The sequence below is a fragment of the Streptomyces sp. bgisy027 genome, assembly GCF_057710365.1.
The window spans coordinates 1-57,671 of sequence record NZ_JBYIVZ010000009.1; the positions used below are offsets into that span (position 1 = coordinate 1).

Sequence of the window (57,671 nt, forward strand, 5' to 3'; positions counted from 1 at the left end):
GATCGCCGTCACCGGGATCGGTCTGGTCACCGCCGCCGGCATCGGTGCCGACGCCACCTGGCAGGGGGTGTGCGCGGGCAGGTCGGCCGCCGCCCGCAACCCGCTGCTTGCCGGACTCTCCGTGGACATCTCCTGCACGGTCCCGGGCTTCTCCCCTCGCGAGCACGTGGGGCGGCGCAGTTCTCTGACGCACGACCGATTCATCCAGCTCTCCATCGCCGCGGCGCGTGAGGCCGTCGCCGACTCCGGCCTGGACCCGAGGACATGGAACGGCGCGCGCGTCGGAGTCGTCGTGGGCTGCGGTCTGGGCGGTGTGGCGACGTGGGAGACCCAGCACCGGCGCATGCTGGAGCAGGGGCCTCAGGCGGTGTCCGCACTGTTGATCCCGATGCTGGTGCCCAACATGGTCGCCGGTCACCTGGCCATGGACCTGCGCGCCACGGGTCCCAACCTCGTCACGGCGACGGCCTGCGCGTCCGGGGCCACCGCGATCGGCGTCGCGCTGCAGCTGCTGCGCGACGGCAGCTGCGACGTCGTGATCGCGGGTGGCGGCGAAGCCGGCGTGACTCCCCTCATGGTGACCGGCTTCGCCCAGATGGGGGCCCTGTCGGGGCGGCTCGACGAACCCTCGGCCGCCTCCCGGCCGTTCGACGCGGACCGCGACGGGTTCGTCATCGGTGAGGGCAGCGGCATGCTGGTCCTTCAGCGCGAGGCGGACGCACGGGCCCGTGGAGCGCGTGTCCGCGCGAAGCTGGCCGGATACGGGGCGTCGGCGGACGCCCACCACATGACCGCCCCGGACCCCGAGGGCGCCGGCGTCATCCAGGCCCTGCGCACGGCGCTGGCCGCGGCGGACGTCATGCCCGACGAGGTGGATCACGTCAACGCCCACGGCACGTCCACGCCGCTCAATGACGCGGCCGAGGCACGGGCACTGCGCAAGGTCCTGGGCGAGGGCGCCGCCGTGACGTCGGCCAAGGGCGTGATCGGTCACACGCTGGGGGCGGCCGGTGCGATCGAGGCCGCACTGACCGTGCTCAGCGTCGAGCGCGGGACAGTTCCGCCGACGGCCAACCTCCAACGGCTGGATCCGGGAATCGAGTTGGACGTGGTCGCCGGGTCTGCGCGCAGGCAGGGCGTGGAGGTGGCGGTGAGCAACTCGTTCGGCTTCGGCGGCCAGAACGCCGTCCTGGTCGTCACGGCCGCGTGAGCGACCGGGCACGGCGACGGATCTTGTCCGGAAACAACCCCGGCCAGTCGGCCACGACATCGGAAGAATCCGACAGGTGACCAAACGAACCCTGATTCTGCAGCGTGTCGTCGGCGTCCTCTACATCATCGCCGGCGTCGGCAAGTTCTTCCCGGAGATCGAGTCGGTGGAGCAGCGCCTCAAAGACGCCGCCGACGCCAACCACGACGTCGCCGTGATCGGAGACTTCACCGACTGGCTCGCCAAGAGCCCGACGGGCGTCACCGTCTTCGTCGCGGCCGCGATGGTCGTGAGCGGCCTGGTGTTGATCAGGAACCGGGAACTGGTGCTCGCGGCGCTCTACGGGCAGCTGCTGATGCTGGTCCTCTTCGTGATCGTCCTGGTCAGCAGTGTGCCCCAGATCCTGCTGCTCGACGCCGCGTTCTTCGCCGCCGCCGTCCACCTGATCATGGTGCACCGCCGTGCACCGGCCGGCTCCTCCCACGACCGCGCCGAAGCCGGGGCGGACACAGAGACGTAAAGGCCCGATGCCCATGTCCTTCACCGTTCCCCACGACGAGCTCGGTCACCTGGAGAAGCAGGTCCAGGCCGCGCTGCGCACCGCCGACGACAGCTCCCTGGACATCCTGGGCCATGGTGAGGTCACCCTGGTGCTGCGGCTGCGGACCGCCCAAGGCGCCTATGCCTGCAAGCGGCTGCCGGTCTTCCCCGACCGCGGGCGCTTCGAGAACTACCGGCGTGGCCTCGACGAGTACCTGCGACGCCTCACCGACAGCGGTCTGAACGTCGCCGGCACCCAGTTGTGGCACGCCCATCGACCGGCGGGGCGGATCGTGGCGTACTGCGTGCAACGCGAGCTGCCGGAGCGGCGGCTGTGCTCCCGGCTCCTGCACACCGAGGACGAGACATGGGCCAAGGACTTCTTCTCCCGCTTCCTCGACCAGGTGGACCGAACCGTGTCCCCCTCACTCGGGCTGGACGCCCAGGCGTCCAACTGGATGGACATCGGCGGCGAGTTGACGTATCTCGACGTGACCTCCCCTCTCATGCGGGACCACAGGGGCCGGGAGAAGCTCGACGTCCGGCTCTTCTTCACCTCGCTGCCGTGGGTGCTGCGCGACGCGGTCCGGCTGTCGCTGACCAAGTCGATCTTCGACAAGTTCTACGGGACGCGCGGTGTACTGCTGGACTTCCTCGGCAATCTCCACAAGGAGCGGCTCGACGCGCTGATCCCGGCCTTTCTGGACCAGGCCAACGGCCGCCTGGCCGAGCCCATCACGGCCGAGGAGGTCGCCGCCTACTACCGCGACGACGCGCGGATGTGGGAGCTGGTCCAGCGGCTGCGCAAGGCCGACCGTTTCTGGCACCTGAAGGTCCTGCGCCGCTCCTACCCGTTCCTGCTGCCGCCGCCCGTGGACCGCTGACATGAGCACGGCGACCACACCGTCGGCCTCCGTCACGGTGACCGGACTCGACGACTGCCTGACTCTCGATCCGGCGCGGCCCCTGTACGTCCGTCACGTGCGCGGGCCCCTGACACTGTCCGTGGTGTCGATCGCGTGGCTGCGTGCGATCGGCGACCGAGCTCGGACGGCTCTGGAGTACCGGCATCTCAGCGACGCCGAGTCGGTGCGAGTGCGGCAACTGCCCGTGCCCAAGCGGCGCCTGGAATGGCTGGCGGGACGCCTGGCGCTCAAGCACGGGGTGTGCGCCTACCAGCGGCGGCACTTCGACGCGCGGACCGGCACCCGCGACGTCCACATCAGCACCGTCGCGGACGGCCTGCGGGCCGGCAGGCCGTGGGTCGACTTCCCGGTCGAGGTCGGGCTGTCCCACTCGGCGGACTTCGCCGTCGCCGCGTGCGGACCGCGCGCCGTCGGCATCGACGTCGAGCGCACCCGGCGTATGCCCCCGATGCTGGCGCAGCTGCTCGCTCCCACGCCGGGGGCGACGGACACGGAGTCCGTCGGCGTGGCGGCCATGCCGCTGTCCCTGCGCTGGGCGTGCAAGGAGGCGGTGCTGAAGCACTTCGGTTTCGGCCTGCGCGTCGATCCGCAGGAGGTCGAGTTGACCGGCTGGCGTCCCGACGGCCGCTTCTCGTGGCGTGCCGGGCCGGGCCTCAGGCGTCATGTGTCCCAGGGCGACGGGAGGCGGTTCGACAGTTGGGCACGCGAAGTCGACGGCTACTGTGTGGCGTTGGTGTGGCGATAGGAGCTCGGCGGCAGTGACATCGACATTCCCGTTCCAGTCCGCTCCCGCGAACCGGGGAGAGGCGTTCCGGGGCGCGCTCCGGGTGGCGGCCGAGATCGCCGCCCGCAGTCCGTCCTCGCACAACTGTCAGCCCTGGGGCGTGGGGTGGACGATCGGCGCGGCCGCTCGGCACACCGCGGCGGCACTGCTCGCGGAGACTGCCGAGCGGACCAGGGCCGATCACGAGGCCGCCGCACAGGACGAAGCCGAATACCTGGTCCTCGCCCTGGACCGCGCACGACAGCTCACGGCGCTCCCCTCGCACGGGGTCGAGATGCTGGTCAGCTGCGGTGCGTATGGAGAGATCCTGTTGCGGGCGCTGGCCGCCCAGGGCTGGCGGGCGGACAGGGTCCGCTTCGTCGGCCCGGCCTCAGCAGCCCACGGGCTGAAGGACGCCGCCCCCGAAGGGATCTTCGGTGGCCGGTGGCCGCGTGCCTGGGTGCCGCTGTGCGTCGTCCGCCTGTCCCACACGCGCACCCCCGGGAACGACCTCGCCGAGCTGCGCGACACCGTTCGCGCCCGGCACACCAACCGGGGGCCCTACCGTCCCGACGGGATCGACCCCGCCGTGCTCGCGAAACTGCCGACGTCAGGATCGGGGCTGTCCTTGTTCCGGGCGGAACCGGGGCGCGACTCGCAGGTCACCGTCCGCCATGTGGTGGCCGACGCCGAGCGCGCCGCGGTCGCCGACCTGGTCTCCCGGCACGGCGGGCGCGACTTCAGCCACCGTGCCGCCTGGCGGGAGACGCACTCGTTCATACGCCGCGACGACGCCGACGCCGAGAGCAGCGGTGACGGCTTCACTCTCGGTCAGCTCTTCGGACCGATGTCGCCGCCGCGCCGGCTCGGCATGCGGATCGCCCTGGCGCCCGCGACCATGCGGATCCTGCGGCACGTGGGCTACCACCGGCTCCTGGCCCGTCGACTCGCCGCCGTGGTGCGGTGCTCTCCTGCCGCCGTCGCCCTGAGTTTCGACGACGAGGCACCCGGCGCCGAGTCCGTCGTCCGCGGCGGCGCCGTCCTGGCCGACTACTGGCTCGGTGCGACCCGCGCCGGACTGGTCCTGCACCCCGTGAGCGTCATCCTCCAGCACGACGATGTCCGGGCCGAGTTGGAGCAACGGCTCGGCCTGCCCGGGCGGGCGTTCTTCGTGAGCAGACTGGGACGTGCGGCCACGGCGTTCCCGCCTTCTCGCCGGCTCGCGGCGTCCCGCGCGCTGCGACTCGTTTGAGCCTCTCCGCATTCCCGGCACTCAACATTTCGGGCAACGGGGCATGAACCTGGAGTCACACAAAGCGTGATGGCTCCCTGCTGTCCTCCACAGGCAGAGACATCACCGAGCCGTCCCCCTATCCACACAGGTCCGACCGGCCATTCACCGGTGCCCGGCAAGTGGCCTGTGGATGAGCAGCGTCTTCCCAAGCCCCGTGCCGCTGCCGGATTACGTGCTAGCCTCAATGCGCCGCTTATGTGAAATATTACTCGGGCGAAAAGCGGCCGTCACAATCAGTCGCCCTGGGCAGCAATGAGTGTCGGAAGCGCGCTTCGGCGCACTCTCGGGGGAGGCACAGACTTTGCACCACCACAAGCGATCACGACCGAAATCCGCCTGCCGATCCACCCGGACGGTCCACCCATCCATCGCCCGATGAGGGCTTCTCAGGCCAACGTCACACCCCTGGCCATGACGGGTGAACCACCCTTGCACCCGCGCGGTCCCATCTCATGGGAGGCAGTCGGTGATCATTCGCGTACTCATTTGCTGCGAGGACGCAATCCTGGGCGCCGGGATACGGGCACTGCTCGACCAGCAACCCGACATCACCGTGGTCGGCAACACGACCGGCGCCGAATCCGCGGCGGCCGCCGCGGAAGAGGAGCCTGACGTCCTCGTGATCGTCTCACCTGCGCTGACCGTCGAGCACAAACGGGAGCTCGCGGCTCTGTGCACCGGTACGAAGGTGGTCCTCATCGCGAAGGCGGAGAACGCGCCGCGCTCCATCGAGGCCTTGCGCGTCGGCGTCCAGGCGGTCCTGACTCCGGGCACCTCGGCCGACGAACTGGTCCATGTACTGCGGACGGTCAGTGCCGGCGGGGCCATCGTCATGCCCGAAGAGGCCAGGCCCAGCCTCCTCCACCACCCACCGGACGAGACCTCCTCGGCGCCGGCCACGAGCCTGGTGACCACCCTGACACCACGGGAATCCGAAGTCATTGTGCTGCTCGCCCAAGGGAAGTCCAATGCCGAGATAGCGGAGAAATTGTCTGTTTCCACCGCGACGGTACGGACCCATGTTCATCATTTACTGAGGAAACTCGGAGTGGGCACGCGCGCCCAGGCCGTAGCCGTCGCCTACGAGTCGGGGCTCATCTCCGCCATCGGACGAAAATCAGCCACCTGAGACCACAAACTGAAAAGGGTTCAGTATGCGTTTCAACCGTACCGTCTGAAACCTCTACGCCCGGTACCCGTCGCCGATCCGCTCTCCCGTCACTTCCTCCACGACTTCCGCCAGTTGGCCGAAGTCCGCGACGAGCCGCTGAAACTGTGAGCTTTCCATGTCCTGCTCGAACTCCTCGCGGCTGGTCACCTCGATGATCTCGAAGTAGTGAAGCGGCCCGTCGGTGCCGGCCGGCCCGGCACCGACCGACGGTCCGGGTGACGCGGCCGCCACCCGCTGAACACCGAAGGCGAGGACACTGGGGAGCTCGGGGCAGGTCGCGTAGTCGACCTCCCGCACCCACTTCTCGAAGCGGTCGGCTTCGACGCCGTCGTGCAGTCGTATGCGGTGAATGATGATCGTCAAGGTGGACCTCCGGCCGGATCGGGCGGTTGGGACACCGTCGAGGGAGTGCGAGAACCTCAACGGCGGCGGCGCGGGCGGCGGTTGTTCCCCAGACCCAACGCGCGTGCGATGTTGTTCTTCTGGATCTCGCTGGTGCCCGAGAAGACCCGTGAGGGCAGGGCGTCACGGAGGAAGATCTCGGCCTCTCCCTCGACCATCCCCAGGCCGCCACGCACCTGGAGGGCATCCAGGCCCAGTTGTACGGCGGCCTCGCTGACCGCGAGTTTCGCGAGCGCCGGTGCGATCTCGTCCTGGCTGCCCCGCGCCAGTTGCCAGGCGGCCCGGTACAGCAGGAGCCGGGCGGACTCCAGACGCAGCGTCATGTCGACGATCCGGTGGCTGACCGCCTGGAAAGCGCTGATGGGGGAACCGAACTGTTCTCGCTCCTGGGCGTATTCGACCGTGGACTCCAGGATGCGACGCATGGCGCCCAGGTATATCGCGAACAGGCACACGCGCTCCCACTTCATGGACGCGGAGAACACACTGGCCCCCGAGCCCTCGGCGCCGAGCATCTGGCGGGCCGGGACGACGCATCCGTCGAAGTGGACATCGGCGGTGGGCGATCCGCGCAGTCCGACCTTGTCGTAGACCGGACCGACGCTGAGCCCCGGGGTGCCGGCCTCGACGATGAACGCCGTGAGTCCGAAGAAGCCCCCGCCCGGCTCGGTCGCCGCCTGCACGACGAAGGCGTCGGCGACGGGTGCGTTCGTCGTGAAGCACTTGCTGCCCTGGAGCACGTACTCGTCCCCCTTGCGCTCCGCGCGGGTCCGCAGGTTCAGCGCGTCGGATCCGGCCTCCGGTTCGGTGATGCCGTGCGCGGCGATCCGCTCCCCCGAGCAGAGCGCGGGGAGCCACTGCCTCTTCTGTTCCTCCGTCCCGAACTCGACGATCGGCATCACTGAGGCGAACAGATGGGCGGCGACGGAGAAGGCGAAACCCGTGTCCTCGGTGCCGTAGCCCAGGGCTTCCATGACAACCGACGAGGTGACCGCGTCCAGACCACTGCCGCCGTATTCCACGGGGACCGCGCCACCCACCAGCCCCTGTGCACCGGCAAGCCGCCAGCGCCTGCGGAAGTCGGCGGGGTCGAACACGGCGCGCGCCGTATCCCTGTGGCCGACGAGCTCGCGCCGGGCGAACGCGACGACCACGGCACGCATCTCCTCGGTGTCCGCATCGAATTCGAAGTTCATCGCGCTCCGTCCAGGTGCTCTTCGACGAGTACGTGGTAGTTGATGCCTCCCGTGCCGAACGAGCTCACGGCCGCGCGCCTGGGGTGCCCGGGCCGGCGGTTCCACGGCGAAGGCGCGGTCGGGACGACGGCCGGGATGGCGTCGAGGTCGAGGGCCGGATTCAGCGTCCGCAGGTTGGCGTTCGGGGGCATCGTCCCTGCCCGCATGGCGAGCAGCGTGCGCAGCAGCCCGGCACTGCCTGCGGCCGCGAACGTGTGGCCGAAGAACGACTTGGCCGACCCGATCTCAAGAGGCCGGGAACGCTGCTCGCTGCCGTACATCCGTGCCGCGGCCGCGATCTCGACACGGTCTCCGACCTTGGTCCCGGTGCCGTGCGCCTCCAGGTAGTCGACCGCGGACGGCCCGAAGTCGACTTCCGCGAAGGCTCGTCGCATGGCCAGCAGTTGCCCCTCCACGTCCGGGGCGATCAGGGACCTGGCGTCGTTGGACGCACCGATCCCGCGGATGAGGCCGACGGTTTCATCACCGTCGCGGCACGCGTCGCTGTATCGCTTGAGCAGGAAGAGGCCACACCCGTCACCCGGACTGAAACCGTCGGCTGCCTGGTCGAAGGGGGCGTTTGTGCCGTGCGACAACAATCCGAGCGCCGAACAGAGCACCATGTCCCGGGTGTTGCAGGCCAGTTCGACACCACCCGTCACGGCGAAGTCCGCGGTCCGCTGCCGAAGCGCACCGACGCAGATGTCGAGCGCGGCCAGGGAGGAAGCGCACGCGGCCTCGACGCCGAGGGGCACGGCGTCGAGCCGGTACTCGTTGGCCAGCAGTGCCGCCACGCCGCTCGCCAGGCAGCCGTCGAGGAAAGCCGGTGACATCGCGTTCTCCGGCGTTTGCGGCATCCCCTCGCGCACCGCTGCCAGCAGGGCCTTCTTCTGCAGTGACGACAGGCTGTCCAAGCCGGCGAGTCGTCCGACCGTCTCGTCCCAGGACCGCAGAGACATCTCCGCATGGGTACGGCGCTCGCGCGTCAGGCCCAGATTGGTGCCGATCGCGACGAGTCCGCTGCCCGTGAGCCGTCCCCCTTGCGCGGCCCGTCCCCGGAACAACTCGGCAGCCACGGCGAGCGCAAGGCGCTGGGTGTCGTCCATGGCCGCGTGGCGCAACGGGATGATCCGCACATCGCCCGGGGGATCCTCCGGCACCGGCACATGACCGCCCTGGTCGGTGTAGCTGTGGGTGAGGCTGAGTGCTCCTGGCGCGTGGTACAGATCCCGGTCGAGCACGGACTGCGGGACCGGGCCGATGCGGGTCTCCCCTGAGCTGACGACCTGCCAGAAACTCTCGGCATCGGCCGCGCCCGCGAAGCGGCCGGCGACACCCACCACCGCGATCGGTTCCGGGCCCGGCACCGAGGCCGGCATGGCCGCGGTCCTGCCCGCGGCTGCCCGGCCCCGGCCCGGCGTGGACGACGTGGGGCGTCCGCTCGGCCCCGCCGGCTCGTCGACGGGGCCCGCCCCGTCGTCCGCGTGCTCCTGGACGAGGAGATGGCAGACGGTCCCGGTGAACGAGGCTCCGAGCACCGCCGCTCGGCGCGGAGTGGCATCAGCGCTCGCGCGCCACTCCTCACCCCGCGACGCGATGCGCAGCGGGGTGCCGCCGGGAAAGTCGCTCTCAGCGGCACCGCCCAGCACGCGCTGAGGAGGAATCCGCCGGTGGTACAGGGCGAGAGCGACCTTGCTGACGGCGGCGACACCGGCGTTGGCGAAGGTGTTCCCCAGCCGCTCCCGCACACTGCCCACGGCCACGGACGCCGGAGCGGCACCCTCGTGAAGCCCTGCCAACGCCTCCAGTTCCGCCTCGGCCTCAGCGGTGACGGCCGAGCCCACGCATTCCACGTACGTCACCGACCCGGGGTCCACCTCGGCAGCGCGCAGGGACGCCTGTGCAAGCGAGCGGCGCACCTCGGCGGACCGTGAGGAGCGGAAAGCGCCCGGACGGGAGTCATGGCGCACGGAGGAGTCGAGGATCACGGCGTAGGTCCGGTCGCCGTCCCGGACGGCGGAGGAGAGCCGCTTGAGCAACAGGGCACCGACGCCTTCGCCGACCCCGCCGGACTCGTGCCCGGTGCTGCCCCGGCTCATCGGGCCCATGAGTCCTTTGGCCTGCAGCGCCTTGGTGACGAGGGGGCTCTCCCACCGCTGTCCCGCGACCACGAGGACCGCGTCGGACACCCCGCGGCGGAGGTTGCGCACCGCGTGGTCGAGGGCCACGAACGATGTCGCGTCCGCCGACTCGACCGCGAGCGTTCGGCCGTGGAACCTGAACGCGGTGGCGATCCGGGCCGGGATCGTACTGGCCATCTCGCCCACCCGATCATGCGGGGAGGCGCCCGCGTGCCGTGTCACCAGCGACCGCAGTTCCCGGGCGGCTGCCCGCGCCGCTGCCTCGTCGACGCCCTCGGCCAGCGCCGCCCGTTCCACCTCGTGGGCGTAGCGGCCGGCTTCGATCCGCAGTGCGTTGGCGTGCTGGCGGTCCAGTCCGAAGCATGTGCCGGTGATGACGTCGGTGCGGTCCGCCGGTAGTGCGCGTCCGGGATGTCCGGCGTCCGACAGGCACTGGTGTGCCGCTTCCAGCATGAGAATCTGCATCCGCGTCATGGCCCCCGCCTGCGCCGGCGGAATCCCGAATCGAGCAATGTCGATCTGCAGGTCGTCCAGTGAACCGGGGCCGGGGGTGGGCCCCGCGACACCGCGCGAGCATTCCCGGTTCAGCAATTCCCAGTACCGGTCCAATCCCGCGGCGCGGGGATAAAGGGCCGCAATGCCCACGATCGCCACAGGCTCCTGCAGAGACACGCACTCGTCGCGGCGCAATACCGAATCGGACGGCATGATGCGACCTCTCCTACATGTTGTTCCGGCCCGTCACCCGGGAGAAGTTGCGCAAGGACCGAAGGCGGGAAAAGGGAGAACAGGGGGCGACGCAACCATCAGGCGCACCCGTTCCCCGTGATCCGAGCCGTCCGCTACCTGCTCACCGCCGCGGGTTCGCCCTGGCTCGGCAGGACCGCGGCCGGCAGCCTCAGGACGGGATCCTGGGCCAGGATCTCGGCATGCAGGCGCTGCAGCGGCGCTCCGGGCTGGATCCCCAGTTCCTCGTCCAGTCGCCCCCTGGTCCACCGGAAGAGATCAAGTGCCTCCCCCTGACGGCCCGTGCGGTAGAGAGCGACCATGAGCAGTTCGCAAAATCGTTCCCGCAGAGGGTGGAGGGCGACGAGCTGGCGGAGTTCCGCGATCGCGCGTGCCTCGTCGCCGACCGACAGCAGGGCGCCCACCATGTCCTCACAGGCGGTCAGTCGGCGTTCGTCGAAGAGGGCCGCCGCGCCCCGCACCCGCAGGCCGTCGCCCGCGTCGAGGAGGGCAGGACCGCGCCAGAGATCGAGAGCCGACTGCAGGACCTCCAGCGAGCGCTCGGGCCTCATCGGCAGGTGCACGGCTCCCTGGGAAGCCAGATCGAGGAACCTGTTGCCGTCCACGCACTCCGCCGGCACCTCCAGGAGATAGCCGTTGTTCACGCCGCGCAGCACGGAACCACCGCGCCGGCTCAAGGCGGGCTCGATCGCCCTGCGCAGCCGGGTTCCGGTCGCCTGCAACGCGTTTCGGGAATTGCCGATGGCGTGCCCGGACCACAGTTCGTCAACGAGGTCCTCGTTGGACACCGCTCGCCCCGCCGCCAGCGCAAGCGTGGCGAGCATGGCCCGCACCTTGTTGGCTCGAATGGCGCGTATCTGCCCATCTGCGACAACGGAAACCGGGCCCAATATATTGATTTGCAAGTCGTTCCCCCGAGTCTGACGCACATTGGAATCGGCCCTGCAAGTCGACAGGAACGCACCATTCGAAAGGACCAGTGACTCACCTTCCGTCAGAGCACTGCCGTTCAACGGCGACAGGATTGATTGGTCCGCTCAACGCTGGCTTGAGTTTTTCAGCCATCCTGACTCCTGTCATCCATCCATTGATGTATTTCCGCACTAAACAAGAGGCTGATCCGCGACACGCCGCCGCCTCCACCATTCGTTGAGGCGCATCCACGGCGGCGACTCCGGGAGCCGCCCGAGTGTGACGAGGCCCCGGCTCAGCTCATTGCGGCGAACGCCTCCACCGCGCGCGTCTTGCCCGTGACGACGATGACATCGCCCTTCTGGACGACGGTCTCGGCGGTGGCGTACGTGAAGTCCTCGCCCGGGCGTTTGATGCCCACGACCGTGATGCCGTACCTGCTGCGGACCTGGCTCTCGCCGAGTGGGACACCGGTGGCGATGTCCGGTGCGACGGTCTTCACCAGGGCGTAGTCGTCGTCGAACTCGATGAAGTCCAGCATCCGGCCGGTGACCAGGTGAGCGACGCGCTCGCCCATCTCGTGCTCGGGCAGCACGACGTGGTGGACGCCGAGACGTTCGAGGATCTGGCCGTGCTGGCGGCTGATGGCCTTGGCCCAGATGTTGGGAACCTCGGCCTCCAACAGGTTGGAGGCGACAAGGATGCTGGCCTCTATGTCGGTGCCGATGCCGACCACCGCGCTGGTGAACTCGTGGACGCCGAGCTGGCGCAGCACCTCGGGATCGGTGCAGTCGGCGACCGCCGAGTGGGTCAGGCCGTCACTGTGCTTCTGGACCAGACGGGCGTCGGTGTCGATGCCGAGGACATCCCAGCCGCGCCGCATGAGCTCGCCCGCCAGCGAACTGCCGAAGCGGCCCAGGCCGATGACCGCGACCCGCTGGTCACCGACCTGCTGCACGTGTTGTTCGGACGGGCGCTTGCTGCGGCGCAGACGCAGGTTGTGCAGGTGACTAGCCAATGACGGGTCGCTCCTCGGGCAGTTCGTAGCGGCGGGCGCGCTCACGCAGGGCCAGCGCCGAGACCAGAGTGACCGGGCCCAGTCGCCCGATGAACATCAGCAAGGTCAGGACGAGTTGTCCGGCGGCCGGGAAGTCGGCGGTGATGCCGGTGGACAGGCCGACGGTCGCGAAGGCCGAGACCACCTCGAACAAGACACTGTCGAGGGGAAACGAGGTGAGGCTCAGCAGCGCCAGTGTGGCGGTCACGACCACCCCGACGCCGAGCAGCGCGACCGTCAACGCCTGGCGCAGCACATGCGGAGCGAGACGGCGGCCGAGCACCGCGGAGTTGGGCTCACCGCGCACCTCCGCGATGATCGCGACGGCCAGCACCGCGAACGTACCGACCTTGATGCCGCCGGCCGTGCCCGCACTGCCACCGCCGACGAACATGAGCATGCAGGACATCAACAGTGTGGACGCGTGCATCGCCCCGATGTCCACGGAGTTGAAACCGGCGGTGCGGGTCATCGTGGAGTGGAAGAAGCCGGCCAGGAACTTCTGCGGCCAGTCGAGGGGGCCCAGGGTGCCGGCATTGGTCCATTCCAGCAGGCAGGTCAGCACGGTGCCCGCCACGAGCAGGGCCGCTGTGGTGATCAGGGTCAGCTTGGTGTGCAACGTCCAGGTGCGGCGACCGGTGGTGCGGCGGCGCTCACGATGCCGTAGCAACTCCAGCAGAACCGGAAAGCCCAGGCCGCCGAGGATCACGGCCACGGCGACGGGCAACATGACCCACGGGTCCTCGGCATGGCCGACAAGGCTGTCTGCCTGAAGTCCGAAACCGGCGTTGTTGAAGGCCGACACGGCGTGGAAGTAGCCGAAGTACGCCGCGTCACCGATCGAGCGGTCGTAGCCGAACCGCATGCGCAGCGCCAGGACCGCACCGACCGCCAACTCCACGATGAGGGTCGTTCCCGCCACCCCGAGCAGCACTCGCCGCACATCACCGATGTCGAGACTCTTCGTCTCCGCCTGAGCGGTCAACTGCATGCGCAGCCGCAGTCTCCCCGAGACCAGCATGGCGAGCAGGGAGGCCATGGTCATGATGCCGAAGCCGCCGACCTGGATCAGCGCGAGGATCACGCCCTCACCGAAGCCGCTCCAGTAGGCGCTGGTGTCCACGACGACGAGACCCGTCACGCACACGGCCGACGTCGAGGTGAACAGGGCGGTCACGAAGTCGGTGGCCGCACGGTCCTGGGCCGCGACCGGCAGCGCGAGCAGTGCCGTGCCCAGCAGGGTGACGGCGGCAAAGGCGAGAACGACCGTGCGGGAGGGGTGTGCGGCGAACAGTGACCTGCGGGCCCCGGCAGTCCGGCGCTGCCCTGTGGAGCGTCCTGTCACCGGCTGCCTTCCGACATCGGACACCGTCGATGTTCTGCATGGATTTCGCCCGGAGTCCAGCAAGGGCCTGGCGGCCGTCACCCTACCTCGTCGGACCACGAACCGAACGTCGGGCCGAACCCGATGGGCAGGGCGGCGCCTGCTCACGCAGCCGAAGCGGCCGGTCCGCGCCGCCACGGCCGCACCCACCGGCCGGCCGGAAAGATCCCCGTCGGCCCCGGCCCACGTGCGGCCCTCCTGCCACTGCGGCTGCCCGCCTGGCCGGCGCTCGGCCTCCGGGCGGGCGCGTCCTACCGAGCGGTCTGCGCGTGGACGTACTCGACGAGCCGGGTCAGGGCGTCCGGGTCGGTGGACGGCATGACGCCGTGGCCGAGGTTGAAGACGTGGCCCTCGAGGCCGGCCGCGGCGTCCAGCACCTCGCGGGTCTTGGCCTGGACCGCCTCGGTGCCGGCGAACAGGACGGTCGGGTCGAGGTTGCCCTGGAGCGCCTTGCCGGGGCCGACCCGGCGGGCGGCCGCGTCGAGCGGGACGCGCCAGTCGACGCCGACGACGTCCGCGCCGGCCTCGCCCATGAGCTTCAGCAGCTCACCGGTGCCGACGCCGAAGTGGATGCGCGGGACGCCGTACCCGGCGACGGCGTCGAAGACCTTCGCGGAGGCGGGCATCACCGAGCGGCGGTAGTCGGCGGGGGCGAGGGCGCCGGCCCAGGAGTCGAAGAGCTGGACGGCGGAGGCGCCGGCCTCGATCTGCACCTTCAGGAAGGCCGCGGTGATGTCGGCGAGGCGGTCGAGCAGGTCGGCCCACAGCTCGGGGTCGCCGTACATCATCGCCTTGGCGTTCTCGTACGTACGCGACGGACCGCCCTCGACGAGGTAGCTCGCGAGGGTGAAAGGCGCGCCGGCGAAACCGATGAGCGGGGTGGCGCCGAGCTCGCCCGTGAGCAGGCCGATGGCCTCGGTGACGTAGGAGACGTCCTCGGGCGTGAGGTCGCGCAGGCGGGCCAGGTCGTCACGGGTGCGGACGGGGCGCTCGACGACCGGGCCGACGCCGGGCTTGATGTCGAGGTCGATGCCGATGGCCTTCAGCGGCACGACGATGTCGCTGAAGTAGATCGCCGCGTCCACGTCGTGCCTGCGCACGGGCTGGAGGGTGATCTCGGTGACGAGGTCGGGCCGCATGCAGGAGTCGAGCATGCCGACGCCCTCGCGCACCTTGCGGTACTCGGGGAGTGAGCGCCCTGCCTGCCGCATGAACCACACCGGCGTGTGCGGCACGGGCTCGCGCCTGCATGCCTTGAGGAAGGCTGAGTCGTACGTGGCGGGCGGCGGCGTCTGGTTGGCACTCACGGGGGCAAGTCTCGCACGGCCGCGAAGGGCTCTACGCCGGGGTTGCCGCGTTGTCCGGGTGTCCCTCCCTGCACGAAGCTCCCGTTCCCCTTAATCTTCCCGGCATGGCTGCGGCTCAGGGAAGACTGTCGGACGGCACTGGCGGAATGGATGACGCGAAGGAGGCCGGGGAGGGGGACCGGCATGCGCACAGTACGGCTCCAGCGGCGTTCCGTGCCGCTGTCGAGGCACTGCGGGCGAGTCGCCTGCGGCCGCAGATCGAGATCGAGCAGACCAAGGCGCCCCAGCGTCTGGCCCCCTACGCGTACGCCCTGGAGGCGGCGGTCGTCGACGGCGACCAGGACCTGGCCGACGGCCGGCTGGTGCTGCTGCACGACCCGTCGGGCCACGACGCCTGGCGGGGCACCTTCCGGCTGGTGACGCTGGTGCGCGCGGAGCTGGAGCCGGAGATGGCCGCCGACCCGCTGCTGCCCGAGGTGTGCTGGTCCTGGCTGACCGGCGCGTTCCAGGCGCGCGGCCTGTCGTACGGCGAGCCGAGCGGCACCGTCACGCGGGCGAGCTCCCACTACTTCGGCGGCCTGTCGGAGCGCCCGGCGGCCTCGCAGATCGAGATCCGTGCCTCCTGGACCCCGCGCGAGGGCCTGGGCGGCGTCCCGGACACCGCGACCCATCTGGCGTCCTGGTGCGATCTGCTGGCCCAGATCGCGGGCCTGCCGCCGGCCGGTCCGGGGGACGCGTCGGTGGTGACGCTGCCGCAGCGCCGCGACCCGCAGTCCCGTTAGACCCGAACGGCATCCGACGGCCGGAGGCTTGACCGTCACTTTGTCGATACGGCCACTTTCGGTCAGGAAACAGTCCATGATCGACGCGAATTACTCCCCGAACGATCGACCACGTGTCCGAATTGCCCCAATTGTTACTCACTAAATCGTGATCTTTCCCTAAAGGGCCAGAGGTTTGGTGCCGAAGACGACTGTGACCTTGAAAGCCGTCCCCGCACCCCAGGAGGCCCGGTGTCCGTTCTCCTCGAGCAGCCCGCAAGCCTGGTCGCCTACCGCCCGAACAAGCCCACCGCCATGGTGGTCGTGGCCGACCCCCGCGTCCGCTCCACCGTCACCCGTCATCTCTGGGCGCTCGGTGTGCGCGATGTCATCGAGGCCTCGTCCATCGCGGAGGCCCGTCCTCGCGTCGGCAACCCCCGCGACATCTGTGTCGCCGACGTCCACCTGCCCGACGGCTCGGGCCTCACCCTCCTGTCGGAGACCCGCGCCGCGGGCTGGCCGAACGGCCTCGCCCTGTCCGCCGCCGACGACATCGGCGCCGTACGCAACGCCCTCGCGGGCGGTGTGAAGGGCTACGTCGTCACCGGCACCCGCACCAACGTCGGGCTCCCCACCCGTCCCGGTGCCGCTCCCATCGGCGCCGCCGCCGCCCGTATGCACCGTCGCCACCCGGGTGCCCCGAGCCACCCGGGCGGCTACCGCGAACTGTCCGGCCGTGAGGTCGAGGTACTGCGGCTGGTGGCGGAGGGCCAGTCGAACAAGGCGATCGGCGTCTCGATGGGCCTGTCCGCCCTGACCGTCAAGAGCCACCTCGCCCGCATCGCCCGCAAGCTCGGCACCGGCGACCGCGCCGGTATGGTCGCCGTGGCGCTGCGCACCGGCATCATCCACTGAGCCCGTCCCCCTCGAGCCCCGCCACCGACGATTCAACGCTTGATCATTCACTGACGTGAACGGGATCGGCCACCGGTCCCACCCCCGTCCCCGATCCGTCGTGAGCCGGATCCTTCCCTTGACTGACTGGTTTACGACCCTTGAGCGCCCGCCGACGGAACGTTCCGTCGGCGGGCGCCGTCCATACACAGATACCCTTGACATGTGACCGACGCCCAAGAAACCGCAGCAGACAGTTCACTGCGAACCACCGGAGGCGCCCCTCCGGAAGACGACGGATCTTCTGTTACGGAGGCGCCGATCCCTTTGCTGGAGCCCCGCGAGGGCATTCCGCCGGTGATCGCCGACGAGGACGCACTCGCCGAGGTGATCGCCGCCTTCGCCGCGGGCTCGGGTCCCGTCGCCGTCGACGCCGAACGCGCGTCCGGCTACCGCTACGGCCAGCGCGCCTATCTGGTGCAGCTGCGCCGCGCGGGCGCGGGGTCCGCACTGATCGACCCCGTGGCCTGTCCCGACCTGTCCGGCCTCGGCGAGGCGCTGTCCGGAGTGGAGTGGGTGCTGCACGCCGCCACCCAGGACCTGCCCTGCCTGCGTGAGATAGGCATGGTGCCGACCCGGCTGTTCGACACCGAGCTGGCCGGACGGCTCGCCGGCTTCCCCAGGGTCGGCCTCGGCGCGATGGTCGAGGGCGTCCTCGGGTTCGTGCTGGAGAAGGGCCACTCGGCCGTCGACTGGTCGACCCGGCCGCTGCCGGAGCCCTGGCTGCGGTACGCGACGCTGGACGTCGAGCTGCTGGTGGACCTGCGTGACGCCCTGGAGAAGGACCTCGACCGGCAGGGCAAGCTGGAGTGGGCGCGGCAGGAGTTCGACGCGATCGCGTCCGCGCCGCCCGCCGAGCCCCGCAAGGACCCCTGGCGGCGGACGTCCGGGATGCACAAGGTGCGCAGGCGCCGGCAGCTCGGCGTCGTGCGGGAGCTCTGGCAGGCCCGGGACCGGATCGCACAGAAGCGGGACGTGTCGCCGGGCAAGGTGCTCAGCGACGCGGCCATCGTCGAGGCCGCGCTCGCCGTGCCCGGCAATGTGCACGCCCTGGCCGCGCTCAACGGCTTCGGGCACCGCATGGGACGGCGGCAGCTGGAGCAGTGGCAGGCCGCCGTCGACCGTGCGAAGGCCCTGACCGAGGCCCAGCTGCCGACCCCCGGCCAGCCGGTCGCGGGGCCGCCTCCGCCGCGGGCCTGGGCGGACAAGGATCCGGCCGCCGCGGCCCGGCTCTCCGCCGCGCGCACCGCGGTGTCGGCGCTGGCCGAGCAGCTGAACATGCCTCAGGAGAACGTGATCACCCCGGACACGGTGCGGCGGGTCTGCTGGGAGCCGCCGAAGGAGGTGAGCGCGGAGACGGTCGCCGAGGCGCTGGCCGGCCACGGGGCTCGGCCCTGGCAGGTCGAACAGGTCACGCCGGTGCTGGTGGCCGCGTTGTCCGCCTAGCTAGGGCCTGGTACGGAAGTCGCGTCGTCGCCCGAAGGCCGGCCGCGCGGCGTTCGGTGCGGCGAGAGGGCGTGCCGGGCGTCGCGCGGCAGGCGTCATCTACGCACCAGGCCCCAGCCGCCGAAGCTCCTCACCTGGTCGCTCCCTTCGTGAAGCGGCTGTAGGCGAACCGCTGGCGGAACAGGAAGACGATCAGCGTCGGCAGGATCACCGGACCCGCTCCTGCCGGGATCGTTTCCCAGTGGGCGCCGAGCGGGCCCTTGAAGCGGAACAGCGACGTCGAGATCAGGCCAAGATCTTCCGAGAGCATGAATGCGACGCGGCGGCGGGGCACCGGCGCCGGCCGGGGCGTGGCAGGTCTGAGACGACTCGCAGCTGTGCCGGCCGACGCATCCGACGCTGTCCGCGATGCGTCATGACGTGTACGGGTTCGGGGCGGAGGTGGCGCGGGCGCTGTTCGGGGTGATCACGGGGGATGGGGTCGGATCGCATCCCGTGCCTGCCCCGGCGCTGTCCCCGGAGGGTCCACAGCTTCCGCCTCGGTGAGTTGTGTGCGGGTGCGTGGGGGCTGGTCGCGCAGTTCCCCGCGCTCCTCCCGGGGCGCTCGGCCACCGCCCGTTCCATGTGACCTTCGCCGCTCCACCCTCCAGGACTGTGCAGCTACGTTACTCATAAGTAGCATGGGTCTGAGCGCGCGCTCAGCGCTTGCGTGCCGCAGCAGTGCAGATCCCGCACCTCTGGAGGAGAGCCATCGTGCCTCGTACCGTCAGGGATGTCGTCTTCGTCGACGGCGTCCGCACCCCGTTCGGCAAGGCGGGCCCGAAGGGCATCTACCACGAGACCCGCGCCGACGACCTCGTCGTGAAGGCGATCCGGGAGCTGCTGCGCCGCAACCCCGGTCTCGACGCGCAGCAGATCGACGAGGTCGCCATCGCCGCGACCACGCAGATCGGCGACCAGGGCCTGACCATCGGCCGTACCGCCGGCATCCTCGCCGGTCTGCCCCAGTCGGTGCCCGGCTACTCCATCGACCGTATGTGCGCCGGCGCCCTGACCGCCGTCACCTCGGTCGCCGGTTCGGTCGCCTTCGGTGCTTACGACATCGCCATCGCCGGTGGTGTCGAGCACATGGGCCGCCACCCCATGGGCGAGGGCGTGGACCCCAACCCGCGCTTCGTCAGCGAGAAGCTGGTCGACGAGTCCGCCCTGTTCATGGGCATGACGGCGGAGAACCTGCACGACCGCTACCCGCACATCACCAAGCTGCGCGCCGACGAGTACGCCGTGCGCTCGCAGGAGAAGGCCGCCAAGGCGTACGCCAACGGCAAGATCCAGGCCGACCTGGTCCCGATCTCCGTGCGCCGCACCAACCCCGAGGCCGGCGAGACGGGCTGGGGCCTGGTCACCGCCGACGAGCCGATGCGTCCGGGCACCACGCTGGAGAACCTCTCCGGTCTGAAGACCCCGTTCCGCGTCCACGGCCGGGTCACCGCCGGTAACGCGGCCGGTCTGAACGACGGCGCCACCGCCTCCCTCATCGCCTCCGAGGACTTCGCCCGCGAGAACAACCTCCCGGTGAAGATGCGCCTGGTCTCCTACGCCTTCGCGGGCGTCGAGCCGGAGGTGATGGGCTACGGCCCGATCCCGGCCACGGAGAAGGCCCTCGCCAAGGCGGGCCTCGACATCTCCGAGATCGGTCTGTTCGAGGTCAACGAGGCCTTCGCCGTCCAGGTCCTGGCCTTCCTCGACCACTACGGCATCGCCGACGACGACGAGCGCGTCAACCAGTACGGCGGCGCCATCGCCTTCGGCCACCCGCTCGCCTCCTCCGGCGTCCGTCTGATGACGCAGCTGGCCCGCCAGTTCGAGGAGCAGCCGCACGTCCGCTACGGCCTGACCACCATGTGCGTCGGCTTCGGCATGGGCGCGACGGTCATCTGGGAGAACCCGAACTTCGACGGAGGCAGCAAGTGAGCACCACCGCTGAGCTTTTGAAGGGTGCGGCCGAGCTGTTCCCCGACGAGGTCGTGACGTCGGCGCACGTACGCCACCTCGACCTGCCGTCCGGCGCCGGGCGCTTCGCGCTCATCACGCTGGACAACGGCTTCGACCACACCAAGCCGACCACCTTCGGCCCGCAGTCGCTGGCGAACCTCGACAAGGCCATCGACCAGGTCGAGGCGGAGGCCGCGGCCGGCGACATCGTCGGCGTCGGCATCACCGGCAAGCCGTTCATCTTCGCCGTCGGCGCCGACCTCAAGGGCGTCGAGCTGCTGAAGGAGCACAAGGACGCGCTGGCCATCGGCAAGGGCGGCCACGAGGTCTTCAAGCGGCTGTCGGCCCTCGCCGTGCCGACCTTCGCGTACTACAACGGTGCGGCGATGGGCGGTGGCGTCGAGGTCGGTCTGCACTGCGAGTACCGCACCGTCTCCAAGGCGCTGCCCGCCTTCTCGCTCCCCGAGGTGTTCCTGGGCCTGGTCCCGGGCTGGGGCGGCTGCACGATCCTGCCGAACCTGATCGGTGCCGAGAGGGCCGTCCAGGTGATCATCGAGAACAGCCTCAACCAGAACAAGCAGCTCAAGGGTCAGCAGGTCTTCGACCTGGGCATCGCCGACGCCATCTTCGAGGGCGCCGACTTCCTGGAGCAGTCGCTGATCTGGACCGCTCAGGTGCTGAAGGGCGACGTCGAGGTCGAGCGTCCGGTGATCGACCGCGGTGAGGGCTGGGACCAGGCCGTCGCCAAGGGCCGTTTCGTCGCGGACTCGAAGGTGCACGGCGCCGCTCCGGCCGCCTACCGCGCCCTCGACATCATCGCCGCCGCCAAGAACGGCGACCTGCAGCAGGGCTACGACGCCGAGGACAAGGCGCTCGCCGACCTGATCATGGGCGGCGAACTGCGCTCCGGCATCTACGCGTTCAACCTGGTGCAGAAGCGCGGCAAGCGCCCGGCCGGCGCCCCGGACAAGAACCTGGCCCGTCCGGTCACCAAGGTCGGTGTCGTCGGCGCCGGTCTGATGGCCTCCCAGCTCGCGCTGCTCTTCCTGCGCCGCCTGGAGGTCCCGGTCGTCCTCACGGACATCGACCAGGAGCGCGTCGACAAGGGTGTGGGCTACGTCCACGCCGAGATCGACAAGCTGCTCGGCAAGGGCCGTATCAACCAGGACAAGGCCAACCGCCTCAAGGCGCTGGTGACCGGTGTCCTGGACAAGGCCGAGGGCTTCGCGGACGCGGACTTCGTCATCGAGGCCGTCTTCGAGGAGATCGGCGTCAAGCAGCAGGTGTTCGCGGAGGTCGAGGCGGTCGCCCCGGCGCACGCGGTCTTCGCCACCAACACCTCGTCCCTCTCGGTCTCCGAGATGGCGTCGAAGCTGAAGAACCCCGAGCGGGTCGTCGGCTTCCACTTCTTCAACCCGGTGGCGGTCCTGCCGCTCCTCGAGATCGTCCGCGGCGCGAAGACGGACGACGCCTCGCTGGCCACGGCCTTCGCCGTCGCCAAGAAGCTGAAGAAGACCGCCGTCCTCACCAAGGACGCCCCGGCGTTCGTCGTGAACCGCATCCTCACCCGCTTCATGGGCGAGATCCAGGACGTCATCGACGAGGGCACGCCGGTCGAGGTCGCCGAGAAGGCCGTCGAGCCGCTCGGTCTGCCGATGTCCCCGCTGGTGCTGCTGGAGCTCGTCGGTCCCGCGATCGGTCTGCACGTCTCGGAGACCCTCAACCGGGCCTTCCCGGACCGCTTCACGGTCTCCCCGAACCTCGCGGCCGTCGTCAAGGCGGGCAAGCGCGGCTTCTACGTCTACGACTCCGGCAAGCCGGAGCTGGACCCCGAGGTCGCCGCGCTGCTGAAGCAGGGCGACTCCGTCCTGACCGAGGAGCAGGTCCGTGACCGGGTCCTCGACGCCGTCGCCCAGGAGATCGGGCTCATGCTCGACGAGGGTGTCGTCGCCGAGGCCCAGGACATCGACCTCTGCCTGATCACGGGTGCCGGCTGGCCCTTCCACCTGGGCGGCATCACGCCGTACCTGGACCGCGAGGGTGTCTCCGAGCGCGTGAACGGCAAGAAGTTCCTGGCGCCGGGCGTGGCGTCGGTTCCGGCGTGACACGACTCGTACGCGAGTGAGGGCCCCTGCTCCGGCAGGGGCCCTTTCGTGTACTGGGCTCGTGGGGGCGTGGCGGGCGGTCAGACCTCCCGCCACGCCTCCAGGGCCAGCCCCGGCTCGTCCTTGCGGCGGGTGATGAGGAGTTGGCCCATCGACGGTGACAGCGTTGCCGCCACGACCCGGCCGTCCTCGTCCACCGCCGTCGCCACCACCGCGTCCGCCGGGAGCTGCGGGCCCGACTCGGTCCACCATGCGCCCGCCGACTCCTGTTCCGTCGGGTACGCCGCGAAGGCGACGCGGCCGCTCGTCGACCGCTGCGCGAGCAACGTGCAGTCATGGCCGTCGAGTTCGCAGCGGATCGCGGTCACCGGGCCGGGGCCGGCGGACGTCAGGAGGGTCACCGGCTTGGTGCCGGGGCGCCAGGCGCACAGGTCGCCGGAGTCGTCGGCGTAGAACAGGGTCGTGTGCTCCGCAGAGGTCGCCAGGGCGTGCAGGGTACCCGCCCGCACCGGTGTCTCCATCGCCTCCTCAAGGACCGGGACGCTGCCCGGCTTCTCCTGCCGCCAGTGCAGCAGGGCGCCGGGGACGGCCGCGTACAGCTCGACCCGTCCCGACTCCCCCGTCACCGCGGCCAGCCGGTCGTCGGCCTCGGCGCCCTTCAGGTCGCGCCACGGGCCCCAGCCGCCCACCTCCCTCTGGCCGCGCATGCTGACGCCGCCCTCCCGGTTGCGCACGAAGACATGCGCCCGCCCCTGCGCGTCCACCGTGACGGCGGGCGTGCCGGTGCGGTCACCGGCCTTGTCCGGGTGGCCGATGGACGACCAGTCCAACGGGGCCAGACGGGGCCGGAAGTGCGTGGAGTGCACCAGGCCCGCCTCACCCGCCTTGGTGGGCCGCCAGGCGGCCAGATGGGCGTAGGCGTCGGCGCCCTGGCCGACCGCGGGGCCGGGGCGCAGCTTCTGGTCGCCGCCGACCCTGCGCGGGGGTTCCCAGGGGCCGCCGGGGCCGAGTTCCGCCCGGCACAGGACGGCGTCCTCGGTCGGCAGATAGACGCTGAGGCGGCCGTCACGGCCGCGGATGAGCCAGTCGCCGTTCACCGGATCACCATATGCGGGGCGGACCGGCGCCGGTGTGCCGCCCCCGGCTTCCCGGCGCTGGACAAGGCCCTCCGCGTCCACGCACACGCCCCTCCCCAACTCCCCGTCCGGGTCGTGGGTTCCGCGGTATCTCCGTACAGGAGAGGCAAGCTGGATCAGAGCAGCAACGTCCGCACGAGAACAGGAATTCGACGTCATGACCGACAAGCTCACCGTGAGCGTCCTGGGCACCGGCATCATGGGCGCCGCGATGGCCCGCAATCTGGCGAAGGCCGGGCACACCGTCCGCGCCTGGAACCGCACCCGGGCCAAGGCCCAGCCGCTGGCCGCCGACGGCGCCTTCGTCGCCGACTCCCCCGCCGAGGCGGTCGAGGGCGCCGACGTCGTCCTGACCATGCTGTACGACGGGCCCGCGACGCTCGAAGTCATGCGCGAAGCGGCACCGGGACTGCGCTCCGGTGCCGTCTGGATGCAGTCGACGACCGCCGGGATCGACGGCATCGCCGCCCTGGTCGCCTTCGCCGGCGAGCACGGCCTCGTCTTCTACGACGCCCCCGTCCTCGGTACCCGTCAGCCCGCCGAGGCCGGTCAGCTCACCGTCCTGGCGGCCGGTCCTGCGGAGGGCCGCGAGACGGTCACGCCGGTGTTCGACGCCGTCGGCGCCCGTACGGTGTGGACCGGCGAGGACGGCGGAGCGGGCAGCGCGACCCGGCTGAAGCTGGTCGCCAACAGCTGGGTGCTGGCCGTGACGAACGCCGCCGGTGAGGTGCTCGCGCTGTCCAAGGCCCTGGATGTGGACCCGCAGCGCTTCTTCGAGGTGATCGACGGCGGGCCGCTCGACATGGGGTACCTGCGGGCCAAGACGGGCCTGGTGCTGAACGGCCAACTGTCCCCGGCCGCCTTCGCGGTGAGCACGGCGGCGAAGGACGCACGGCTCATCGTGGCGGCCGGCGAGCGGCACGGCGTACAGCTGGACGTGGCGACGGCGAGCGCGGAACGCTTCGAGCGGGCGACGGCGCAGGGCCACGGCGACGAGGACATGGCGGCGGCGTACTTCGCGAGCTTCGAGGAGGGGGCCGCGGAGTGAGCGGGGCGGTACCGCCAGGAAGCCGAAGGATGAGCGCACCGGTTCCGGCACGGGGTCGCAGGGCGAGCAGGCCGTTTCCGGCAGCGAGCGCACCGGTTCCGGCACCGGATCACACGGCGAGCAGACCGACTCCAGCAGCCAGCGCACCGGTTCCAGCACCGGATCACACGGCGAGCAGACCGACTCCGGCGGCGAGCGTGCCCGTCGTCTCCCCTGGCCGCCGTGCGACCCTTTCCGCATGAACGCTGACGTCCCCCTGCTCGTGATCGTCGACGCCGCGAACGTCGTCGGGTCGGTGCCCGACGGGTGGTGGCGGGATCGGCGGGGGGCCGCGGAGCGGCTGCGGGACCGGCTGGCGGCGGACGGGGTGCCGGGGCATGCGGGGCCCGTGGAGATCGTGCTCGTGGTGGAGGGGGCCGCTCGGGGCGTGCAGAGCGTGCCGGGGGTACTGGTGGAGTCCGCCGCCGGGAGCGGGGACGATCACATGGTCGAACTGGTCGCGCGGGCGGCCGGGCGGTCCTGCCTGGTGGTGACCGCGGACCGGGAACTGCGCCGGCGGGTGACGGAGTTGGGGGCGGACGTGGCAGGGCCGCGCACGGTCCGGCCGTAGCCGGCTGCCGTACGCGGCCCGGAGCCGTCGGGTCGGGCTAGGCGGTGCCTGAGCCCTCCCCCCTGCCGATTTCGGCCTCGGTCGTCTCCTTGTGCAGTCCGAGCCGGCTGTGGGAGCGGCCGTAGACGAAGTACACGCCGAAGCCCGCCACCATCCAGATGGCGAAGCGGACCCAGGTCTCGGCGGGCAGGTTGATCATCAACCACAGCGAGGCGCACACCGACAGGATCGGGATGACCGGCACCCACGGGGTGCGGAAGGCCCGGTGCAGGTCGGGGCGGGTCCTGCGGAGGATGATCACGCCGATCGCCACGACCACGAAGGCGAACAGGGTACCGATGTTCACCAGCGCCGCGAGTTCGGTCAGCGGGGTGAAACCGGCGAGGACCGCGATGATCACGCCGAGCAGGATGGTCGGCCGGTGCGGGGTCTTGAACCGCGGGTGGACGTGGGAGAAGAAGCGCGGCAGCAGTCCGTCGCGGCTCATCGCGAAGAACACCCGGGTCTGGCCGAGCAGCAGGATCATGCACACGGTCGTCAGACCGACGGCGGCGCCGAAGCTGATGAAGCCCGCGAACCAGGGATGCCCGGTGTCCTTGAACGCGTCGGCGAGCGGGGCGTCCACGGACAGCCTGGTGTAGTTCTGCATGCCCGTGACGACGATCGACACGAGGACGTAGAGCGTGGTGCAGATGACGAGCGAGCCGATGATGCCGCGCGGCATGTCGCGCTGCGGGTTCTTGGTCTCCTCGGCGGCCGTGGCCACGACGTCGAAGCCGATGAAGGCGAAGAACACGACCGAGGCGGCGGTGAAGATGCCCATCACACCGTAGTTGGAGGGGGCCCAGCCGAACATGAGCTGGATCAGCGGGGCCTGGAGACTGCCGCCGGCATCCACCGTCTGGCTGTCGGGGATGAACGGGTCGTAGTTGTCGCCGTCGATCAGGAACGCGCCGGCGATGATCACGGTCAGGACGACGGCCACCTTGATGGCGACGACCAGGGACGTGATCCGCGCGGACAGCTTCATGCCGAGGACGAGGATGAAGGTGAGGACGAGCACGAGCGCGGCGGCGAGGATGTCGAACCCGAACGCGTCGGCGCCTTCCCGGCTGCCCAGCGCGTCCGGCATCGTCCAGCCCGCGTTGTCCATGAGGGACTGGATGTAGCCCGACCAGCCGACCGCCACCACCGCCGTGCCGAGCGCGAACTCCAGGACCAGGTCCCAGCCGATGATCCAGGCGGGCAGTTCACCGAGCGAGGCGTACGAGAACGTGTACGCGGACCCCGCCACCGGGACCGTGGAGGCGAACTCGGCATAACAGAGCGCGGCCAGCGCGCAGGCGACGCCGGAGACGACGAACGCCAGGGCCACGGCGGGTCCGGCGTTGTCCTTCGCGACGGTGCCGGTGAGCACGAAGATGCCGGTGCCGATGATGACACCGACGCCGAAGACGGTCAGATCCAACGCGGACAAGGACTTCTTGAGCGCGTGCTCCGGCTCCTCGGTATCGAGGATGGACTGCTCGACTCTCTTCGTCCGGAAGAGTGTGCTGCTCACGGTCGTACCTCCCACTTGTCGTCCTCGACATGATCGAGAGGGGGCGTGGTACGCCTGCCCCGGCGTGGGCGGATTCACACAGATGGGCCGGTTTCACCACCGTCATGGGTGGTGGAACCGGCCCATCCGGCCGTCAGCGGAGGTCAGTCGCGAGCGGGTTCCACCGAGTCGACCTCGGCTGCCTCACGGCCGAACCGGCCGTCCAGCTTGGAGACGAGACCGGTGACCTGGCGGGCGATGTCGGGGGCGGTGAGTCCGATCTCGGCCAGGACCTCGCCGCGGGAGGCGTGGTCGAGGAAGCGCGGCGGGATGCCGAAGTCGCGCAGCGGGACGTCCACGCCCGCGTCGCGCAGGGCTTGGGCGACCGCTGAGCCGACGCCGCCGACGCGGGAGTTGTCCTCGACGGTGACGACGACGCGGTGGCGCTCGGCGAGCGGGGCCATGGCCTCGTCGACGGGCTTGACCCAGCGCGGGTCGACGACGGTGGTGGTGATGCCCTGCTTGTCGAGCAGACCGGCGATCTCCAGGCACATCGGCGCCAGCGCGCCCACGGAGACCAGCAGCACGTCCGGGGTGTCGGTGCCGGGCTCGCGCAGGACGTCCATGCCGCCCACCCGGCCCACGGCGGGCACGGCGGGGCCGACGGCGCCCTTGGAGAAGCGGACGACGGTCGGCGCGTCCTTCACCTTCACGGCCTCGCGCAGCTGTGCCCGGACCTGGTCGGCGTCGCGCGGGGCGGCGAGCCTGAGGCCCGGGACGACCTGGAGGATCGACATGTCCCACATGCCGTTGTGGGAGGCGCCGTCGGTGCCGGTGACGCCGGCGCGGTCCAGCACGAAGGTGACACCGCACTTGTGCAGCGCCACGTCCATGAGTACCTGGTCGAAGGCGCGGTTGAGGAAGGTGGCGTACACGGCGAAGACGGGGTGCACCCCGCCGTGGGCGAGGCCGGCGGCCGACACGGCGCCGTGCTGCTCGGCGATGCCGACGTCGTAGATGCGGTCCGGGAAGGTGTCCGCGAACTTCTTCAGGCCGACCGGCTGGAGCATCGCCGCGGTGATCGCCACGATGTCGTCGCGCTCCTTGCCCAGCTCGACCATCTCGTCGCCGAACACGGACGTCCAGTCGGCGCCCGAGGCCTTGATCGGCAGGCCGGTGTCGGGGTGGATGGGGCCGATGCCGTGGAAGCGGTCGGCCTCGTCCTGGAGGGCGGGCTGGTAGCCGCGGCCCTTCTCGGTGAGGCAGTGCACGATGACCGGGCCGCCGAAGCGCTTGGCGCGGGCCAGCGCGGACTCCAGGGCCTCGATGTCGTGTCCGTCGATCGGGCCGACGTACTTCAGGCCGAGGTCCTCGAACATGCCCTGCGGGGCGATGAAGTCCTTCAGTCCCTTCTTGGCCCCGTGCAGGGTCTCGTAGAGGGGCTTGCCGACGACCGGGGTGCGGTCGAGGATCTCCTTGGTGCGGGTCAGGAAGCGCTCGTAGCCGTCGGTGGTGCGCAGCGTCGCCAGGTGGTTCGCCAGGCCGCCGATGGTCGGCGCGTACGACCGCTCGTTGTCGTTGACGACGATGACGAGGGGGCGGTCCTTGGCCTCGGCGATGTTGTTCAGCGCCTCCCAGGCCATGCCGCCGGTCAGCGCGCCGTCACCGATGACGGCGACGACATGGGCGTCGCGTTCTTTCAGCTGGTTGGCTTTCGCGAGGCCGTCGGCCCAGCCGAGGACGGTCGAGGCGTGCGAGTTCTCGATGACGTCGTGCTCGGACTCGGCCTGCGAGGGGTAGCCCGACAGGCCGCCCTTCATCTTCAGCCGGCTGAAGTCCTGGCGGCCGGTGAGCAGCTTGTGGACGTAGGACTGGTGTCCGGTGTCCCAGAGGACCTTGTCCTTCGGCGACTCGAAGACCCGGTGCAGGGCGATGGTCAGCTCCACCACACCGAGGTTGGGGCCGAGGTGGCCGCCGGTCTTGGAAACCGCCTCGACGAGGAAGGTCCGGATCTCCTCGGCCAGCTGGTCCAGCTGCTCAGGGCTGAGCCGGTCCAGATCGCGCGGTCCCGTGATGCGGGTCAGCAGCGGCACCCGTGCCTCCTTGCAGTAGAGCTGTTCGAGCTGTTGCCGGACTTGTCGAGTCTAATGTTCCGCCCAGCCGGAAGGTTCCCGGCCCCGGGGACGTACATCACGCATTCGGCTCTACCCGGTAACACCCCGTGCCACAACGCCGAGAGGGGCGCGGGGAACTGCGCGACCGGCCACTACGGACCGGCACCCGCCAGTTCACCCACGCCCCTGCGGCGCTACTGCGTCCCGCGCTACGCGCGACCCGCGGTCTTCTGCGTCTTCCGGGTGATCGAGTCGATCACGACGGTCGTCAGCAGAACACCGGCGGTGATCATGTACTTCACCGGCTCGGCGATGGACTCCAGTTGGAGGCCGTACTGGATCGAGACGATCACCAGCACACCGAGCAGCGCGTTCCACGTACGGCCACGTCCACCGAACAGGGACGTACCACCGATGACGGCCGCCGCGATGGCGTTCATCAGCAGGTCACCGGTACCGGCGCTCTGGTTCGCGGAGGCGATCTTCGAGGCCAGGAACAGACCACCGATGGCCGCGAAGCCACCCGAGATCGCGAACACGGAGATACGCACCGCGGTCACGTTGATACCGGCACGACGCGAGGCCTCGACGCTGCCGCCGAGAGCGAAGACCTTGCGACCGTACGAGGTACGCCGGAGTACGAAGTCCGTGGCGACCAGGAACACCAGGAAGATCACCGTGGCCAGCGGCAGGCCCTTGTACTGGTTGTACATGACCGCCGCGGCGAAGGAGACGATGCCCAGCAGCGCCGTGCGCAGGAGGGTGTCGCTCAGCGGCCGGAACGGGATGCCCGCGGTCTCACGACGGCGGTTGCCGAGGAACGAGGTGATGAAGAACACCGCGGTGACCACGGCCGCGAGGCCGTACGCGGCCGCCACGTCCGTGAAGAAGTACGTCGTCAGCTTGCCGATGAGGCCGTCGCTGTCGAGGTTGATCGTGCCGTTCTCGCCCAGCGTCTGGAGCATGAAGCCGAGCCAGAACAGCAGACCGGCCAGCGTCACGGCGAACGCCGGGGCGCCCAGCACCGCGAAGAAGAAGCCGTGCGCCGCGCCGATGGCGGCACCCGCCGCGACGGCGACGAGCACGGCCGCCCACTCGGACCAGCCCTGGTTCACCGCGAGGACGGCCGCGATGGCGCTGGCCGCGCCGCTGACCGAGCCGACGGACAGGTCGATCTCGCCGAGCAGCAGCACGAAGACGATGCCGACGGAGATCATGCCCGTGCCGACCATCGTGACGGTGATGTCGCTGATGTTCTGCGCGGACAGGAAGGCGGAGTTCAGGCTCTGGAAGATGACGCAGATGGCGACCAGGCCGAGGATGACGGGCAGGGAGCCCAGCTCACCGGCCTTCAGCTTGCGCCGGAACTCGGTGACGTAGCCGGCCAGGCCCTGCTCCTGCACCAGCAGGCGTGGGTCGACCGCGGTCACCGCGTGCGCGGCGGCCTCGGTGTTGCGTACGTCGTGGTCCTGCGCCGTCGCGGAGGTCTTGTCGATGCTCACTTGGAAACCTCCCCGTTCGTGCGCGCCGCACGGCGGGTCACGGCGTTCTCGGTGGCGCCGGTGATGGCGGAGATGATCTCCTCCTGCGAGGTCGTCTTGACCTCGAAGACGCCGTTGTTGCGGCCCAGGCGCAGCACGGCGACCTTGTCCGCGACGGCCTTGACGTCGGCCATGTTGTGGCTGATGAGGATGACGGCGTGCCCGCGCTCGCGCAGTCGCTCGACCAGGTCGAGGACCTGGGCGGTCTGCTCGACACCGAGGGCGGCGGTGGGCTCGTCGAGGATGACCAGCTTGGGCTCGCCGAGCATGGAGCGGGCGATGGCCACGGTCTGGCGCTGTCCGCCGGAGAGCGAGGCGATCGGGATACGCACGCTGGGGATGCGGATCGACAGGGTCTGGAGCAGTTCGCGCGAGCGGCGCTCCATCTCGACCTCGTCCAGGACGCCGCGCTTCTTCAGCTCGCGGCCCAGGAAGAGGTTGCCGACGACGTCGATGTTGTCGCACAGCGCGAGGTCCTGGTAGACCGTCGCGATGCCCAGGTTCTGGGCGTCGTGCGGCCGGTTGATCGAGACGGCCTTGCCGTCCCACTCGATGACGCCCTCATCGATGGGGTGCACGCCGGCGATCGTCTTGACCAGCGTGGACTTTCCGGCGCCGTTGTCGCCGACCAGGGCGACCACTTCACCGGCGTGGACCTCAAGCTCTACGTCGGTGAGCGCCTGAACGGCACCGAACCGCTTGGAGACCCCGCGCAACGCCAGCACGGGCGTAGCGGACACGTGAACCATCTCCTTCGCCGCCTGACCCGGCGGAAGGGTTGTGCAATGAAAAGTTGGGGGGTTCCGTCCGGCGCCCCGCGCCGAGCTTGCGGGGCTGACGTATGCGCGGGGCGCCGGAGGAGTCTTGTGCAGTCATGTCCCGTGCGGGAATTCAAGGACGAATTCCCGCACCTGGAAAGGGACCTGGGGCTGCTGTACCGCCACGTCAGCCGGTGACGCCGGCCTTGTCGCAGGCGGCCTTGTACTTGCCGGTGCAGATCTCGTCGGCCGTGTAGACGCCGTCCTTGATGACGGTGTCGTTGATGTTGTCCTTCGTCAGCGAGGTGACGGGGACGAGGACCGCCGGGATGCCCGTCTCGCTGCCGCTGTCGACCTTGTCCTTGGCGATGGCGTCGAGCGACTTGCCCTGGGCGAGCGCGACGGCCATCTCGGCGGCGGCGGCGGCCTCGGGGGCGTACGGCTTGTAGACGCTCATGTACTGCTCACCGGTGACGATGCGCTGTACGGCGGCCAGTTCGGCGTCCTGACCGGTGACCGGGACGTTGATGCCCGCGGCCTTGAGCGCGGTGATGATACCGCCGGCCATGCCGTCGTTGGCGGAGTAGACGCCGACGATGTTGTTCTTGCCGACCGCGGAGATCGCCGCTTCCATCTCGGAGTTGGCGTTCTCCGGCTTCCACTCCTTGGTGTCGTACTCCTTGGCGATGGTGACCTTGCCGTCAAGGGCGGAGTGCGCGCCCTCCTTGAACATGGCGGCGTTGGGGTCGGTCACCGAACCGTTGATCATGACGATCTTGGAGTCCTTGGTGGCCTTGTCGCCCAGGGCCTTCAGCAGGGCCTCGCCCTGGGTCTTGCCGACCGCCACGTTGTCGAAGGACGTGTAGGCGCTGATCGGGCCCTCGGCGAGGCGGTCGTAGGCGACGACCTTGATGCCTGCGTCCACGGCCTTCTGGACCGAGTTCTTGATCGCCTTGGCGTCGACGGCGTCCAGGATCAGGACGTCCACCTTGTTGGTGATCATGGTGTCGACCTGCTGCGCCTGCAGGTTCGCGTCCTGCTTGGCGTTGTTGTAGTCGATCGTGGCCTTGCCGTTCGTCAGCTCCTTGATCTTCTTCTCGATCAGGGGCCGGTCGAACTTCTCGTAGCGGGCCGTCTGGTTCTCCGGGAGCAGGAGACCGACCTTGATGTCGTCGCCCTTGGCCGCGGAGGCGGTGGAGTCGTTGTCGCCGCCCGCTTCCTCGGCGCTGCCGCAGGCAGCCAGCGAGATGGCCATCGCACCGGCGGCAATGGCAACGGCGGCACGACGCATGCGCGTGTTCACTTCAGAAACCTCCCTGACGAGGCCGCGTCCTTGCGGCCGAGGTGGCTGGAAGTCAACTCGGCCACACGTGCGACGTCAAGAAGTAAATCCTTAACGGGTTGGCAACGGTGCCATCCGTTCTCTAAGTGAAGGCAGGGGCAGCGGCGTGCAGCGTGCTGTCCAAAAGGGTTGAATCACCCATCTCGCTGAGCGCCAGCGCGAGTGCGCCGAGCACCTCCGCGCGACCGCCAAGTGCCCCGGGAAGAACCGAGAGTTGGCGCGCCGCACTGGGGATGGCGTAGCGCCCGACGGACTCCCGGATGGGCCCGAGGACCAGCTCGCCGGCCTCGGCGAGATCACCGCCGAGGACCACGCGGCTCGGGTTCAGGAGGTTGCAGAGATTGGCGACTCCACTGCCGATGTGACGGCCGACGTCGGCGATCACGCGACGGCAGCCCGGGTCTCCGTCCCTGGCCAGCCGTACGACGCCCTCCATGGTCAGATCGGTGCCGTGGCTGGACTGGAGGAGCGGGAGCACATAGCGCGCGGCCGCGAAGGTCTCCAGGCAGCCCCGGTTTCCGCAGCGGCAGACCGGACCGGATTCATCCAGAGTAATATGCCCGATTTCTCCCGCTGTGCCGCCCGGGCCGCGGTAGATCTTGCCGCTGATCACCAGACCGGCGCCGACACCGCTGGCGACCTTGATGTACGCGAGGTCGCGCACGCCCCGCCCGCTGCCCCAGACCAGCTCTCCGAGGGCACCCAGGTTGGCGTCGTTGTCGACGTGCACGGGCACCCCGAGGCGGTCGCGCAGCTCCTCGGCGGGCTTGGTACCGGTCCAGCCCGGCAGGATTGCGGTGGAGCCCAGGGTGCCGGACTCCACGTCGATCGGGCCGGGCACACCCAGACCGACCCCGGCGATCTTGGACCGATCGACGCCGGTCGCCGCGATCAGCCGGTTGACCAGCTGTTCGGCGCGGTCGAACCCTTGCGTCGAGGAGGCGTCCACGTCCAGCGGCTCGGACTCCTCGGCCAGCACCTGATGGGCGAGGTTCCCGACCGCGACGCGCAAATGCGTATGGCCGAAGTCGACCCCTATGACGATGCCGGCGTCCCCGCTCAGCGAGACGCTGCGGGCCCGGCGGCCACCCGCCGAGGTGGGTGTGACCTCGACTGTTCCGCCGTCCTTGAGCTCACGGACGATATTGGAGACCGTGGCCGCGGACAGACCGGTGGTCCTCGCGATCTCCGCCTGGGTGAGAGATCCGGCCAGCCGTACGGCCCGCACGACCCGCTCCAGATTGGCTCGGTGCAGCGACGACTGCGACCCCGGAGTCTCCACGACGACCTCCTGCGCGCGGGACCGCATCGATGAGGCCCCGTTCATGTCCAACTAGTGAACTCTAAGCTGAGCCGTTCGGGTTGCCTCCCGTCAAGAGGTTGAACCGGATCCGGGTACGTGCACACACCTGTGCACGCCGCTCCCAGGGACGGGAACGGCGTGCACGCGGGCGGTTTCGGAGCGCTACGTTCGACTTACGTCACCTCGCGGACCCGGACTACTTCAGAGCTCCCGCCGTCAGCCCCGCCACCACCTGGCGCTGGAAGATGACGTAGGCCGCGAGCACCGGCAGCATCGCCATCACCAGACCGGCGAAGAGACCGGACCAGTCGCCCTTGTAGCCCTGGCTGACGGCCAGCTGCACCAGGCCCTGGGTGAGGACCCGCTTGTCGGGATCGGTGTTGAGGACCGTGGGCAGCATGTACTGGTTCCACTGGCCCAGGAAGTTGAAGATGCCCACGCTGATCAGACCCGGCTTGGCCATCGGAAGCATGATCTGGAAGAACGTACGGCTGTGCGAGGCACCGTCGACGAAGGCCGCCTCGGCCACCGATGTCGGCAGTGTGCGGAAGAACGCCGTGAGGAAGAACACGGTGAACGGCAGCGAGTACGCGATGTAGACCAGGATCAGCCCGTGGATCGTGTTCAGCAGTCCCATGTTGTTCACGACGTAGAAGAGCGGGACCAGCGCGAGCATGATCGGGAAGCTCATGCCGCCGATGAACAGGAAGTAGATGAAGCGGTTGCCCGGGAAGTCGAACCGGGCGAGGACGTAGGCCGCCATCGAACCCAGCACCAGGGTGCCGATCAGCGAACCTCCCACCACCAGGACGGTGTTGAGGAAGTAGTCGCTCATGTTGGCCTGGGTCCACGCCCGCGACCAGTTCGAGAAGTGCAGTTTGTCCGGCAGCGACCAGGGCGAGCCGAAGATCGAGGCGTCGTCCTTGAAGGACGTCATCACCGCCCACAGCAGCGGCATGGCGACCATGAACGCCCAGATCACGAGAACGCCGTGGGAGAAGACGTTGAGGACGGTGCCCTCTTTCCTCTCCTTCGCCGGCGTCTTCGCCGGCACCCCGGTCTTGGTGATGGGCATCCCGGACTCGGCCGGTACGGGAGCGGTGGTCTCGGTCGTCTTCATCTCTCAGAACTCCAGCCGCTCGCGACGCCCGAGCCGCATGACGACCGCGGCGAAGGCCAGCGTGACGACGAGCAGGGCCACACCGATCGTGGTGGCGTAGGCGGCCTGCCCGTCACGGAACGCTTTCTGGTACACGTACAGGACCATGACCGTGGTCGAGTAGTCCGGGCCGCCGGGTCCGGTCGTCATGATGTGTACGACCGCGAACGACTCGGCGCCGAGGGCGAGGATGCCCATGTAGACCCAGCCGGACTGCACGGTGTCCCACAGCAGCGGCAGGGTGATCCGGAAGAACGTGCTGGCGCGGCCGGCCCCGTCCAGCAGCGCGGCCTCGTACAGATCCGCCGGGATGGAGGCCATACCTGCGGAGAAGAGGACCACGAAGAAGCCGACCGTGGACCAGACGATCACCGCCATCACGGCCCACAGCGCGAGATTCGGGTCGCCCAGCCACAGCGGCTGGACGCTGTCGAGTCCGATTCCGCGCAGGATCGAGTTGATCGCTCCGCTGTCCGGGTTGTACGCGAAGGCGAACAGCAGCGCGACGATCGCGATCGACAGCACCTGCGGGAAGAAATAGACGATCTTGTAGAACGAGGACCCGCGGACACCGGTGATGGCCGGGCCGCCCTTTCTGCGCCGGCCGCCCACATTGATCATGAAGGCGAGGAACAGCGCGAACCCGAGTGTCACCAGCGGCAGCAACAACGCGAACAACAGGCTGTGCTGCAACGACTTCCAGAAGATGTCGTCGTCGAGCATCCTCTCGTAGTTGTCGAAGCCGACCATCTTGAATTCCGGGCTCAGCCCGGTCCAGTCCGTGAACGAGTAGTAGATGGACTGGATGAACGGCCAGACGACGAAGAGCGCGTACAGCCCCAGGGGCACCGCGAGGAACCCCACGATGAACTTGTACTTGCCGTGCTGCATTGCTATCGACCCCGATCTGCGCGCGGGTGCAGCCGCTGGTGACGGGTCCTCACGGGACCTACTGGTGCTTGTAGTGCTTGATCGACGTGTCCTTGGCCGCCTCGTCGGCGAAGCCCTGGATCTTCTTGATGGCCTCGGCCGGGGTGAGGCGTCCGGCCATCATCTCGCCGAGACCGGAGACACCGATCTTCTCCTTCTGGAGCTGTACGTACCAGTCCTGCAGGCGCGGGTTCACCACGTTCTGGCCGGCCTTGTCCAGCGCCGCGACGCCGGACTTCAGACCAGGGGTGAGCGTGATGCCGTCGGTGCCGCCGTTGTAGGCGGTGAGCGACTTGACCTTGCCGGTGAAGTTCTTGGAGCTGGCCTCGCTCAGCATGATGCGCAGCTGCTCCATGCCGCCCGCGGTGTTCTTCGCCTTGGCCGGGACGATGAAGGGCTCACCGCCGGACGCCCAGATCGTGCCGAAGGGCATCTTGTCGGAGGAGTCGATGCCGGTCGGCGCGGAGACGGCGAGGTCGAAGTCCTTCGGGATGACGTTCGCCGACTCGTTCTCCACCCAGGAGCCGTTCGGGATGAACAGCGCCTTGCCCTGGGCCCACGCGGTCTGCGACTGGATGTGGTCCAGGCCCGGGGTGCCCTTGAGGACGTAGCCCTTCTTGTAGAGCTCGTAGTAGGCCTCGAAGCAGGCCTTGACCGCCGGGTGCTTCCAGGCGTTCGGCTCCAGGTTGTCGATGGCGTCGAGGACCTCGACACCGCCGACCTTGCCGATCATCGGGTAGAGCGAGAAGGGGAGGTAGTACGGGTACTTGCCCGCGTACGTCCAGCCCGCCATGCCCTTCTTCTTGGCCTTCTCGCAGACCGCGAGCATCTGGTCCCAGGTCTCGGGGTACTGCTCGTCGAGGGAGTCCAGGGCCTTCTGCGAGTACCAGACGCCGTACACCGTGTAGGCGTAGTACATGATCCAGACCTTCTCGCCGTCGAACTGGCCCATCTCGACGATGCCGGGGCGCAGCGTGTCGCGGACCTTCTTGCTCGGGTCGTCGTACGACGGGGCGTCCAGCAGTGGCGTGAGGTCGGCGAGCTGGTCCTTGCCGACCAGGACACCCATGTCCATCTGCTCGGCGCCGGAGTTGTCGATGAGGTCCGGCGGGGTGCCCTGGTTGAAACGGGGCTGGAGGGTGGACTGGATCTTCTGGGTGGCGGAGAACTTGACCGTCACCTCGGGGAAGTTCTTCTCGTAGATCTTGACGGCGTCCTCGGCGTACTCCTTGCCGAAACCGCCGTCGAACAGCACGAACTCCATCTGCGCGGTGTCATTGACGCCGAGCGGGTTCTCCGCGGTCTTCTTGCCTTCTTTGGCCTTGTCCCCGTTGCCGCCGCCCCCGCCGCTGGCACAGGCGGAGAGGAAGCTCATCGTGGGTACGGAGATCAGGCCGAGCGCGGCGGACCGCTTGATCAGATCGCGACGTCCGACGCGTGCGGAGCCGTTGTTCTCGGGGTGCTGGGCGGAAGTGGATCCCATGCTCAAGTCCTCGCCTTCTCCAGGACTCAGGCGGTGAACCGGATCACCGCCGGCACCGCAATCGGGTCAAGCTGGGGTCGTGCAGGAAGTGCGGAATCATGCGAAGTGCCGACAGGTATAGTCCACTTCCCGCCAGCGGAGCAAGATCGAATGCAAGGTTCGCCGGTGGTCTTTTCCGAGTTGAGACCTCGCGGAAATATGAGGGGCCTGTGCGCCGCTTGCCCGAAAAATCCGCGACATAAGACCCGAATGCCACAGCCAACACCCTTGACAATACTTGGCACTTGGGCCACAACTGATCCTTGCGCAGCGAATTGACAACGTTGTCCCGTGCGCAGGGAGGGTACCGGCTTATGCAGCAGAGAGCTCGGCACAGATGGGGTACGGCGGTCGTGTCGGCGACCGCCTTTTGTTTGGCCGTGGGCTCGCAGGGCGCGGCGGTCGCCCTGCCCCAAGCGCCCGCCGCGGCGGACCGGGAGTTCGCGTCGTCCTTCGAGGCGGACGACCCGGCACCCGACTGGCTCAACACCGTCGACACCACCGCGGACGGCAAGAAGCGCGCCTCCGGCGTGGACGGCGGCTACAGCAGCGGTATCCCGGGCAATGTGACCGACCATGTCACGGACGTACGGGCGAACGGGGAGAACTCCGGCGGCGGTGAGGTGAAGGAGAACCTCGTCGACGGGGAGCCCAGCAGCAAGTGGCTCGTTTTCGAGACCACCGGGTGGGTCGAGTTCGACCTGGACAAGCCGGTGAAGATCGCCAAGTACGCACTCACCTCGGCCAATGACTACGCGGAGCGCGACCCGCGGGACTGGACCCTGAAGGGCTCCTCGGACGGCAAGGACTGGAAGACCGTCGACACCCGCTCGGGTGAGACGTTCTCCGAACGGTTCCAGACCAAGACGTACGATCTCGCGGAATCGGCCGAGTACCAGCACTTCCGGCTGGAGGTCACCAAGAACAACGGCGCCTCCGGCATCCTCCAGCTCGCCGACGTCCAGTTCTCCACGGGCGGCGGCGACACACCGATACCGCAGGACATGCTGTCCCTGGTCGACCGCGGCCCGAGCGGCTCGCCGACCGCGAAGGCCGGCGCCGGCTTCACCGGCAAGCGGGCGCTCAGGTACGCCGGCCGGCACACCGCGGACGGCCGGGCGTACTCGTACAACAAGGTCTACGACGTGAACGTCGCCGTGGGCCGCGACACCCGCCTGTCCTACCGCGTCTTCCCGTCGATGGCGGACGGCGACCTCGACTACGACGCCACGAACGTCTCCGTCGACCTCGCCTTCACCGACGGCACCCATCTGAGCGACCTCGGCGCCGCCGACCAGCACGGCTTCCCGCTGACGCCGCGCGGGCAGGGCGCCGCCAAGGTGCTCTACGTCAACCAGTGGAACAACGTCGTCTCGCGGATCGGGTCGGTCGCGGCGGGCAAGACCGTCGACCGGATACTTGTGGCCTACGACTCCCCCAAGGGCCCGGCGAAGTTCCGGGGCTGGCTGGACGACATCGCGCTGAGGCGGGTGGCGCCCGAGAAGCCCAAGGCGCACCTGTCCGACTACGCGCTCACCACTCGCGGGACCCTCTCCAGCGGCGGTTTCTCGCGCGGCAACAACTTCCCGGCGACGGCCGTGCCGCACGGCTTCAACTTCTGGACGCCGGTGACGAACGCGGGCTCGCTGAGCTGGCTGTACGACTACGCCCGCTCGAACAACGCCGACAACCTGCCGACGATCCAGGCGTTCAGCGCCAGCCATGAGCCCAGCCCCTGGATGGGTGACCGGCAGACCTTCCAGGTGATGCCGTCGGCCGCCCCGGGAACCCCGGACACCGGGCGTGAGGCACGCGAGCTGGCCTTCCGGCACGAGAACGAGACCGCGCGGCCGTACTACTACGGGGTGCGGTTCGAGAACGGGCTGAAGGCCGAGATGGCGCCCACCGACCACGCGGCGGTGCTGCGCTTCACCTACCCGGGTGACGACGCGAGCATCCTCTTCGACAACGTCACGGACCAGGCGGGGCTGACCCTCGACAAGGAGAACGGGGTCGTCACCGGCTACTCGGACGTGAAGTCCGGGCTCTCGACCGGCGCGACCCGGCTCTTCGTGTACGGCACCTTCGACAAGCCGGTGACCGAGGGTTCCTCCAGTGGGGTGAAGGGCCACCTGCGCTTCGACGCCGGGGACGACCGGACCGTCACGCTCCGCCTCGCCACCTCGCTGATCAGCGTCGACCAGGCGAAGGACAACCTGCGCCAGGAGGTCGACGGCGCCTCCTTCGAGACGGTGAAGTCGCGCGCCCAGCGCCAGTGGGACAAGATCCTCGGCAAGGTCGAGGTCGAGGGCGCGACGCAGGACCAGCTGACCACGCTGTACTCCAGCCTGTACCGGCTGTACCTGTACCCCAACTCCGGCTTCGAGAAGGTCGGTTCGAAGTACCAGTACGCCTCGCCGTTCTCGCCGATGCCGAACCCGGACACCCCGACGCACACCGGTGCGAAGATCGTCGACGGCAAGGTGTACGTCAACAACGGCTTCTGGGACACCTACCGGACGACCTGGCCCGCGTACTCGCTGCTCACGCCGAGCCAGGCGGGTGAGATGGTCGACGGCTTCGTGCAGCAGTACAAGGACGGCGGCTGGACCTCCCGCTGGTCCTCCCCCGGCTACGCGGACCTGATGACCGGCACGTCCTCGGACGTCGCCTTCGCTGACGCCTACGTCAAGGGCGTCGACTTCGACGCGAAGTCGGCGTACGACGCGGCGGTGAAGAACGCGACCGTCGTGCCCCCGTCGTCCGGTGTGGGCCGCAAGGGCATGGCGACCTCGCCCTTCCTCGGCTACACGAACACCGAGACGCACGAGGGTCTGTCGTGGGCGCTGGAGGGCTACCTCAACGACTACGGCATCGCGAAGATGGGCCAGGCCCTGTACAAGAAGACGGGCGAGAAGCGGTACAAGGAGGAGTCGGCGTACTTCCTCAACCGCGCGCAGGACTACGTCAACCTCTTCGACTCCAAGGCCGGCTTCTTCCAGGGCCGCGACGCGAAGGGCGACTGGCGCGTCGAGTCCTCGAAGTACGACCCGCGCGTGTGGGGCTACGACTACACCGAGACCAACGGCTGGGGCTACGCCTTCACCGCCCCGCAGGACAGCCGGGGTCTCGCGAACCTCTACGGCGGCCGCAGCTCTCTCGCCGACAAGCTCGACGAGTACTTCGCCACCCCGGAGACGGCCTCGCCCGACTTCGTCGGCTCCTACGGCGGTGTCATCCACGAGATGACGGAGGCGCGGGACGTCCGGATGGGCATGTACGGCCACTCCAACCAGGTCGCCCACCACGCCAACTACATGTACAACGCGGCGGGTCAGCCCTGGAAGACCCAGAAGAACGTCCGTGAGGTGCTCTCACGCCTGTACGTCGGCAGCGAGATCGGGCAGGGCTACCACGGCGACGAGGACAACGGCGAGCAGTCGGCCTGGTACCTGTTCTCCGCGCTGGGCTTCTATCCGCTGGTGATGGGCAGCGGCGAGTACGCCATCGGCTCGCCCCTGTTCACCAAGGCGACGGTCCATCTGGAGAACGGCCGCAAGCTGGTCGTCAAGGCGCCGAAGAACAGCGCCCGCAATGTGTACGTCCAGGGCGTGAAGTTCAACGGCGTGCCGTGGAAGTCGACCGCGCTCCCGCACTCGCTGCTCGCGAAGGGCGGCGTGCTGAAGTTCGACATGGGGTCGCGGCCCTCCACCTGGGGCACCGGCAAGAACGCGGCGCCGGTGTCGATCGCCCAGGACGACAAGGTGCCGACGCCCCGGGCGGACGCGCTGAAGGGCGACGGGGCGCTGTTCGACAACACCTCGGCGACCCAGGCGAGCGTCACCTCGGTGGACCTGCCGGTGTCCGAGGGCACCAAGGCCGTGCAGTACACCCTGACGTCGCCGTCGGACCGGACGAAGGCGCCGACCGGCTGGAAGCTGCAGGCGTCGAAGGACGGCACCACCTGGCGGACGCTCGACGAGCGCTCCGGTCAGTCCTTCGCCTGGGACCGGCAGACACGGGCGTTCTCCGTGGGGTCACCGGGTACGTACGGGAAGTACCGCCTGGTCCTCGACGGTGAGGCGACCCTGGCGGAGGTGGAACTGCTCAGCTGAACCACGAAGCCGGCACTCAGCCGTCGCCCGGTCCGGTGGTCGCGTCGTACGCGTCCCCGGGGCCGGGCGACGGCCTTCGAGATCACCCCCGGCCAGAAGGCGGAGCACTGCGACTGCATCCCGGTAGCGTGAGTCACCGGTACCGCGGAAGGGCGCGTTCCGAGGCGGGCACGAGGGGCCCTCATCCGGATGGGGCAGTGGAACGGCCGGGTCCCGCGGGTTGCCGAGGGTCACATGATGCCCAACTGGCTTGACGTCGTTGTCCGTTGAAGCGGTAGAGTCATTCGGCAGACCACTGGACAACGTTGTCGCACCGCGACCTCGCACAAGCCACTCACCCACCCGGACGGTCCCACTTCCCCCCCCTCGGGCTCGTCCGGCTCGCGGACCCGGTGGACGGCGGCTCACGCCCACCGGGTCCGCCCGGAGCGACGGTTCAGCCCACTCGGCAGGGCAGCGCCGTCGTGGTGTCGCCGCCGGATCCGGTGACGACGTAGCCGAAGGTCGTGCTCTCCCCCGGATCGAGGGAGCCGTTCCAGTCGGCGTTGTGGACCATCACGTCCTGGCCGGTGTAGGTGGCGTTGCCGCTCCAGAGGCTGTCGATCTGCTGGCCGGCCGGGAGCGTCCAGTCGACCATCCAGCCGAGCATCGGGACGTCGCCGGTGTTGGTGACGGTCACCTCGGACTGGTGGCCGCCGGACCAACTGCCCGTCGTTCGGCGGGTCGCGGAGCACTCGCCGGGCACCGGGTCGGTCGGGTTGCCGGGCTCCTTGATGCCGGTGACCTCGCCGTTGCCGCCGTCGAAGACGATGTCGGAGCAGGAGTAGAAGGTCTCGGCACTGTCCGAGCGCTGCCAGACCATGTAGACGATGTGGCGGCCGGACTTGTTCGCGGGCAGCTGTCCGGTCCAGGAGTAGTTGGCCTCGACCGTGCCCGGGGAGCCGTTCAGCGGCGGGTGGTCGACGCTGAGGAAGGGCTGGGACTCCATGTCGTCCCAGGTGAGCGTGCGGGTGGGGTCGAAGCCGTCCTTGGTGAGGTAGACGTGGAACCAACCCGGGTGCGCCGCCCAGGCGTTGTAGGAGAAGTCGACGGTCGCGCCGGAGGTCAGGTGGGTGAGCGGCCAGTCCTTGCTGGGCGTGTCGAAGCCGGTGAAGTTGGTGTTGCCGCCGCTGCACAGCTGCCCGTCGGGCACGAAGCCGCGGGTGCGGCCGGCGCCGTCGGAGCGCAGCACCGAGAACCAGTTGTAGAACGGGGTCGTACCGCTGACCTGCTGGGCCGCCTTGCACGCCGGGTTGACCGGCTTGATCTCACCGGTGTCGGTGAGGCCGTCCTGCCAGCACAGGAAGGTACGGCTGCCGGGCTTCATGGGCGTCCCGTGCGCCTCGGCCCTGCTCCCTGTGGCCATGACGAGGGCGACGGCGGGAAGGGTCGCCAGCAGCGAGATCAGAACGAGGAAGAGGGCTCTGGTGCGGGTGGGGGAGGTTAATCGGCGGGGCGAGGGTGCGTTCTTCGATGGCGTGATTCTTGTCAGGATCATGACAGTACAGTCCGTTCCTTCAGGTGCGGGCCGTGTGCGGATTGCGGACGAGTGCGGGGTGGGAGCGGTTCGGGGCGACGGGTTCCGGTCCACCACCTATGGGAGCGCTCCCACCTCGTCTGTTGCGGAAGGTAGCGCCGTGGGGCGTGGTTGTAAATATCAGGTGCGAGCGACCGGCCACCACCTGCGGCTCACGCCCTGCCCGGCTCCACAGGGATGAGGACCGTCACCTCGTCGTGTGCAGCGTGGCCGTGTCGTCGTCGGCTCGCTGGAGTTCGGTGAGGAGTTGGTTCTGCCCGGCGAGGAGTTCGGTGAGGATGCGGCGGGCGGCGCGCAGGAGTTCGGCGACGTCTCCGCCGGCGAGGGCGTAACGGACGGTGGAGCCCTCCCGCATGGACACGACGATGCCCGAGCGCCGCAGGACGGCCAACTGCTGCGACAGGCTGGACGGTTCGATGTCGATGTCGGCCAGCAGGTCCCGTACGGACACCGGTCCGTGCTGGAGGAGTTCCAGCACCCGGATGCGCACGGGGTGGCCGAGCATGCGGAAGAACTCCGCCTTGACCTGGTAGAGGGGGGCCTGCATGGATGCTCGCTCCTGCTCGGGTGGGTGGGATTGCGGTCGCCGCGACGCGGCGGTGCCGAAGGACACCGCCGCCTCGCGGACCGCTCTCGGATGTCGATCCTTCACGTCTCGGACTGGGCAGGAACGCACATTGGCACCATGCTGATGTGGTGACTTGAAGAAGTCTTCACATCATGGGCAGACGTAACCGCCGGCATCCTCGAGCGCGCTAGATCTCGATCGCCTCCTCCACGCGCTTGAGCTGGTGGCGGGCCATCGCCAGATTCGAGTTGCCCTTGTCCAGGACGAGGTACAGGAACAGTCCGTTGCCCGTACGACCGGTCACCAGGCGGATCACGTGGTACTGCCGGTCCAGCGTGATCAGGATGTCCTCGATCCGGCCCTTGAGTCCCAGCTGCTCCATCGTGCGGACCTTGGCCCGGATGACATCCGTGTTGCCGGCCGCGGCCACGGTCAGGTCCAGGTCCTTGCCCCCACCGAGCGTGCCCAGGGCCATTCCGCTGGTGTAGTCGACGACGGCGGCTCCCAGAGCTCCCTCGACCCCGGCCATCATCTCCTTCAACGACACTTCCACACTCGCCACAGCGCCTCCCATTGCGTGCCTTCGACTGCGGCGGGCCGGCACCGGCCGACTCGCCTCGGTGTCCGGACCGTAGGCATGCCGCGGTCGCGCGAGCGGGAACTCTTTGGGACTGACCTCTGACGACCGAACAACGGCGCGACGCGACCGTTCGATTGACCGCAAGTGCCGTGTCTGGAAGGGAAGTTGACGCCCTAGCCCTCAGGTCCCGGCTTCCAGTCCTGGACGAGGAGCCCGAGCAGTACCTCGTCCAGGAACTCGCCCATCACCCAGGCTGAGGAGCGCAGCACTCCCTCGCGGACGAAGCCGTTGCGCTCGGCGGAGCGGAGCATCGCGGCATTGTCCGACAGCGTCTCGACCTGGAGCCGCCGCAGGCCGCGTACGACGAATCCGTAGTGGCACAGCACCGCGACCACGTCGGTGCCGTAGCCCTTGCCGCGCGAGGACGGCAGCAGGCCCAGCCCGATGTGCGCGGACCGGTTGTGGTTGTCGATGCCCCACAGCGTCGCGGTGCCGATCAGTGTGCCGCCGTCCAGCTCCACCACGGAGAACGGGACGTGTCCCTGCTCCTTGTCGTCCACCACGAGCCGCGGGTCCTTCGAGCCCGGGCTGATCGGCCGCCACGGCCCGCTCTCGGCCCGCGAGGAGTTGACCACGTCGTCGTAGAGCTCGGTCAGCAGAACCGGTATGTCGTCCTGGTGCCGGGCCCTCAGCCCGACCTTGTCGCCCTTCAGCATGCAGGCTTCCTATCCGACCGGATCGGCCCGCCGCAAACGAATAGAAGTCCTGTTCAGCCGACCGCAGTTCAGTGGAGGCAGAGGCAGAACGGGTGGCCGGCCGGGTCCGCGTAGATCCGCCAGTTGGCCTCCGGGCGGAGCTGGTCCGTGCGCTCCAGCACGGTCGCGCCGAGGGCGAGCGCCCGCTTCTCCTCCCCTTCGAGGTCGTCGACGTCGAAGTCCAGGTGGAGCTGCTGCGGGCGGTCCTGGCCGGGCCACTCGGGCGGCCGGTAGCCGTCCACCCGCTGGCAGGCCAGCGGCGTTCCCTCGAACCCGTGCACCTCGACCCAGTCGGCGTCATCGGGGTCCGCGACCACCCGGCCGCCGAGCAGCTCCGCGTAGAACTCGGCCAGCCGTACCGGATCGGCACAGTCCAGCGCGACCGCCTGCAGCTTTCGAATCACTTCCGACGCTCCTCGCTCGTCGATGGTCTTCCACCCCACTCCCCGAACCGGGCTCCCGGAAACTTCCCCCGTCCCGGACGCCGGTCCGCCACCGCCCCGCAAAACCGGTTGGTGACGGGCCCGCACCCCGGCTATAGCACTGTCATGACCCTTACGACCTCCTGGCAGCTGGCTCCCGAACCCTTCGACACGGCGGACGCGACCGCTCTGCGCCGCGACTACTACGACGAGGTCGCCAGCCGTTACTGGAAGCGGCCCGCGACATCCGAGGAGATCGACGAGGGCCTGGCCGGTGACGGCGTGGAACTGCTCGCCCCGCCCACGGGGCAGTTCGTGGTGGGCCGCTGCGACGGCGAGGCCGCCGCCTGTGGTGGGCTGCTGATGCTGGATCCCGGGCTCGCCGAGCTCACGCGCGTGTACCTGCGCCCCGCCTTCCGCGGCAGGAAGGGCGCCGGTCTGCTGCTGGAGCTGCTGGAGGCCGAGGCACGGCGGCTGGGCGCCTCCCGGATGGTCCTCAACACCCGCCTGGACCTCGTCGAGGCCCGCTCGCTGTACCTCCGCCACGGCTATCGCGAGATCCCGGCGTACTGCGCGGGTCCGTACGTGGAGATCTGCTACGGCAAGGACCTCGCCCGGGCCGACTGACCGGCCGCCCGCGGCTCCCGACCGCCTCGCCGCTGTCCCGGCCGGGCGACGGTCGCGGCCGTCGTCGGCCCGCACGGCCGCTCCGGCGCGAGCGGCAGCCGTACGGTGAACTCCGTCCGCCCCGGTTCGCTCTCGACCTCGGTGTGCCCGCCGTGCGCCGTGACGATCGCCGTCACGACGGCGAGGCCCAGCCCGGATCCGCCGTCGTACGGGCCGCTCCGGGCGCGGGAGGTGTCGGCGCGGGTGAAGCGGTCGAAGACCGTCGGGAGCAGGGCGCGCGGGATGCCGGGGCCGTCGTCGCGGACGCGTACGACGCACAAGTCCTCCCCGGTCTCCACGATGGCGACGACCCTCGTGCCCGCGGGTGTGTGCATCCGCGCGTTGGCCAGCAGGCCGGCCACCAGCTGGTGCAGCCGGGCCTCGTCGCCGAGGACCAACGGGGTGTCGTCCGGGCGGAGTTCGAGCCGCCAGTCGTGTCCACTGCCGACGGCCTGCGCGTGCCGGACCGCCTCGGCGACCAGTGCCGCCACGTCCACCTCAGCGCGGTGCAGGGGCCTGCCCTCGTCCAGCCGGGCCAGCAGCAACAGGTCCTCCACCAGGCCGGTCATGCGCGCGGACTCGGCGGAGACGCGGCGCCAGGCCAGCACCGGTTCGACGGGGGCGGTGCCGCGGTTCATGAGTTCGGCGTAGCCCGCGATCGAGGCGAGCGGGGTGCGCAGTTCGTGGCCGGTGTCGGCGAGGAAGCGGCGCATTCTTTCCTCGGTGCGCCGGCGTGCGGTGTCGGAGGACTCGACGTGGTCGATCATGCGGTTGAGGGCGGCGCCGACCCGGCCGGCCTCGCTGGCGGGGTCGGTGTCCCGGGCCGGGACGCGGGCGATGCCGGTGGCCTCGCCCCGGTCGAGCGGCGCGCGGGAGACCTCGGCCGCGGTGGCGGCGATCCGGCCGAGAGGCCGCAGCTGGCGTCGTACGACCACCGCGCACAGGCCGCCCGCGACGGCGAGGCCGGCCACCGCGAGGACCGCCTCGACCACGACCATACCGCTGATCATGTCCTGTACGTCGTCCATCGGGAGGCCCGCCAGGACGCTGATCCCGTCGCTCCGGGCGACGGTGACGCGGTAGGTGCCCAGGTCCGGGACGGTCGTGGTGCGCGTCGAGCCGTCGGTGGCGACGCCCGCGAGGGCCGTGCGCTGGGCGTCGGTGAGGGCGCGCGGCGGGGCGTCCCGGCGTACGACCTCGGCGGCGAGGATGTCGCCGTCGGTGCCGAGCCGGGCGGCGAGCATGCCGGTCGGGTGCCCGCTCGCCAGGAAGCTCAGGTCGTCCGCCGGCTGAAGCCGGGCGCCGCCCAGGCTGTGCTCGGCGGCGTCGTGGACCCGGTCGTCGAGGTCGCCCAGCAGATAGGCGCGTTGGACGAACACGGTGGTCAGGGCCATCGCGGCGCACACGGCTCCGAGAGCCAGGCCGATGATCACGAGCAGGCGCGCGCGCAGGGAGCGCGGGCGCCGCCGGGCGCTCATCTGCCGTCCTCCGGCGGCTTGATGGCGTAGCCGAGTCCGCGCACGGGCTCGTCGTCGACGATGAGCACGCGGACGCCTGCGGTTCGAAGCCCTGCGGTGCCGGTCATGTCCCGATCCTGTCCCCGCGGGCTGGGGGAACCCTGTGTTCCGGCTGAGCCCCGGCGATGTCACGGGACGAGAACGACAAGGGCCGCATCCCCGGCGATCGGGGATGCGGCCCTCAACTGCCGTGCCGTACCGCTTACTTGCGGATCAGGCTGCGCAGCACGTACTGCATGATGCCGCCGTTGCGGTAGTAGTCGGCCTCACCGGGGGTGTCGATGCGGACGACCGCGTCGAACTCGACGCCCGTGTCGGTGGTGACCTTGACCGTGCTCGGGGTGGTGCCCTCGTTCAGCTCGGTCACGCCGGTGATGGAGAAGGTCTCCTCGCCGGTCAGGCCGAGGGAGTCGGCGGACTGGCCGGCCGGGAACTGGAGCGGCAGGACGCCCATGCCGATGAGGTTCGAGCGGTGGATGCGCTCGTACGACTCGGTGATGACGGCCTTGACGCCGAGGAGGGCCGTGCCCTTGGCCGCCCAGTCGCGGGACGAGCCGGAGCCGTACTCCTTGCCGCCCAGGATGACCAGCGGGATGCCGGCGGCCTGGTAGTTCTGCGAGGCGTCGTAGATGAACGACACCGGCGCATCGGCCTGGGTGAAGTCGCGGGTGAAGCCGCCCTCGGTGCCCGGCGCGATCTGGTTGCGCAGGCGGATGTTGGCGAACGTGCCGCGGATCATGACCTCGTGGTTGCCTCGGCGCGAGCCGTAGGAGTTGAAGTCACGACGCTCCACACCGTGCTCGGTGAGGTACTTGCCGGCCGGGGTGTCGGCCTTGATGGCACCGGCCGGGGAGATGTGGTCGGTGGTGACCGAGTCGCCCAGCTTGGCCAGGACTCGGGCGCCGGCGATGTCCGAGACCGGGGTGGTCTCCATCGTCATGCCCTCGAAGTAAGGGGGCTTGCGGACGTACGTCGACTCCGCGTCCCACTCGAAGGTGTTGCCGGTCGGGATCGACAGGGCCTGCCACTGGGCGTCGCCCGCGAAGACGTCGGAGTAGGACTTGGAGAACATGTCCTCGCCGATGGCGTTCGCCACGACGTCGTTGACCTCGGCCTCGGAGGGCCAGATGTCCTTCAGGAAGACCGGGTTGCCGTCCTGGTCGGCGCCCAGGGCCTCACGCGTGATGTCCACCTTCATGGAGCCCGCGAGGGCGTACGCGACGACCAGCGGCGGGGAGGCCAGGTAGTTCATCTTGACGTCGGGGTTGATACGGCCCTCGAAGTTCCGGTTGCCGGAGAGGACCGAGGTGACCGCGAGGTCGTGGTCGTTGACGGCCTTGGAGACCTCCTCCGGCAGCGGGCCGGAGTTGCCGATGCAGGTGGTGCAGCCGTAGCCGACGAGGTTGAAGCCGACCTTGTCGAGGTACGGGGTCAGGCCCGCCTTGTCGAAGTAGTCGGTGACGACCTTGGAGCCCGGGGCGAGGGTGGTCTTGACCCACGGCTTGCGGGTCAGGCCCTTCTCGACCGCCTTCTTGGCCACCAGCGCGGCGGCGACCATGACGTACGGGTTCGAGGTGTTGGTGCAGGAGGTGATGGCCGCGACGGTGACCGCACCGTGGTCGATCTCGTAGGTCGAGCCGTCGGGGGCGGTGACGACGACCGGGTTGCTCGGGACGCCGTTGGTGGCGGCCGGGGCGTCGGAGGCCGGGAAGGACTCCTCGCCCGCCTCATCGGCGGTGGCGACGTAGTTCAGGACGTCCGACTTGAACTGCTCGGCGGCGTTCGCGAGGACGATGCGGTCCTGCGGGCGCTTCGGGCCGGCGATGGAGGGGACGACCGTGGAGAGGTCGAGCTCCAGCTTCTCGGAGAAGTCCGGCTCGGCCTTCGGGTCCAGCCAGAGGCCCTGCTCCTTGGCGTACGCCTCGACGAGCGCGACCTGCTGGGCGTCACGGCCGGTCAGGCGCAGGTAGTTCAGGGTCTCGTCGTCGATCGGGAAGATCGCGGCGGTGGAGCCGAACTCCGGCGACATGTTGCCGATGGTGGCGCGGTTCGCGAGGGAGGTCGCGGCGACGCCCTCGCCGTAGAACTCGACGAACTTACCCACGACGCCGTGCTTGCGGAGCATCTCGGTGATGGTCAGCACGAGGTCGGTGGCGGTGGTGCCGGCCTGGAGCTCACCGGTCAGCTTGAAGCCGACGACGCGCGGGATGAGCATGGAGACCGGCTGGCCGAGCATCGCGGCCTCGGCCTCGATGCCGCCGACGCCCCAGCCGAGGACGCCGAGGCCGTTGACCATGGTGGTGTGCGAGTCGGTGCCGACGAGGGTGTCGGGGTACGCCTGGCCGCCTCGGACCATGACCGTGCGGGCCAGGTGCTCGATGTTCACCTGGTGGACGATGCCGGTGCCCGGCGGGACGACCTTGAAGTCGTCGAACGCGGTCTGGCCCCAGCGCAGGAACTGGTAGCGCTCCTTGTTGCGGCCGTACTCCAGGTCGACGTTCTGCTTGAAGGCGTCGTTCGTGCCGAACTTGTCGGCGATGACGGAGTGGTCGATGACCATCTCGGCCGGGGAGAGCGGGTTGATCTTCGCCGGGTCGCCGCCGAGGGCCGCGACGGCCTCACGCATGGTCGCGAGGTCCACGACACAGGGCACGCCGGTGAAGTCCTGCATGATCACGCGGGCCGGCGTGAACTGGATCTCCTGCGACGGCTGGGCCTGGGAGTCCCAGCTGCCGAGGGCGCGGATGTGGTCGGCGGTGATGTTCGCGCCGTCCTCGGTGCGGAGGAGGTTCTCCAGCAGCACCTTCAGGCTGTAGGGGAGGCGCGCGGAGCCCTCGACCTTGTCCAGCCGGAAGATCTCGTACGACTCGTCGCCCACCTGCAGCGTGCTGCGGGCGTCGAAGCTGTTCGCCGACACGACAGTCTCCTTCATTGATGTGCGCGTACCACCACGATCCTGCCGCCACGGCATCCCGGCCGATCCGCTAAGGTAAGGCTAAGTTAGGTAGCCCTTACCGTTGGATCGGCGACACCGCGCGGCTGCGGTGCACCTCGGCAGATATCTCGATGTCGAGATAACTCTAGTACATGGGGCCGGGATGGTCATGCCCGGGGCTTCGGCATGCCTCTTTTCCTGGATTCCGCATACCCTCTTTGCATGATCATGCATCGTCATGCATACTCTTCCTATGTCCAAGGTCCTCACCTCCCTCCCCTCCGGCGAGCGCGTCGGCATCGCCTTCTCGGGCGGTCTCGACACCTCGGTCGCGGTCGCCTGGATGCGCGACAAGGGCGCCGTCCCGTGCACCTACACCGCTGACATCGGCCAGTACGACGAGCCCGACATCGCCTCGGTGCCCGGCCGCGCCAAGGCCTACGGCGCCGAGGTCGCGCGCCTGGTCGACTGCCGTGCCGCCCTCGTCGAGGAGGGCCTGGCCGCGCTGACGTGCGGCGCGTTCCACATCCGCTCCGGCGGGCGGGCGTACTTCAACACCACGCCGCTGGGCCGTGCCGTCACCGGCACGCTGCTGGTGCGCGCGATGCTCGAGGACAACGTCCAGATCTGGGGCGACGGCTCGACCTTCAAGGGCAACGACATCGAGCGGTTCTACCGCTACGGCCTGCTCGCCAACCCGAACCTGCGGATCTACAAGCCCTGGCTCGACGCGGACTTCGTGACCGAGCTCGGCGGCCGCAAGGAGATGTCGGAGTGGCTGCTCGCCCACGGGCTGCCCTACCGGGACTCCGCGGAGAAGGCGTACTCCACGGACGCCAACATCTGGGGCGCCACCCACGAGGCCAAGACCCTGGAGCACCTGGACACCGGCGTCGAGACCGTCGAGCCGATCATGGGCGTGAAGTTCTGGGACCAGTCCATCGAGATCGCCCCCGAGGACGTCACGATCGGCTTCGAGCAGGGCCGCCCGGTCACCGTCAACGGCAAGGAGTTCCCCTCCCCCGTCGACCTGGTGATGGAGGCCAACGCCATCGGCGGCCGGCACGGCCTCGGCATGTCGGACCAGATCGAGAACCGGATCATCGAGGCCAAGAGCCGCGGCATCTACGAGGCGCCGGGCATGGCCCTGCTGCACGCCGCGTACGAGCGCCTGGTCAACGCGATCCACAACGAGGACACCCTCGCCCAGTACCACAACGAGGGCCGGCGCCTCGGCCGTCTGATGTACGAGGGCCGCTGGCTGGACCCGCAGGCGCTGATGATCCGTGAGTCGCTCCAGCGGTGGGTCGGCGCGGCCGTCACCGGTGAGGTGACGCTGCGGCTGCGGCGCGGCGAGGACTACTCGGTCCTCGACACGACCGGCCCGGCGTTCAGCTACCACCCGGACAAGCTCTCCATGGAGCGCACCGAGGACTCGGCGTTCGGCCCGGTGGACCGGATCGGCCAGCTCACCATGCGCAACCTCGACATCGCGGACTCCCGCGCCAAGCTGGAGCAGTACGTCGGCCTCGGCCTGATCGGCACCGGCAGCCCCACCGTCGGCGCCTCCCAGGCGGCCGCGACCGGTCTGATCGGCACCATGCCGGAGCTGCCCGAGGGCGGCGCCGAGGCCATCGCCTCCCGCGGCGAGGTCTCCGAGGAGGACGCGCTGCTGGACCGGGCCGCGATGGAGTCCGGCACGGACTGACACACCGGACAGGGGACGGACCACCGGAAGGGCCGGTACGACGCGGTGCGCGTCGTACCGGCCCTTCCGGCATTCCGACGTGTCATCAGTTCGCCGAGTCGGGGTAACCGAGGAAGAGCGCACTCGACTCCGGACTCCGGAAGGAACATCCGTGTCTCTGACATTTCGTAAGAGTTTTCGCATTCTGCCCGGTGTGCGGTTGAACATCAACCGCCGCTCCTGGTCCATCACCACGGGCGGCAGGAACGGTCCGCGACACACCCGCAGCAGCACCGGACGTCGTACGACATCGATGGATTTGCCCGGACCTTTCGGATGGCGTCGCACCCGTACCGCCAAGAGGCGTTGACGGGGCGTCACCCGAATGGCCCCCCTGAGAATGTGCCATCTCATATCTGAGATAGCCTCAACCTCATGGCAGACGACTACCTCGTACGCATCGGCAAGCTCATCCGTGACGCGCGGCAACACCGTGGCTGGACACAGGCGCAGCTGGCCGAGGCGCTCGGCACCTCCCAGAGCGCCGTCAATCGCATCGAGCGCGGCAACCAGAACATCAGCCTTGAGATGATCGCCCGAATCGGCGAGGCCCTCGACAGCGAGATCGTGTCACTGGGTTACGCCGGTCCGATGCATCTGAGGGTCGTCGGGGGACGTCGGCTGTCCGGTTCGATCGACGTCAAGACCAGCAAGAACGCCTGCGTGGCACTGCTGTGCGCCGCACTGCTCAACAAGGGGCGCACAGTGCTGCGCCGGGTCGCCCGCATCGAGGAGGTGTACCGCCTGCTGGAGGTGCTCAACTCCATCGGTGTGCGCACCCGTTGGATCAACGACGGCGTCGACCTGGAGATCGTGCCGCCGGCCGAGCTGGACATGGCGGCGATCGACGCGGAGGCCGCCGTGCGCACCCGCTCGATCATCATGTTCCTCGGCCCGCTGCTGCACCGCATGGACCGCTTCATGCTGCCGTACGCCGGCGGCTGCGACCTCGGTACGCGGACCATCGAGCCGCACATGATCGCGCTGCGCCGCTTCGGCCTGGACGTGGCGGCGACCGAGGGGCAGTACCACGCCGTGGTGGACCGCGGCGTACGTCCCGACCGGCCGATCGTACTGACCGAGCGCGGCGACACCGTGACCGAGAACGCGCTGCTGGCCGCCGCGCGGCACGACGGCGTCACGGTCATCCGCAACGCCTCCTCCAACTACATGGTCCAGGACCTCTGCTTCTTCCTGGAGGCGCTCGGTGTCCGGGTCGAGGGCATCGGCACGACGACGCTCACTGTCCACGGCGTACCGAACATCGACGCGGACGTCGACTACTCCCCCTCCGAGGACCCGGTCGAGGCGATGAGTCTGCTGGCCGCCGCCGTGGTGACGGAGTCGGAGCTGACGGTGCGTCGCGTGCCGATCGAGTTCCTGGAGATCGAGCTGGCGGTCCTGGAGGAGATGGGCCTCGACCACGACCGCACGCCGGAGTACTTCGCCGACAACGGCCGTACGCGCCTGGTCGACCTCACGGTCCGTCCCTCCAAGCTGGAGGCGCCCATCGACAAGATCCACCCCATGCCCTTCCCGGGCCTGAACATCGACAACGTCCCGTTCTTCGCGGCGATCGCCGCCGTCGCGTCGGGCAAGACCCTCATCCACGACTGGGTCTACGACAACCGGGCGATCTACCTCACCGACCTCAACCGCCTCGGCGGCCGCCTGCAGTTGCTGGACCCCCACCGCGTCCTGGTCGAGGGTCCCACCCGCTGGCGAGCCGCCGAAATGATGTGCCCGCCGGCCCTGCGCCCCGCCGTGGTCGTCCTGCTGGCGATGATGGCGGCGGAGGGCACGTCCGTGCTGCGCAACGTGTATGTCATCAACCGGGGTTACGAGGACCTCGCCGACCGCCTGAACTCGATCGGGGCGCAGATCGAGATCTTCCGGGACATCTGAACCGGCCCGGCCCCAGCCCGAGTCGGCCGCGCGGTCCCGGTGTGCGAACACCGGTGCCGCGTGGGATAGACTCGCTTCAACAGCTGGTCGCCGGAACTTCGGTCGGCTGGTGTTGCGTTGGTGGTCCAAGGAAAGACGCCCCACTTCCTGTGGGGAGATGCAGGTGCAAGGCCTGCCCGGCGCTCGGATTCGGGCCCGTCCACGGTTTGCGTGGGCGGGCCCGATTTTTTTTGTCCGCTCGCCGTCGAGGGGTCAGGTATCGCGAGCGCGATGTGGGGGAGAGTTCGGCGTGGGTCAGTCGTCGGGGATGCCCCTGCCGCTGAGGGCCGGGACCGTCCGCTCGGGGCGGGCCAGGGAGCGGGCGGCGCGGCGGAACTGGTCGAGCTTGTCGACGATGGTCCGGCCGACGGGGGTGTGGCCCCAGATGCTGATGCCCTGGTGGGTGCCGGGTTCCCAGGTGGACTCGTCGATGACGACCGGGTTCCAGCCGACCTCCCACTCGAAGCCCGAGGGCGTGCGGGCGTAGTAGGAGAGCTCCTTGTCGTTGGTGTGCTGTCCTACGGACAGGGCCATGTCGAAGCCGAGCTCGTGGACGCGCTGGTAGCTGCGGGCGACGTCGTCGAGGGTGGCGGCCTGGATGTTGAGGTGCTGGACGCGGGTGCGGATCGGGTCCACGGGCAGGCCGCGGACGGCGGCGACGGCGATGGTGTGGTGGCGTTCGTCGACGCGCAGGAAGCGGATCTTGAGCTTGACGCCGCTGATCGTCTCGTCGATGTAGTCGGTGAGACGGGCGTCGAAGACGGTGTCGAAGTAGCCGCGCATCAGGGCCGGTCTGGTGGAGGTGATGGCGACATGGCCCATGCCCGAGTCACCCGTGACCCAGCCGGACGCGAGCATGTCGAGGGGCTGCGGCGAGAGGACGGGGCTCGTGCAGATCTCCTGGGTGATGCCCTTGGGGCCGGGAAAGCGCAGCAGGCGTTCGACGCCGCGCATCCTCGCCTCCTCGGCGGATCCCCGCACCACGGGGACGCCGTGGGCGCGGACGCGGGCCTCGATCTGTTCGAAGGAGGCGTGGTCGTCGATGTGCCAACCGGTCGTCACGACGTCCTCCGCGGGCCCCCTCCGCAGCAGGAAGCGGCACTCCTGGCCGTCGAGACGGAACCGCATCAGGCCGGTGTCGAGGTCGTCGTGGTGCATGCCGATGGCGTCGGTGCCGAAGCGGCGCCAGTCGGCGAAGCGGTTGGTCTCGATGACGATGTAGCCCAGGTGGACCGCGCCGAAGACGGACGGTGCGACAGAGGGCCCGTCCTGGGTGTCGTGGTAGGTGTTCATCGGCGGCCCGCCAGGAAGCCGGCGCAGAGCCGGTTGAACAGCTCGGCGCGTTCGAACTGCACCCAGTGCCCGGTGTTGGCGACCTCGTACAGGTCGCAGTCGGGCATCCGGTCGGTCAGCATCCGGCCGCCGGAGGGGCGGTTGACCCTGTCGGCCGCGCCCCACAGCACCAGGGTCGGCACGGGCAGGCGGGCGAGGCGGTCGTCGCGGGTGAAGTCCATCCGCCACAGTGTGCGCAGCGCGTTCGGGCCGGAGGGGCGGCGCAGCGGTGGGGCCGCGATCACCTCCGGGTCGATGCTGGCGCGGTAGCGCGCGTCGATGACGCCGTCGGGGACGTCGGCGGCGTTGAAGACGAGGTAGGTGCGGATGAACTTCTCCAGCTTCAGCCGCGAAGGGCCGTCGCCGGAGTAGTAGTCGAGCAGGCTGTTCAGGCCCGGCGTCGGCAGCGCGCGGGTGGTGCCGACGCCGCCTGGGCCCATCAGGACCATACGGTCGACCCGGTCCGGGGTGTCCAGGGCGAGGCGCAGGGCGCAGGCGCCGCCGTAGGAGTTGCCGACCAGGTGGGCCTTGTCCAGGCCGAGTTCGTCGAGCAGGCCGCGGATGCCGGAGGCGAGGTGACCGAAGGGGTCGGTGCCGTCCACGCCCTTGGTGCTGCGGCCGTAGCCGGGCAGGTCGGGGACTATGACCCGGTACTCCTTGGCCAGGGCGGCGATGTTGCGGGCGTAGTTGGAGACGCCCGAGGCGCCGGGGCCGCCGCCGTGCAGCAGCAGGACGGGCGGGCCGTCGCCGGTCTCCGCGACGAAGATCTTCCTGCCGAGGACCCCGACCAGTGACTCGTGCATCGGGGGCGGTGGTGGAGTGTGAGTGTGGGTGCTCATGGCGTTCCTTGGGCTGCGGGCGAGGAGGACGAGTCCGGCGATGTGGGCAAGGCGGACGAGGCCGGCGAGGCGGGCGTGGGTGTCGTTACGGGCGGAGTGCTCGCTGTGTTCGTGCGAGGGGTCAGGGTCAGTCCCTCCGGGGGCGGCGGGAGCGTGGTGCCGGCGGGGGCGGCCGCGTAGACGTAGGCGTCGGGGCGCAGCGCGAGGGTCGTGGCGCGGTGCCGGGTCAGCCAGGTCCGCAGTACGCCGTCGCTGTCGACGACCGCGCCCTCGGCGGGACTTGAGCCGGCCGGCAGCACGGTCAGGGAAGGGACGCCGGCCCGCTCCCACTCGGGCTGCGGGGTCGGCAGGGCGCCGTGCAGGAGCAGCCAGCGGCCGCCGAGCACGTCGTCCAGGCGGACCCGGGAGCCGTCGGGGGCGGTGACCCAGGGCTGGGGGATCTGGTGGCCGGGGGCGGTGGTGCGGGAGGCGCGGGTACGGGAGGCGCCGGTGTGGGCCGCACCCGTGTGGGCCGCACCCGTGTGGGCCGCACCCGTGTGGGCCGCACCCGTGTGGGCCGCACCGGTGCCGGCCGGCCCGGTGCGGGAAGTGCCGGCGCCGGAGGCACGCCTGCCGAACGTGATGCCGGAGGACTTGGTGCGGGGCCGGGCCAGGAAGCCGTCGGCATAGTGGGCGACGGGGATCCAGTGGGAGTCCTGGAGCCGGCCGGCGACGCCCGGTACCCGGTTCAGCAGCGGCAGCACCGCGTCCCGGACCCGGGTGACCGCCGGGCGCCGGTCGGTGATGATCCGGCCGACGAACACCGCGCGCCGGGTGACTTCCTTGACGTGCGGCTTGCGTTCGGCCTCGTAGCTGTCGAGCACCGACTCGGGCAGTTCCCCGCGCAGCACGGCGTCGAGCTTCCAGCTCAGGTTCGCCACGTCGCGCACGCCGGCGGCCATGCCCTGCCCGATCCACGGCGGCATCGCATGCGCGGCGTCACCGGCGAGGAAGACCCGGCCCACCCGGAAACGGGCCGCGAAACGTACATGGTGGCTGTACACGGTCGCGCGCAGGATCTCGATCTGGTCGGGGTCGATCCCGTACCGGGACACCATCGCGTGGATCGCCCCGTCGGTCGTCAGATGCCGCTCGTCGTCGCCCGGCAGGATCGGGAACTCCCAGCGGTGGTGGCCGAGCGGGGTCGGGCAGTCGACCGCCGGGCGGGCCGGGTCGCAGCGGAAGCGCAGCCGGTCGTGGTCGGGCCACGGCTTGAGCATTCTGGTGTCGATGACGACCCAGCGGTCCTCGTACGTCCGTCCCTCGTAGCCCACGTTGAGCTG

General features: G+C 69.5%; 45 protein-coding genes and 1 pseudogene (1 of these 46 running past the window's edge). 18 read left to right on the forward strand and 28 right to left on the reverse strand.

What is annotated here, in order from left to right; translation table 11 throughout:
* Nucleotide 1 precedes the first annotated feature (1 nt).
* From AC3ETA_RS11535 to AC3ETA_RS11560, 6 genes are all read left to right on the forward strand, one after another.
* Entirely contained in the window at nucleotides 2–1,210 is a 1,209-nt protein-coding gene (locus AC3ETA_RS11535; RefSeq protein WP_432192747.1) for a beta-ketoacyl-[acyl-carrier-protein] synthase family protein, read from the forward strand.
* A gap of 76 nt (nucleotides 1,211–1,286) precedes the next feature.
* Nucleotides 1,287–1,730: a DUF6041 domain-containing protein gene (locus tag AC3ETA_RS11540; protein WP_432192748.1), complete on the forward strand. Its 444-nt coding sequence runs from the start codon at nucleotides 1,287–1,289 to the stop codon at nucleotides 1,728–1,730.
* Between the two features lie 13 nt (nucleotides 1,731–1,743).
* A complete protein-coding gene (locus AC3ETA_RS11545) occupies nucleotides 1,744–2,634 on the forward strand; it encodes a DUF6206 family protein (protein ID WP_432192749.1) in 891 nt (296 codons plus the stop codon).
* A 1-nt stretch (nucleotide 2,635) separates the two neighbouring features.
* The gene (locus tag AC3ETA_RS11550) at nucleotides 2,636–3,421 is read left to right on the forward strand and encodes a 4'-phosphopantetheinyl transferase family protein (protein WP_432192750.1); all 786 of its coding nucleotides are present in this window, start codon (nucleotides 2,636–2,638) and stop codon (nucleotides 3,419–3,421) included.
* A 13-nt stretch (nucleotides 3,422–3,434) separates the two neighbouring features.
* Entirely contained in the window at nucleotides 3,435–4,691 is a 1,257-nt protein-coding gene (locus AC3ETA_RS11555) for a nitroreductase family protein (protein ID WP_432192751.1), read from the forward strand.
* 508 nt (nucleotides 4,692–5,199) lie between these two features.
* Nucleotides 5,200–5,862 (forward strand): response regulator transcription factor, encoded by a 663-nt coding sequence (locus tag AC3ETA_RS11560; RefSeq protein WP_432192752.1) that lies wholly within the window; start codon nucleotides 5,200–5,202, stop codon nucleotides 5,860–5,862.
* Nucleotides 5,863–5,916: 54 nt separating this feature from the next.
* Here the strand turns inward: AC3ETA_RS11560 and AC3ETA_RS11565 are convergent, their stop codons facing one another.
* The 7 genes from AC3ETA_RS11565 to hemE all read right to left on the reverse strand — a co-directional run bounded on the left by AC3ETA_RS11565 (nucleotide 5,917) and on the right by hemE (nucleotide 15,089).
* Entirely contained in the window at nucleotides 5,917–6,267 is a 351-nt protein-coding gene (locus AC3ETA_RS11565; RefSeq protein WP_432192753.1) for a RedY protein, read from the reverse strand.
* Between the two features lie 56 nt (nucleotides 6,268–6,323).
* Nucleotides 6,324–7,502: an L-prolyl-[peptidyl-carrier protein] dehydrogenase gene (gene redW / locus AC3ETA_RS11570; protein WP_432192754.1), complete on the reverse strand. Its 1,179-nt coding sequence runs from the start codon at nucleotides 7,500–7,502 to the stop codon at nucleotides 6,324–6,326.
* Nucleotides 7,499–10,390: a beta-ketoacyl [acyl carrier protein] synthase domain-containing protein gene (locus AC3ETA_RS11575; RefSeq protein ID WP_432192755.1), complete on the reverse strand. Its 2,892-nt coding sequence runs from the start codon at nucleotides 10,388–10,390 to the stop codon at nucleotides 7,499–7,501. The genes redW and AC3ETA_RS11575 overlap by 4 nt, the downstream gene beginning before the upstream one ends.
* A 134-nt stretch (nucleotides 10,391–10,524) precedes the next feature.
* A complete protein-coding gene (locus AC3ETA_RS11580; RefSeq protein ID WP_432192756.1) occupies nucleotides 10,525–11,253 on the reverse strand; it encodes an AfsR/SARP family transcriptional regulator in 729 nt (242 codons plus the stop codon).
* A 383-nt stretch (nucleotides 11,254–11,636) separates the two neighbouring features.
* Nucleotides 11,637–12,359: a potassium channel family protein gene (locus tag AC3ETA_RS11585; RefSeq protein ID WP_432192757.1), complete on the reverse strand. Its 723-nt coding sequence runs from the start codon at nucleotides 12,357–12,359 to the stop codon at nucleotides 11,637–11,639.
* Entirely contained in the window at nucleotides 12,352–13,743 is a 1,392-nt protein-coding gene (locus AC3ETA_RS11590; RefSeq protein WP_432192758.1) for a TrkH family potassium uptake protein, read from the reverse strand. The genes AC3ETA_RS11585 and AC3ETA_RS11590 overlap by 8 nt, the downstream gene beginning before the upstream one ends.
* 290 nt (nucleotides 13,744–14,033) lie before the next feature.
* Nucleotides 14,034–15,089, reverse strand: coding sequence for a uroporphyrinogen decarboxylase (gene hemE, locus AC3ETA_RS11595; RefSeq protein ID WP_432192759.1), 1,056 nt, complete (start codon nucleotides 15,087–15,089; stop codon nucleotides 14,034–14,036).
* Nucleotides 15,090–15,235: 146 nt separating this feature from the next.
* Here hemE and AC3ETA_RS11600 point away from each other — a divergent pair, with 146 nt between their 5' ends.
* The 3 genes from AC3ETA_RS11600 to AC3ETA_RS11610 all read left to right on the forward strand — a co-directional run bounded on the left by AC3ETA_RS11600 (nucleotide 15,236) and on the right by AC3ETA_RS11610 (nucleotide 18,250).
* Nucleotides 15,236–15,871: a DUF3000 domain-containing protein gene (locus AC3ETA_RS11600; RefSeq protein ID WP_432192760.1), complete on the forward strand. Its 636-nt coding sequence runs from the start codon at nucleotides 15,236–15,238 to the stop codon at nucleotides 15,869–15,871.
* A 231-nt stretch (nucleotides 15,872–16,102) separates the two neighbouring features.
* A complete protein-coding gene (locus tag AC3ETA_RS11605) occupies nucleotides 16,103–16,765 on the forward strand; it encodes a response regulator transcription factor (protein WP_030967662.1) in 663 nt (220 codons plus the stop codon).
* Between the two features lie 204 nt (nucleotides 16,766–16,969).
* Nucleotides 16,970–18,250: a ribonuclease D gene (locus AC3ETA_RS11610; protein ID WP_432192761.1), complete on the forward strand. Its 1,281-nt coding sequence runs from the start codon at nucleotides 16,970–16,972 to the stop codon at nucleotides 18,248–18,250.
* A gap of 130 nt (nucleotides 18,251–18,380) precedes the next feature.
* Here AC3ETA_RS11610 and AC3ETA_RS11615 read toward each other — a convergent pair.
* Nucleotides 18,381–18,563, reverse strand: a pseudogene (locus tag AC3ETA_RS11615) (carbohydrate ABC transporter permease); the annotation flags it as partial.
* Between the two features lie 440 nt (nucleotides 18,564–19,003).
* On the opposite strand from AC3ETA_RS11615, the gene AC3ETA_RS11620 reads away from it, so the two are divergent.
* Together AC3ETA_RS11620 and AC3ETA_RS11625 are read left to right on the forward strand one after the other, a co-directional pair.
* On the forward strand, nucleotides 19,004–20,224 hold the full coding sequence (locus AC3ETA_RS11620; protein ID WP_432192762.1) for a thiolase family protein: 1,221 nt from the start codon (nucleotides 19,004–19,006) through the stop codon (nucleotides 20,222–20,224).
* Nucleotides 20,221–22,350 (forward strand): 3-hydroxyacyl-CoA dehydrogenase NAD-binding domain-containing protein, encoded by a 2,130-nt coding sequence (locus AC3ETA_RS11625; protein ID WP_432192763.1) that lies wholly within the window; start codon nucleotides 20,221–20,223, stop codon nucleotides 22,348–22,350. Before AC3ETA_RS11620 ends, AC3ETA_RS11625 begins: the two co-directional genes overlap by 4 nt.
* Before the next feature lie 80 nt (nucleotides 22,351–22,430).
* On the opposite strand, the gene AC3ETA_RS11630 is transcribed toward AC3ETA_RS11625, so the two are convergent.
* The gene (locus tag AC3ETA_RS11630; RefSeq protein ID WP_432192764.1) at nucleotides 22,431–23,447 is read right to left on the reverse strand and encodes a PLL family lectin; all 1,017 of its coding nucleotides are present in this window, start codon (nucleotides 23,445–23,447) and stop codon (nucleotides 22,431–22,433) included.
* Between the two features lie 154 nt (nucleotides 23,448–23,601).
* Between AC3ETA_RS11630 and AC3ETA_RS11635 the strand changes: the two genes are divergently transcribed.
* Nucleotides 23,602–24,534 (forward strand): NAD(P)-dependent oxidoreductase, encoded by a 933-nt coding sequence (locus tag AC3ETA_RS11635; RefSeq protein ID WP_432192923.1) that lies wholly within the window; start codon nucleotides 23,602–23,604, stop codon nucleotides 24,532–24,534.
* Nucleotides 24,535–24,772: 238 nt separating this feature from the next.
* A complete protein-coding gene (locus tag AC3ETA_RS11640) occupies nucleotides 24,773–25,144 on the forward strand; it encodes an NTP pyrophosphohydrolase (protein WP_432192765.1) in 372 nt (123 codons plus the stop codon).
* 37 nt (nucleotides 25,145–25,181) lie between these two features.
* On the opposite strand, the gene AC3ETA_RS11645 is transcribed toward AC3ETA_RS11640, so the two are convergent.
* From AC3ETA_RS11645 to ngcE, 9 genes are all read right to left on the reverse strand, one after another.
* Nucleotides 25,182–26,705, reverse strand: a complete 1,524-nt coding sequence (locus tag AC3ETA_RS11645) for an amino acid permease (protein WP_432192766.1) — start codon at nucleotides 26,703–26,705, stop codon at nucleotides 25,182–25,184.
* 143 nt (nucleotides 26,706–26,848) lie between these two features.
* Nucleotides 26,849–28,777 (reverse strand): 1-deoxy-D-xylulose-5-phosphate synthase, encoded by a 1,929-nt coding sequence (dxs, locus tag AC3ETA_RS11650; RefSeq protein WP_432192767.1) that lies wholly within the window; start codon nucleotides 28,775–28,777, stop codon nucleotides 26,849–26,851.
* A gap of 230 nt (nucleotides 28,778–29,007) precedes the next feature.
* Nucleotides 29,008–30,300, reverse strand: coding sequence for a sugar ABC transporter permease (locus AC3ETA_RS11655; RefSeq protein ID WP_432192768.1), 1,293 nt, complete (start codon nucleotides 30,298–30,300; stop codon nucleotides 29,008–29,010).
* Entirely contained in the window at nucleotides 30,297–31,088 is a 792-nt protein-coding gene (locus AC3ETA_RS11660; RefSeq protein ID WP_381465206.1) for an ATP-binding cassette domain-containing protein, read from the reverse strand. Before AC3ETA_RS11660 ends, AC3ETA_RS11655 begins: the two co-directional genes overlap by 4 nt.
* Nucleotides 31,089–31,284: 196 nt before the next feature.
* Nucleotides 31,285–32,388, reverse strand: a complete 1,104-nt coding sequence (locus AC3ETA_RS11665) for a substrate-binding domain-containing protein (protein WP_432192924.1) — start codon at nucleotides 32,386–32,388, stop codon at nucleotides 31,285–31,287.
* Nucleotides 32,389–32,521: 133 nt separating this feature from the next.
* Nucleotides 32,522–33,721 carry an ROK family transcriptional regulator gene (locus AC3ETA_RS11670; protein WP_432192925.1) on the reverse strand — a complete coding sequence of 400 codons (1,200 nt, stop codon included), beginning with the start codon at nucleotides 33,719–33,721 and terminating at the stop codon, nucleotides 32,522–32,524.
* A gap of 217 nt (nucleotides 33,722–33,938) precedes the next feature.
* A complete protein-coding gene (locus AC3ETA_RS11675; protein WP_432192769.1) occupies nucleotides 33,939–34,862 on the reverse strand; it encodes a carbohydrate ABC transporter permease in 924 nt (307 codons plus the stop codon).
* Between the two features lie 3 nt (nucleotides 34,863–34,865).
* Nucleotides 34,866–35,792, reverse strand: coding sequence for a carbohydrate ABC transporter permease (locus AC3ETA_RS11680; protein ID WP_432192770.1), 927 nt, complete (start codon nucleotides 35,790–35,792; stop codon nucleotides 34,866–34,868).
* Between the two features lie 58 nt (nucleotides 35,793–35,850).
* Nucleotides 35,851–37,314, reverse strand: coding sequence for an N-acetylglucosamine/diacetylchitobiose ABC transporter substrate-binding protein (ngcE, locus tag AC3ETA_RS11685; protein ID WP_432192771.1), 1,464 nt, complete (start codon nucleotides 37,312–37,314; stop codon nucleotides 35,851–35,853).
* A gap of 353 nt (nucleotides 37,315–37,667) precedes the next feature.
* Between ngcE and AC3ETA_RS11690 the strand changes: the two genes are divergently transcribed.
* Complete coding sequence (locus AC3ETA_RS11690; RefSeq protein WP_432192772.1) at nucleotides 37,668–41,468, forward strand: GH92 family glycosyl hydrolase; 3,801 nt, start codon at nucleotides 37,668–37,670, stop codon at nucleotides 41,466–41,468.
* A gap of 436 nt (nucleotides 41,469–41,904) precedes the next feature.
* Here AC3ETA_RS11690 and AC3ETA_RS11695 read toward each other — a convergent pair whose 3' ends face one another.
* The 5 genes from AC3ETA_RS11695 to AC3ETA_RS11715 form a co-directional block, all read right to left on the reverse strand.
* A complete protein-coding gene (locus AC3ETA_RS11695) occupies nucleotides 41,905–43,005 on the reverse strand; it encodes a lytic polysaccharide monooxygenase auxiliary activity family 9 protein (protein WP_432192773.1) in 1,101 nt (366 codons plus the stop codon).
* 226 nt (nucleotides 43,006–43,231) lie between these two features.
* Nucleotides 43,232–43,591, reverse strand: coding sequence for an ArsR/SmtB family transcription factor (locus AC3ETA_RS11700; protein ID WP_030954230.1), 360 nt, complete (start codon nucleotides 43,589–43,591; stop codon nucleotides 43,232–43,234).
* 208 nt (nucleotides 43,592–43,799) lie between these two features.
* Nucleotides 43,800–44,174, reverse strand: a complete 375-nt coding sequence (locus AC3ETA_RS11705; protein WP_030954228.1) for a roadblock/LC7 domain-containing protein — start codon at nucleotides 44,172–44,174, stop codon at nucleotides 43,800–43,802.
* 191 nt (nucleotides 44,175–44,365) lie between these two features.
* A complete protein-coding gene (locus tag AC3ETA_RS11710) occupies nucleotides 44,366–44,908 on the reverse strand; it encodes a GNAT family N-acetyltransferase (protein WP_432192774.1) in 543 nt (180 codons plus the stop codon).
* A gap of 68 nt (nucleotides 44,909–44,976) precedes the next feature.
* Entirely contained in the window at nucleotides 44,977–45,351 is a 375-nt protein-coding gene (locus AC3ETA_RS11715) for a VOC family protein (protein ID WP_432192775.1), read from the reverse strand.
* Nucleotides 45,352–45,495: 144 nt separating this feature from the next.
* Between AC3ETA_RS11715 and AC3ETA_RS11720 the strand changes: the two genes are divergently transcribed.
* Nucleotides 45,496–45,996 carry a GNAT family N-acetyltransferase gene (locus AC3ETA_RS11720; RefSeq protein WP_432192776.1) on the forward strand — a complete coding sequence of 167 codons (501 nt, stop codon included), beginning with the start codon at nucleotides 45,496–45,498 and terminating at the stop codon, nucleotides 45,994–45,996.
* Here AC3ETA_RS11720 and AC3ETA_RS11725 read toward each other — a convergent pair.
* Nucleotides 45,966–47,513, reverse strand: coding sequence for a HAMP domain-containing sensor histidine kinase (locus tag AC3ETA_RS11725; protein WP_432192777.1), 1,548 nt, complete (start codon nucleotides 47,511–47,513; stop codon nucleotides 45,966–45,968). The genes AC3ETA_RS11720 and AC3ETA_RS11725 overlap by 31 nt on opposite strands.
* Before the next feature lie 241 nt (nucleotides 47,514–47,754).
* On the reverse strand, nucleotides 47,755–50,469 hold the full coding sequence (gene acnA, locus AC3ETA_RS11730; RefSeq protein ID WP_432192778.1) for an aconitate hydratase AcnA: 2,715 nt from the start codon (nucleotides 50,467–50,469) through the stop codon (nucleotides 47,755–47,757).
* A gap of 271 nt (nucleotides 50,470–50,740) precedes the next feature.
* Here acnA and argG point away from each other — a divergent pair, with 271 nt between their 5' ends.
* The 3 genes from argG to AC3ETA_RS11745 all read left to right on the forward strand — a co-directional run bounded on the left by argG (nucleotide 50,741) and on the right by AC3ETA_RS11745 (nucleotide 54,139).
* The gene (gene argG / locus AC3ETA_RS11735; RefSeq protein ID WP_432192779.1) at nucleotides 50,741–52,195 is read left to right on the forward strand and encodes an argininosuccinate synthase; all 1,455 of its coding nucleotides are present in this window, start codon (nucleotides 50,741–50,743) and stop codon (nucleotides 52,193–52,195) included.
* A 151-nt stretch (nucleotides 52,196–52,346) separates the two neighbouring features.
* On the forward strand, nucleotides 52,347–52,544 hold the full coding sequence (locus AC3ETA_RS11740; protein ID WP_432192780.1) for a DUF4236 domain-containing protein: 198 nt from the start codon (nucleotides 52,347–52,349) through the stop codon (nucleotides 52,542–52,544).
* Nucleotides 52,545–52,609: 65 nt separating this feature from the next.
* Nucleotides 52,610–54,139 carry a helix-turn-helix domain-containing protein gene (locus AC3ETA_RS11745; RefSeq protein ID WP_432192781.1) on the forward strand — a complete coding sequence of 510 codons (1,530 nt, stop codon included), beginning with the start codon at nucleotides 52,610–52,612 and terminating at the stop codon, nucleotides 54,137–54,139.
* A 294-nt stretch (nucleotides 54,140–54,433) separates the two neighbouring features.
* Here the strand turns inward: AC3ETA_RS11745 and AC3ETA_RS11750 are convergent, their stop codons facing one another.
* The 3 genes in view from AC3ETA_RS11750 to AC3ETA_RS11760 are tightly spaced (each overlapping or abutting the next) and all read right to left on the reverse strand, a layout consistent with a single transcriptional unit that may run on beyond the window.
* Nucleotides 54,434–55,471 carry a VOC family protein gene (locus AC3ETA_RS11750; RefSeq protein WP_432192782.1) on the reverse strand — a complete coding sequence of 346 codons (1,038 nt, stop codon included), beginning with the start codon at nucleotides 55,469–55,471 and terminating at the stop codon, nucleotides 54,434–54,436.
* Nucleotides 55,468–56,349 (reverse strand): alpha/beta fold hydrolase, encoded by an 882-nt coding sequence (locus AC3ETA_RS11755; RefSeq protein WP_432192783.1) that lies wholly within the window; start codon nucleotides 56,347–56,349, stop codon nucleotides 55,468–55,470. Before AC3ETA_RS11755 ends, AC3ETA_RS11750 begins: the two co-directional genes overlap by 4 nt.
* On the reverse strand, nucleotides 56,346–57,671 hold the 3' portion of the coding sequence (locus AC3ETA_RS11760; protein ID WP_432192784.1) for a bifunctional 3-(3-hydroxy-phenyl)propionate/3-hydroxycinnamic acid hydroxylase. 570 nt of this gene lie beyond the right edge of the window; only the last 1,326 of its 1,896 coding nucleotides appear in the window; its start codon lies beyond the right edge, outside the window; its stop codon occupies nucleotides 56,346–56,348. Before AC3ETA_RS11760 ends, AC3ETA_RS11755 begins: the two co-directional genes overlap by 4 nt.

What these genes read in the sequence shown, in the direction of transcription:
- AC3ETA_RS11545 (WP_432192749.1), top strand. Translation starts at nt 1,744, where the DNA reads ATGTCCTTCACCGTTCCCCACGACGAGCTCGGTCACCTGGAGAAGCAG.
- AC3ETA_RS11550 (WP_432192750.1), top strand. Translation starts at nt 2,636, where the DNA reads ATGAGCACGGCGACCACACCGTCGGCCTCCGTCACGGTGACCGGACTC.
- redW (WP_432192754.1), bottom strand. Translation starts at nt 7,502, where the DNA reads ATGAACTTCGAATTCGATGCGGACACCGAGGAGATGCGTGCCGTGGTC.
- AC3ETA_RS11575 (WP_432192755.1), bottom strand. Translation starts at nt 10,390, where the DNA reads ATGCCGTCCGATTCGGTATTGCGCCGCGACGAGTGCGTGTCTCTGCAG.
- AC3ETA_RS11580 (WP_432192756.1), bottom strand. Translation starts at nt 11,253, where the DNA reads ATGCTCGCCACGCTTGCGCTGGCGGCGGGGCGAGCGGTGTCCAACGAG.
- AC3ETA_RS11600 (WP_432192760.1), top strand. Translation starts at nt 15,236, where the DNA reads ATGGATGACGCGAAGGAGGCCGGGGAGGGGGACCGGCATGCGCACAGT.
- AC3ETA_RS11640 (WP_432192765.1), top strand. Translation starts at nt 24,773, where the DNA reads ATGAACGCTGACGTCCCCCTGCTCGTGATCGTCGACGCCGCGAACGTC.
- AC3ETA_RS11660 (WP_381465206.1), bottom strand. Translation starts at nt 31,088, where the DNA reads ATGGTTCACGTGTCCGCTACGCCCGTGCTGGCGTTGCGCGGGGTCTCC.
- AC3ETA_RS11665 (WP_432192924.1), bottom strand. Translation starts at nt 32,388, where the DNA reads ATGCGTCGTGCCGCCGTTGCCATTGCCGCCGGTGCGATGGCCATCTCG.
- AC3ETA_RS11675 (WP_432192769.1), bottom strand. Translation starts at nt 34,862, where the DNA reads ATGAAGACGACCGAGACCACCGCTCCCGTACCGGCCGAGTCCGGGATG.
- AC3ETA_RS11680 (WP_432192770.1), bottom strand. Translation starts at nt 35,792, where the DNA reads ATGCAGCACGGCAAGTACAAGTTCATCGTGGGGTTCCTCGCGGTGCCC.
- ngcE (WP_432192771.1), bottom strand. Translation starts at nt 37,314, where the DNA reads ATGGGATCCACTTCCGCCCAGCACCCCGAGAACAACGGCTCCGCACGC.
- AC3ETA_RS11690 (WP_432192772.1), top strand. Translation starts at nt 37,668, where the DNA reads ATGCAGCAGAGAGCTCGGCACAGATGGGGTACGGCGGTCGTGTCGGCG.
- AC3ETA_RS11695 (WP_432192773.1), bottom strand. Translation starts at nt 43,005, where the DNA reads ATGATCCTGACAAGAATCACGCCATCGAAGAACGCACCCTCGCCCCGC.
- AC3ETA_RS11700 (WP_030954230.1), bottom strand. Translation starts at nt 43,591, where the DNA reads ATGCAGGCCCCCCTCTACCAGGTCAAGGCGGAGTTCTTCCGCATGCTC.
- AC3ETA_RS11710 (WP_432192774.1), bottom strand. Translation starts at nt 44,908, where the DNA reads ATGCTGAAGGGCGACAAGGTCGGGCTGAGGGCCCGGCACCAGGACGAC.
- AC3ETA_RS11720 (WP_432192776.1), top strand. Translation starts at nt 45,496, where the DNA reads ATGACCCTTACGACCTCCTGGCAGCTGGCTCCCGAACCCTTCGACACG.
- AC3ETA_RS11725 (WP_432192777.1), bottom strand. Translation starts at nt 47,513, where the DNA reads ATGAGCGCCCGGCGGCGCCCGCGCTCCCTGCGCGCGCGCCTGCTCGTG.
- argG (WP_432192779.1), top strand. Translation starts at nt 50,741, where the DNA reads ATGTCCAAGGTCCTCACCTCCCTCCCCTCCGGCGAGCGCGTCGGCATC.
- AC3ETA_RS11745 (WP_432192781.1), top strand. Translation starts at nt 52,610, where the DNA reads ATGGCAGACGACTACCTCGTACGCATCGGCAAGCTCATCCGTGACGCG.
- AC3ETA_RS11750 (WP_432192782.1), bottom strand. Translation starts at nt 55,471, where the DNA reads ATGAACACCTACCACGACACCCAGGACGGGCCCTCTGTCGCACCGTCC.
- AC3ETA_RS11755 (WP_432192783.1), bottom strand. Translation starts at nt 56,349, where the DNA reads ATGAGCACCCACACTCACACTCCACCACCGCCCCCGATGCACGAGTCA.